This window comes from Burkholderia sp. BDU5 (assembly GCF_001522845.1).
Lineage (GTDB): Bacteria > Pseudomonadota > Gammaproteobacteria > Burkholderiales > Burkholderiaceae > Burkholderia > Burkholderia mayonis.
Map to the genome: position 1 here is coordinate 112,379 of NZ_LOWC01000009.1, position 56,682 is coordinate 169,060.

General features: G+C 66.4%; 50 protein-coding genes and 5 pseudogenes (2 of these 55 only partly in view). 26 read left to right on the top strand and 29 right to left on the bottom strand.

Annotated features, from left to right (window positions below; all coding sequences use genetic code 11):
* Positions 1 to 810, top strand: partial view of a LysR family transcriptional regulator gene (locus tag WS69_RS02480; RefSeq protein WP_059469234.1) — the 3' portion only. The gene continues 153 nt to the left of window position 1, outside the view; 810 of the gene's 963 nt are visible here — the last part of the coding sequence; its start codon lies beyond the left edge, outside the window; the stop codon is at positions 808 to 810.
* 434 nt (positions 811 to 1,244) lie between these two features.
* Here the strand turns inward: WS69_RS02480 and copC are convergent, their stop codons facing one another.
* Entirely contained in the window at positions 1,245 to 1,622 is a 378-nt protein-coding gene (gene copC, locus WS69_RS02485; RefSeq protein WP_059469235.1) for a copper homeostasis periplasmic binding protein CopC, read from the bottom strand.
* Positions 1,623 to 1,772: 150 nt separating this feature from the next.
* Between copC and WS69_RS02490 the strand changes: the two genes are divergently transcribed.
* Together WS69_RS02490 and WS69_RS02495 are read left to right on the top strand one after the other, a co-directional pair.
* On the top strand, positions 1,773 to 2,495 hold the full coding sequence (locus WS69_RS02490) for a pseudouridine synthase (RefSeq protein WP_059469236.1): 723 nt from the start codon (positions 1,773 to 1,775) through the stop codon (positions 2,493 to 2,495).
* Between the two features lie 117 nt (positions 2,496 to 2,612).
* Complete coding sequence (locus WS69_RS02495) at positions 2,613 to 2,801, top strand: hypothetical protein (protein WP_010102128.1); 189 nt, start codon at positions 2,613 to 2,615, stop codon at positions 2,799 to 2,801.
* Here the strand turns inward: WS69_RS02495 and WS69_RS02500 are convergent.
* Positions 2,794 to 3,873 carry an NAD-dependent epimerase/dehydratase family protein gene (locus WS69_RS02500; RefSeq protein ID WP_059469298.1) on the bottom strand — a complete coding sequence of 360 codons (1,080 nt, stop codon included), beginning with the start codon at positions 3,871 to 3,873 and terminating at the stop codon, positions 2,794 to 2,796. The two genes, WS69_RS02495 and WS69_RS02500, sit on opposite strands and share 8 nt — an antisense overlap.
* 28 nt (positions 3,874 to 3,901) lie before the next feature.
* Between WS69_RS02500 and WS69_RS02505 the strand changes: the two genes are divergently transcribed.
* The 3 genes from WS69_RS02505 to WS69_RS02515 all read left to right on the top strand — a co-directional run bounded on the left by WS69_RS02505 (position 3,902) and on the right by WS69_RS02515 (position 6,861).
* A complete protein-coding gene (locus tag WS69_RS02505) occupies positions 3,902 to 4,933 on the top strand; it encodes a CDP-6-deoxy-delta-3,4-glucoseen reductase (RefSeq protein WP_059469237.1) in 1,032 nt (343 codons plus the stop codon).
* A gap of 278 nt (positions 4,934 to 5,211) precedes the next feature.
* Positions 5,212 to 6,396, top strand: coding sequence for an acetylornithine transaminase (locus WS69_RS02510; RefSeq protein WP_059469238.1), 1,185 nt, complete (start codon positions 5,212 to 5,214; stop codon positions 6,394 to 6,396).
* A gap of 6 nt (positions 6,397 to 6,402) precedes the next feature.
* A complete protein-coding gene (locus tag WS69_RS02515; protein WP_059469239.1) occupies positions 6,403 to 6,861 on the top strand; it encodes a GNAT family acetyltransferase in 459 nt (152 codons plus the stop codon).
* A 169-nt stretch (positions 6,862 to 7,030) separates the two neighbouring features.
* Here WS69_RS02515 and WS69_RS02520 read toward each other — a convergent pair whose 3' ends face one another.
* The 8 genes from WS69_RS02520 to WS69_RS02555 all read right to left on the bottom strand — a co-directional run bounded on the left by WS69_RS02520 (position 7,031) and on the right by WS69_RS02555 (position 14,078).
* Positions 7,031 to 7,699 (bottom strand): DUF2278 family protein, encoded by a 669-nt coding sequence (locus WS69_RS02520; RefSeq protein ID WP_059469240.1) that lies wholly within the window; start codon positions 7,697 to 7,699, stop codon positions 7,031 to 7,033.
* A gap of 288 nt (positions 7,700 to 7,987) precedes the next feature.
* Positions 7,988 to 8,704, bottom strand: a complete 717-nt coding sequence (locus tag WS69_RS02525; protein ID WP_059469241.1) for an ABC transporter ATP-binding protein — start codon at positions 8,702 to 8,704, stop codon at positions 7,988 to 7,990.
* Complete coding sequence (locus tag WS69_RS02530) at positions 8,704 to 9,477, bottom strand: ABC transporter ATP-binding protein (protein WP_059469242.1); 774 nt, start codon at positions 9,475 to 9,477, stop codon at positions 8,704 to 8,706. Before WS69_RS02530 ends, WS69_RS02525 begins: the two co-directional genes overlap by 1 nt.
* Positions 9,478 to 9,507: 30 nt before the next feature.
* Positions 9,508 to 10,677, bottom strand: a complete 1,170-nt coding sequence (locus WS69_RS02535; protein ID WP_059469299.1) for an ABC transporter permease subunit — start codon at positions 10,675 to 10,677, stop codon at positions 9,508 to 9,510.
* A gap of 10 nt (positions 10,678 to 10,687) precedes the next feature.
* On the bottom strand, positions 10,688 to 11,638 hold the full coding sequence (locus tag WS69_RS02540; protein WP_059469243.1) for a branched-chain amino acid ABC transporter permease: 951 nt from the start codon (positions 11,636 to 11,638) through the stop codon (positions 10,688 to 10,690).
* 222 nt (positions 11,639 to 11,860) lie between these two features.
* Positions 11,861 to 12,364 carry a hypothetical protein gene (locus tag WS69_RS33965; protein WP_059469244.1) on the bottom strand — a complete coding sequence of 168 codons (504 nt, stop codon included), beginning with the start codon at positions 12,362 to 12,364 and terminating at the stop codon, positions 11,861 to 11,863.
* A gap of 275 nt (positions 12,365 to 12,639) precedes the next feature.
* A complete protein-coding gene (gene ispH, locus WS69_RS02550) occupies positions 12,640 to 13,620 on the bottom strand; it encodes a 4-hydroxy-3-methylbut-2-enyl diphosphate reductase (RefSeq protein WP_059469245.1) in 981 nt (326 codons plus the stop codon).
* 2 nt (positions 13,621 to 13,622) lie between these two features.
* Positions 13,623 to 14,078: an FKBP-type peptidyl-prolyl cis-trans isomerase gene (locus WS69_RS02555; protein WP_059469246.1), complete on the bottom strand. Its 456-nt coding sequence runs from the start codon at positions 14,076 to 14,078 to the stop codon at positions 13,623 to 13,625.
* 137 nt (positions 14,079 to 14,215) lie between these two features.
* Here WS69_RS02555 and radC point away from each other — a divergent pair, with 137 nt between their 5' ends.
* From radC to nadB, 4 genes are all read left to right on the top strand, one after another.
* Complete coding sequence (radC, locus tag WS69_RS02560; RefSeq protein ID WP_059469300.1) at positions 14,216 to 15,001, top strand: RadC family protein; 786 nt, start codon at positions 14,216 to 14,218, stop codon at positions 14,999 to 15,001.
* A gap of 299 nt (positions 15,002 to 15,300) precedes the next feature.
* A complete protein-coding gene (rpmB, locus tag WS69_RS02565) occupies positions 15,301 to 15,534 on the top strand; it encodes a 50S ribosomal protein L28 (protein WP_004186391.1) in 234 nt (77 codons plus the stop codon).
* Positions 15,535 to 15,551: 17 nt separating this feature from the next.
* A complete protein-coding gene (gene rpmG / locus WS69_RS02570) occupies positions 15,552 to 15,719 on the top strand; it encodes a 50S ribosomal protein L33 (protein WP_004185395.1) in 168 nt (55 codons plus the stop codon).
* Between the two features lie 168 nt (positions 15,720 to 15,887).
* Entirely contained in the window at positions 15,888 to 17,489 is a 1,602-nt protein-coding gene (gene nadB / locus WS69_RS02575) for an L-aspartate oxidase (protein WP_059469301.1), read from the top strand.
* 137 nt (positions 17,490 to 17,626) lie between these two features.
* Here the strand turns inward: nadB and nadC are convergent, their stop codons facing one another.
* The 6 genes from nadC to purN all read right to left on the bottom strand — a co-directional run bounded on the left by nadC (position 17,627) and on the right by purN (position 24,496).
* On the bottom strand, positions 17,627 to 18,511 hold the full coding sequence (nadC, locus tag WS69_RS02580; protein WP_059469247.1) for a carboxylating nicotinate-nucleotide diphosphorylase: 885 nt from the start codon (positions 18,509 to 18,511) through the stop codon (positions 17,627 to 17,629).
* On the bottom strand, positions 18,508 to 19,644 hold the full coding sequence (gene nadA, locus WS69_RS02585; protein ID WP_059469302.1) for a quinolinate synthase NadA: 1,137 nt from the start codon (positions 19,642 to 19,644) through the stop codon (positions 18,508 to 18,510). The genes nadC and nadA overlap by 4 nt, the downstream gene beginning before the upstream one ends.
* A 169-nt stretch (positions 19,645 to 19,813) precedes the next feature.
* A complete protein-coding gene (locus WS69_RS02590; protein WP_059469248.1) occupies positions 19,814 to 21,010 on the bottom strand; it encodes a DesA family fatty acid desaturase in 1,197 nt (398 codons plus the stop codon).
* Between the two features lie 196 nt (positions 21,011 to 21,206).
* Positions 21,207 to 22,559 (bottom strand): mechanosensitive ion channel family protein, encoded by a 1,353-nt coding sequence (locus WS69_RS02595; RefSeq protein ID WP_059469249.1) that lies wholly within the window; start codon positions 22,557 to 22,559, stop codon positions 21,207 to 21,209.
* Between the two features lie 15 nt (positions 22,560 to 22,574).
* Positions 22,575 to 23,837 carry an RsmB/NOP family class I SAM-dependent RNA methyltransferase gene (locus WS69_RS02600; RefSeq protein WP_059469250.1) on the bottom strand — a complete coding sequence of 421 codons (1,263 nt, stop codon included), beginning with the start codon at positions 23,835 to 23,837 and terminating at the stop codon, positions 22,575 to 22,577.
* Positions 23,834 to 24,496 carry a phosphoribosylglycinamide formyltransferase gene (gene purN / locus WS69_RS02605; protein ID WP_059469251.1) on the bottom strand — a complete coding sequence of 221 codons (663 nt, stop codon included), beginning with the start codon at positions 24,494 to 24,496 and terminating at the stop codon, positions 23,834 to 23,836. The genes WS69_RS02600 and purN overlap by 4 nt, the downstream gene beginning before the upstream one ends.
* A gap of 123 nt (positions 24,497 to 24,619) precedes the next feature.
* Here purN and WS69_RS02610 point away from each other — a divergent pair, with 123 nt between their 5' ends.
* From WS69_RS02610 to dut, 5 genes are all read left to right on the top strand, one after another.
* A complete protein-coding gene (locus tag WS69_RS02610) occupies positions 24,620 to 25,612 on the top strand; it encodes a bifunctional riboflavin kinase/FAD synthetase (protein ID WP_059469252.1) in 993 nt (330 codons plus the stop codon).
* A gap of 114 nt (positions 25,613 to 25,726) precedes the next feature.
* Entirely contained in the window at positions 25,727 to 28,564 is a 2,838-nt protein-coding gene (gene ileS, locus WS69_RS02615) for an isoleucine--tRNA ligase (protein WP_059469253.1), read from the top strand.
* Entirely contained in the window at positions 28,565 to 29,068 is a 504-nt protein-coding gene (lspA, locus tag WS69_RS02620) for a signal peptidase II (protein ID WP_059469254.1), read from the top strand.
* A 61-nt stretch (positions 29,069 to 29,129) separates the two neighbouring features.
* A complete protein-coding gene (gene coaBC, locus WS69_RS02625; protein ID WP_059469255.1) occupies positions 29,130 to 30,341 on the top strand; it encodes a bifunctional phosphopantothenoylcysteine decarboxylase/phosphopantothenate--cysteine ligase CoaBC in 1,212 nt (403 codons plus the stop codon).
* A gap of 62 nt (positions 30,342 to 30,403) precedes the next feature.
* Positions 30,404 to 30,850 (top strand): dUTP diphosphatase, encoded by a 447-nt coding sequence (gene dut, locus WS69_RS02630; protein WP_059469256.1) that lies wholly within the window; start codon positions 30,404 to 30,406, stop codon positions 30,848 to 30,850.
* Between the two features lie 96 nt (positions 30,851 to 30,946).
* Here the strand turns inward: dut and WS69_RS02635 are convergent, their stop codons facing one another.
* From WS69_RS02635 to clpS, 5 genes are all read right to left on the bottom strand, one after another.
* Positions 30,947 to 31,732, bottom strand: coding sequence for a COG4705 family protein (locus tag WS69_RS02635; RefSeq protein ID WP_059469257.1), 786 nt, complete (start codon positions 31,730 to 31,732; stop codon positions 30,947 to 30,949).
* A gap of 154 nt (positions 31,733 to 31,886) precedes the next feature.
* Complete coding sequence (locus tag WS69_RS02640) at positions 31,887 to 32,639, bottom strand: hypothetical protein (RefSeq protein WP_059469258.1); 753 nt, start codon at positions 32,637 to 32,639, stop codon at positions 31,887 to 31,889.
* Between the two features lie 84 nt (positions 32,640 to 32,723).
* Positions 32,724 to 34,103, bottom strand: coding sequence for an amino acid permease (locus tag WS69_RS02645; RefSeq protein WP_059469259.1), 1,380 nt, complete (start codon positions 34,101 to 34,103; stop codon positions 32,724 to 32,726).
* A gap of 97 nt (positions 34,104 to 34,200) precedes the next feature.
* Complete coding sequence (clpA, locus tag WS69_RS02650; RefSeq protein WP_059469260.1) at positions 34,201 to 36,501, bottom strand: ATP-dependent Clp protease ATP-binding subunit ClpA; 2,301 nt, start codon at positions 36,499 to 36,501, stop codon at positions 34,201 to 34,203.
* Positions 36,498 to 36,812 (bottom strand): ATP-dependent Clp protease adapter ClpS, encoded by a 315-nt coding sequence (gene clpS / locus WS69_RS02655; protein WP_059469261.1) that lies wholly within the window; start codon positions 36,810 to 36,812, stop codon positions 36,498 to 36,500. Before clpS ends, clpA begins: the two co-directional genes overlap by 4 nt.
* A gap of 529 nt (positions 36,813 to 37,341) precedes the next feature.
* Between clpS and WS69_RS02660 the strand changes: the two genes are divergently transcribed.
* On the top strand, positions 37,342 to 37,545 hold the full coding sequence (locus WS69_RS02660; protein ID WP_004196460.1) for a cold-shock protein: 204 nt from the start codon (positions 37,342 to 37,344) through the stop codon (positions 37,543 to 37,545).
* 111 nt (positions 37,546 to 37,656) lie between these two features.
* Here WS69_RS02660 and WS69_RS02665 read toward each other — a convergent pair whose 3' ends face one another.
* Positions 37,657 to 39,243, bottom strand: a complete 1,587-nt coding sequence (locus WS69_RS02665) for a multicopper oxidase family protein (protein ID WP_059469262.1) — start codon at positions 39,241 to 39,243, stop codon at positions 37,657 to 37,659.
* A 167-nt stretch (positions 39,244 to 39,410) separates the two neighbouring features.
* Positions 39,411 to 40,670 (bottom strand): NADP-dependent isocitrate dehydrogenase, encoded by a 1,260-nt coding sequence (gene icd / locus WS69_RS02670; RefSeq protein ID WP_059469263.1) that lies wholly within the window; start codon positions 40,668 to 40,670, stop codon positions 39,411 to 39,413.
* Between the two features lie 259 nt (positions 40,671 to 40,929).
* On the opposite strand from icd, the gene WS69_RS02675 reads away from it, so the two are divergent.
* The 6 genes and pseudogenes from WS69_RS02675 (at position 40,930) to WS69_RS33970 (ending at position 47,732) form a co-directional block, all read left to right on the top strand.
* Positions 40,930 to 41,508, top strand: a complete 579-nt coding sequence (locus WS69_RS02675; protein WP_059469264.1) for a pseudouridine synthase — start codon at positions 40,930 to 40,932, stop codon at positions 41,506 to 41,508.
* A 263-nt stretch (positions 41,509 to 41,771) separates the two neighbouring features.
* Positions 41,772 to 41,990 carry a hypothetical protein gene (locus tag WS69_RS02680; RefSeq protein ID WP_059469265.1) on the top strand — a complete coding sequence of 73 codons (219 nt, stop codon included), beginning with the start codon at positions 41,772 to 41,774 and terminating at the stop codon, positions 41,988 to 41,990.
* 189 nt (positions 41,991 to 42,179) lie between these two features.
* On the top strand, positions 42,180 to 42,689 hold the full coding sequence (locus WS69_RS02685; RefSeq protein WP_059469303.1) for a DUF192 domain-containing protein: 510 nt from the start codon (positions 42,180 to 42,182) through the stop codon (positions 42,687 to 42,689).
* A gap of 247 nt (positions 42,690 to 42,936) precedes the next feature.
* Positions 42,937 to 45,051, top strand: a complete 2,115-nt coding sequence (fusA, locus tag WS69_RS02690; RefSeq protein ID WP_059469266.1) for an elongation factor G — start codon at positions 42,937 to 42,939, stop codon at positions 45,049 to 45,051.
* 163 nt (positions 45,052 to 45,214) lie between these two features.
* Positions 45,215 to 45,882: pseudogene (locus WS69_RS29895) on the top strand (HoxN/HupN/NixA family nickel/cobalt transporter); the annotation flags it as partial.
* Positions 45,883 to 46,169: 287 nt separating this feature from the next.
* Entirely contained in the window at positions 46,170 to 47,732 is a 1,563-nt protein-coding gene (locus WS69_RS33970) for a hypothetical protein (protein ID WP_082715895.1), read from the top strand.
* Between the two features lie 18 nt (positions 47,733 to 47,750).
* On the opposite strand, the pseudogene WS69_RS02710 reads toward WS69_RS33970, so the two are convergent.
* From WS69_RS02710 to WS69_RS02720, 4 genes and pseudogenes are all read right to left on the bottom strand, one after another.
* Positions 47,751 to 47,936, bottom strand: a pseudogene (locus tag WS69_RS02710) (aldo/keto reductase); the annotation flags it as partial.
* A gap of 25 nt (positions 47,937 to 47,961) precedes the next feature.
* Positions 47,962 to 48,702: pseudogene (locus WS69_RS32870) on the bottom strand (IS5 family transposase).
* Between the two features lie 44 nt (positions 48,703 to 48,746).
* Positions 48,747 to 49,018 (bottom strand): annotated as a pseudogene (locus tag WS69_RS32875) (aldo/keto reductase); the annotation flags it as partial.
* Positions 49,015 to 49,860, bottom strand: a complete 846-nt coding sequence (locus WS69_RS02720) for an aldo/keto reductase (RefSeq protein ID WP_059469271.1) — start codon at positions 49,858 to 49,860, stop codon at positions 49,015 to 49,017. The pseudogene WS69_RS32875 and the gene WS69_RS02720, both read right to left, overlap by 4 nt.
* A gap of 167 nt (positions 49,861 to 50,027) precedes the next feature.
* Here WS69_RS02720 and WS69_RS02725 point away from each other — a divergent pair, with 167 nt between their 5' ends.
* Positions 50,028 to 50,774, top strand: coding sequence for a GntR family transcriptional regulator (locus tag WS69_RS02725; RefSeq protein ID WP_059469272.1), 747 nt, complete (start codon positions 50,028 to 50,030; stop codon positions 50,772 to 50,774).
* Between the two features lie 21 nt (positions 50,775 to 50,795).
* On the opposite strand, the gene WS69_RS02730 is transcribed toward WS69_RS02725, so the two are convergent.
* The gene (locus WS69_RS02730; RefSeq protein WP_059469304.1) at positions 50,796 to 52,193 is read right to left on the bottom strand and encodes a CoA transferase; all 1,398 of its coding nucleotides are present in this window, start codon (positions 52,191 to 52,193) and stop codon (positions 50,796 to 50,798) included.
* Positions 52,194 to 52,354: 161 nt separating this feature from the next.
* Here WS69_RS02730 and WS69_RS02735 point away from each other — a divergent pair, with 161 nt between their 5' ends.
* Positions 52,355 to 53,704 carry a citrate/2-methylcitrate synthase gene (locus tag WS69_RS02735; RefSeq protein ID WP_059469273.1) on the top strand — a complete coding sequence of 450 codons (1,350 nt, stop codon included), beginning with the start codon at positions 52,355 to 52,357 and terminating at the stop codon, positions 53,702 to 53,704.
* Here the strand turns inward: WS69_RS02735 and WS69_RS02740 are convergent.
* Positions 53,677 to 54,011: pseudogene (locus tag WS69_RS02740) on the bottom strand (DUF2917 domain-containing protein). The gene WS69_RS02735 and the pseudogene WS69_RS02740 sit on opposite strands and share 28 nt — an antisense overlap.
* 236 nt (positions 54,012 to 54,247) lie before the next feature.
* Here WS69_RS02740 and mdtD point away from each other — a divergent pair.
* Both mdtD and WS69_RS02750 read left to right on the top strand, forming a co-directional pair.
* Entirely contained in the window at positions 54,248 to 55,687 is a 1,440-nt protein-coding gene (gene mdtD, locus WS69_RS02745) for a multidrug transporter subunit MdtD (protein WP_059469305.1), read from the top strand.
* Between the two features lie 518 nt (positions 55,688 to 56,205).
* Positions 56,206 to 56,682 carry the start of an EAL domain-containing protein gene (locus WS69_RS02750; protein ID WP_059469274.1) on the top strand. 798 nt of this gene lie beyond the right edge of the window, so the window shows 477 of its 1,275 coding nt (coding positions 1–477); the start codon lies at positions 56,206 to 56,208; its stop codon lies beyond the right edge, outside the window.

Consider the following 56,682-nt stretch of genomic DNA (forward strand, 5'->3'; position numbering starts at 1 on the left):
CTGAACCGCACGACACGCAAGCTGCAGCTCACGCCGGAAGGCGCCGCGTTCTACGAACGCTGCGTGCGCATCCTCGATGACATCGCCGACGCCGAGCGCGAAGCGACGCGCGGCACGAGTCCGCAGGGACGCGTGCGAATCAATTCGCACGTGCCGTTCGGCAAGCGCCATCTGATGCCGCTTCTGCCCGAATTCCAGCGCCGCTATCCGGACATCACGCTCGACATCGTGCTATCGGATGCGGTCGTCGATCTGCTCGACGACCGCAGCGACATCGCGATCCGCTCGGGCGCGCTCGACGATTCGCGGCTCGTGATGCGCAGGCTCGGCGGCAGCCGGATGGTCGTCGTCGGCTCGCCCGCGTACTTCGAGGGCAGGGGCGTGCCGCAGACGCCGGATGATCTCGATCGCCACCATTGCATCGGTCTCAGCGGCAACACGAAGGCATGGCCGTTCGTCGTGGCGGAAGGCCAGCGTCTGCGGCCGTCGGGCGGCAACCTGCTGCTCGGCGACGGCGAGAGCATCCGCGAGGCAGCCGTCTCCGGGCTCGGGCTCGCACGGCTCGCGCGCTGTCACGTCGCGGAGGACATCGATGCGGAGCGCCTCGTGCCGGTGCTCGAAGCGTTCAATCCGGGCGACGAGGAAGAGATCAGCGCCGTGTTCGTCGGGCCGAGCGAACGTCTGCCGGCGCGCGTGCGCGTGCTGCTCGATTTCCTGAAAGAGCGGATCCGCATCGGATCGCGTGTGATCGACGATTGGGACGAGGCGCCGGCGGCCGGCACGCGCGCCACCGTCACGCAACTGCGCTGAGCGCGCTGCCGGTCGACGCGCGTCTCGGCACCCGTCGTCGCACCGCTGCCGCGCCTTCTTACGGCAGCGTTTCGATGCGGGACATATGGGCGAACGCTCGCCGAGCGCCGCCGGGCCGGTTCGCCGCGTCACGCGTTCAGCGCATCGCGCCGGCGGGCGAGATATCGAGATGCGAGAAGCATGAGCGATCCGTTTCGACGATCGCCGGCGCCGCCGCGGATGGCACACCCCGAATGCGCGGATTTATTTTTATTCGAATGCGCTTTAAATCGATTCGACCAGGCGACAAGAAACCGATCGATCCGGATTAATCGATTCCGCGCAACCGTATCGAATACGGATGATATCGAATGACGGATTCGGAAAAATCCGATTTCGGCAAATGCCGCGGCATGTTCGGATGCCGCGGCCGCACATTGCTTACTGCCTGCCGCTTATTTCACGGTGAACTGGTAGCTGCCCTGCGTGCGATGGCCGTCGGTCGCGACCGCAACCCACTTGACCGTATACGCGCCCGCCTGCAGCGGCTTGAGCGCGACCGACATGCGCTTGCGATCGGATGCGTCGACGACCGCCTTTGCGGCCGCGGCCGGCGCGCCCGCCGCGTCGACGACGACGATCGAGCTGAACGCCGGCTCGAGCGTTTCGGTGAAGCCGATCGACACGGCCTGCGGCGCGGCGACCGCGGCGTTCGCGGGCGGATCGGTCTTTTCGGGTTTCGCGTGCGCGAACGCGACGCTCGACAGCGTGAGCGCGAGCGCGGCGGCGAGGCCGCGCCGCGCGACGGAAGTCATCGTGGTCGTAGTTGTCATCGGGTACCTTTGTTCGAACGGGGGATTGCGGGCGCGCCGAGCGCGGCCGCGCGGCCCCGAGCTTACCAGTCCCGGCATGCGCTTGCGCTCGAGCGCGCCGCGACTGTTTGCCCGATCCGCGTTTGATACGCTTGGTACAATGCGCGCGCCATGGATCTCGAAAGCATTCTGTTTACGCAAGGCTTCGGGTCGCGCCGCCAGTGCCGCGCGCTCGTCGAAGCAGGGCGCGTCGCCGTCGGCGGCGCGACGTGCGTCGATGCGCACGCGTCGTTCGACACCGCCCATCTCGCGTTCGAAGTCGACGGCGTCGCGTGGCCGTACCACGCGCGCGCGTACGTCGTGCTCAACAAGCCGGCGGGCTACGAGTGCTCGCGCGAGCCGCAGCATCATTCGAGCGTCTTCAGCCTGCTGCCGCCGCAGTTCGCAGAGCGCGGCGTCCAGTGTGTCGGCCGCCTCGACCAGGACACGACGGGCCTCCTGCTGCTGTCCGACGACGGCCAGTTCGTCCACGCGTACACGTCGCCGAAGCGCAAGGTGCCAAAGACCTATGTCGCGACGGTGCGCCACCCGCTCGACGACGCGCAGCTCGACGCGCTGCGCGCGGGCGTGCTGCTGCACGGCGAGCCGAAACCGATCGCCGCGATCGCCGCGATCGCCCGAGGAGAACGACTCCTCGAAATGACGGTCGCCGAAGGGAAATATCACCAGGTGAAGCGGATGGTCGCGGCGGCGAGCAACCGCGTCGAGGCGCTGCATCGCGCGAGCATCGGCGGCTTCGCGCTGCCGGCGGATCTCGCCGAAGGCGCTTGGCGCTGGCTCGGCGAGCGCGATCTGGCTGCATTGCGCGACACGGCGAAAACCCTGTCAGGGTAAGCCCGGGCGGCGGCTGCGCGGCCATCCGAACCATGCTGCTTCGCAGCATGGCAGCGTCATCAAGCCTCGCTATACTCGAAACAAAACCACAATGGATTCCGGGTTTGGGGAGACATCATGACCATCAGCAATCCGATTGAAATTTCGTCCGTGATACTCGCGTTCGCGGCGCTCGGCGCGATCATGATCGGCGGGCTGCTCACCGCGATGCATCTGAAGCGCAAATATCATCCGAGTCTGATCGGCGCGCTGATCGGCGCGCTGCTGTGCTTCCTGCTGATCGAGGCGCTGCCGGCGATCACTTGATCGGGCGCGGCGCGGCCACGGTGCGCAGGAAATCATCGACGGTCGGATAGCGCAGCGCGACGCGCAATTCGCGCTTCATCCTCGCGTTCGCGAGCCGTCGCGACTCGCGCATGAACGACAGCAGCATCGGCTCGAGCTGCTGCTCCGCGTCGGCACGCGTGATGCGCGGCGGGTAGTGCATGCCGAACGCGCGCGCGACCTGCTCGAAGTAATCCCCCATCTTCAGCTCGGTGTCGTCGCTCGCATGGACGATCCGCGCGGGCTTGCCGCGCGTCGCGGCGCGCAGCAGGATCGACGCGAGATCGTCGGCATGGATGTGGTTCGTATAGACGTCGTCGGCCTCGACGAGGGCCGGCGTCCCCTTCTCGAGCCGCGCGAGCGGCAGCCGGTTCGCCGCGTAGATGCCGGGAATCCGCACGATGCGTGCGGACAGCGCGCCGCGCGCGGTCGCGCGGCGCAATTGACGCTCGGCCGACACGCGCCGTCGCGCGCGCGGATTCCCAGGCCGCACCGGACGCGTTTCGTCAACCCATGCGCCGCCGCAATCACCGTAAACGCCGCTCGTGCTCGCGTAGACGACGGCAGGACGCGACAGGGCGTCGGGTACAATACCCGTTGCCTGAAAAGGCGGCCAAGCCGATCTGGCGGCGGCCCGCCCCGCGCGCAGCCTGCCGTACGCCGGCGCGAACTGACGCGACGGCCGCCGCGGCGACGCGAGCGCGGCGACGAGCGCCTGCGTTCTGCGGTCGACTTCACCCGTCGCCTGCGGCGGCGCGAGATGCAGCACGACGCTTGCGAGACGCGCGATCCGTGCGAGCGTCGCGCGCTCGTCCAGATCGCCGACGACGGGCACGACGCCCGCCGCCCGCAGTTCAGCGCAGCGCGCCCGATGGCTCGTCAGCGCGACGATGCGCAAGTTCCGGCGCCGCGCGCGCAACTGCGCGACGCAACGCATGCCGACGTCGCCGCAGCCGACGATCAATACGCGCGGCCTGCGCAGGATTCGTGTCGCAATCATGGTGTATCGGTTGATCCGTAGGAATGCATTGTAGCTGCCGTGCACGCGTTGCACGGTCCCCACTTTTTGTTCTCAACGACTTATGGCTTTTAACGTAACTCTCAAGCAAAGCGGCCGGCAGTTCCAGGTCGAAACCGGCGAAACCGTGCTCGCGGCGGCGCTGCGTCAGAACGTCCATCTGCCCTACGGCTGCAAGAACGGCGCGTGCGGTTCGTGCAAGGGCACGATCTTGCAAGGCCAGTTCGAGCAGGGACCGCACTCCGCTTCAGCGCTGTCGAACGACGAGCGCACGCGCGGCCTCGCGCTGCTGTGCTGCTCGAAGCCGCAGAGCGACCTCGAAGTCGACGTGCGCGAGATCGCCGGCGTCGACGGCGTCCAGGTGAAGAAGCTGCCGTGCCGCGTCGCGGCGCTCGAGCGCCGCGCAGACGACGTGATCGTGCTGAGACTGCAGTTGCCGGCAAACGAGCGCCTGCAATATCTCGCCGGCCAGTACATCGAATTCATCCTGAAGGACGGCGCGCGCCGCAGCTACTCGATGGCGACCGCGCCGCACGAGGAAGGCCAGATCGAGCTGCACATTCGCCACATGCCGGGCGGCAAGTTCACCGACCACGTGTTCGGCGCGATGAAGGAGCGCGACATCCTGCGCTTCGAAGGCCCGCTCGGCACGTTCTTCCTGCGCGAGGATTCGGACAAGCCGATCGTGCTGCTCGCGTCCGGCACGGGCTTCGCGCCGATCAAGGCGATCATCGAGCACGCGCATCATCTGAAGCTCGGGCGCCCGATGACGCTCTACTGGGGTGCGCGCCGCAAGAAGGATCTGTATCTGCTCGACGTCGCCGAGCAATGGGCGAAGGAGATCCCGAACTTCGAGTTCGTGCCGGTGCTCTCCGAGCCAGACGCGAGCGACGCGTGGACGGGCCGCACGGGCTTCGTGCACCGCGCGGTGATCGAGGATCTGCCGGACCTGTCCGGCTACCAGGTGTACGCGTGCGGCGCGCCGGTGATGGTCGAATCCGCGCAGCGCGACTTCACGCAGCACCACAGCCTGCCCGCCGACGAGTTCTATGCGGACTCGTTTACGAGCGCTGCGGACCTCGCCCACGCCGTCTGAGCGCCGCGCGGCCTCGAAAAAAACCGCCGCGACACAGAATTGTCGCGTCGCAGCGGTTTACTTGGGGCCGCGTGATGCCTTATGCTTGCGCACATGAACCGCTTCCAGTCCTCCCTCCGACGTCGCCGCTCGCCGCTCCGCACGGATGCCGCCGGCTCGTCACGGACTCGCGCGTAACCGCTTCCTCGTTACGCGAAAGCTGTTCGAATCACCAAGCCACGGCGTCCCGTGGCTTTTTTTATTGTCTTTTCGCCGACCGCGCCCTGGAGCTTGCCGCTATGCCGCTGAACGATTTTCCGATCGACTCGCTGATGTACATCACGAACCGCCCCGACATCGTGTTTACGCACGGCAAGGGCTCGTGGCTCTACGACCACACCGGCAAGCGTTACCTGGACTTCATTCAGGGTTGGGCGGTCAACTGCCTCGGCCACTGCAACGACGGCCTCGTCCAGGCGCTGCAGGCGCAAGCGGAGAAGCTGCTCAACCCATCGCCCGCGTTCTACAACGAGCCGATGGCGAAGCTCGCGAGCCTGCTCACGCAGCACAGCGTGTTCGACAAGGTGTTTTTCGCGAACAGCGGCGCGGAAGCGAACGAAGGCGCGATCAAGCTCGCGCGCAAATGGGGCCGCAAATTCAAGAACGGCGCGTACGAGATCATCACGTTCGACCACAGCTTCCACGGCCGCACGCTCGCAACGATGTCCGCGAGCGGCAAGGCCGGCTGGGGCACGATCTACGCGCCGCAGGTGCCGGGCTTCCCGAAGGCCGAGATCAACAACATCAACTCGGTCGAGAAGCTGATCAGCGACAAGACCGTCGCCGTGATGCTCGAGCCGATCCAGGGCGAAGGCGGTGTGATCCCGGCGTCGAACGAGTTCATGCGGCAACTGCGCGCGCTGACGAAGCAGCACGATCTCCTCCTCATCGTCGACGAAGTGCAGAGCGGCTGCGGCCGCGCGGGCACGCTGTTCGCGTACGAGCTTGCGAACATCGAGCCGGACATCATGACGCTCGGCAAGGGCATCGGCGGCGGCGTGCCGCTCGCGGCGCTGCTGTCGAAAGCGGACGTCGCGGTGTTCGAGGCAGGCGACCAGGGCGGCACCTACAACGGCAACCCGCTGATGACGGCGGCCGGCCACGCGGTGATCTCGCAGCTCGTCGCGCCGGGCTTTCTCGAAGGCGTGCGCGCGCGCGGCGAATACCTGAAGCGCAAGCTGCTCGAACTGTCGGACGAGCGCGGCTTCGAGGGCGAGCGCGGCGAAGGCCTGTTGCGCGCGCTGCTGCTCGGCAAGGACATCGGCCCGCAGATCGTCGAGAAGGCGCGCGACATGCAGCCGGACGGCCTGCTGCTGAATGCCGCGCGTCCGAACCTGCTGCGCTTCATGCCGGCGCTCAACGTGACGAACGAAGAGATCGACCAGATGATGGCGATGCTGCGTTCGGTGCTCGACTCGCTCTGATCGCCCATGTCGACCGCGCTCGTTGCCGACGACGTCGCGATCCGCCCGTTCGAGCACGGTGACACCGATGCCGCGCTCGCCGTGTGGCGCGATGCGTTTCCCGCGTACTCGGACGCAAGCACGCCTCATCGCGATCCGCGGCGCTCGATCGAGCTCAAGCTCGCGACGCAGCCGGAGCTGTTCTTTGTCGCGATCGCCGGCGGGAGGGTCGCCGGGACCGTGATGGCTGGCTACGACGGCCACCGCGGCTGGCTGTATTCGCTCGCCGTCGAGCGCGGCGCACGGCGGCTCGGTATCGGCCGTGCGCTGCTCGCGCACGCGGAAGCGGCGCTCACCGCGCGCGGCTGCCCGAAAGTGAACCTGCAGGTGCTGCCCGGCAACGACGACGCGTGCCGGTTCTACGAAGCGCTCGGCTATTGCGCGGAAGAGCGGATCTCGTTCGGCAAGCGGCTCGCGGCGGATTGAGGCTGCAAACGCGGGCAGCGCGCCGCCGGACTGCGCGGCGCGCCCCGCCCTCGTCCGGTCACCACGGCGCGTGCGGCCCCGAGCAGGTGCCGGTTGACGTGATTCCCCACCTGCATGCCGGCCGACGCGCCACCGCAAGCGCACGCCCCTTCCCGCCGCTTGCGTCTCGCTACGAAATCGGCCCCGCGCCCGGCAACGGATTGCCGAGGCTGTCGGTCGGCACCGCCTGCTGCTCGAACGCCGCGAAATACGCGGCCCACTGCTCGCCGCCGAGATCGACGAGAAGCGCGCCGTCCTGCCACACGTCGTTGTGGTCGTTCGCGTCGTCGCCCGCCTGATGCAGAAAATGCGTGCCGGCCGATCCCTGATTCATATGCGTGTCGTGAATCCCGTTGCCTTCGACATACGTGCGCCCGAATACGTACAAATCGAGATTCTGCTGACGCGCGGCGTCGACGAGCCGCAACACCGACGGAATCGGTTCAGGATGCTCGGTGCCGTCCATCACGTCGCTGACCCGCCACGCCCCCGTTTCGCTCAGGACGTCGCTGCGCACGTAGTCGAGCGCCGGCAACGCATCGCCGTTCGTCAGGTCGGTGTAGCCCTCCGCGGCGGCGGCGAGCGTCTGCGTGAGCGGATGATGAAAATCGTAGACGAGCTTGTACTTGAGCAAGTCGTCCGCGTCGCTGGTGCCGACATTGATCGCGACGTCCCAGTCGCCGTCGGGCAACGCGAGCGTCAGGTGGACGTGATACTGCGTCTCGTTCGCGCGCCCCACCGCCTTCAGACTCGCGACCGCTTTGATCTTCGCTTTCACGAAACCGTAATCGAGGCTCATGTGCGTCTCCGTTCAATGGCGGCGCGCACATTGTGCCCGAGCTGCGTGTCGGTTTTCGGTATGCCGATCAGCGAACGCCGCGCGTCGCGCATCGAGGCCTCGGTCGGGCACGAAAGCCGACATCGCACGTCGCTTCGAGTGCCGCAGTCAGCGGCACGCCATCGCACTCAGCCGCCCCCGATGCACACGCCGCGCCGATGCACAAAACAAAAAGCCGCCGCGGCGAACCGTGGCGGCTTCCTGAAAATCACGCCGCGCGAACCGGCGCGCGGCAAGCGTCGATCGTGCTTACTCGCCCAGATACGCGGCGCGCACCTTCGGATCGTCGAGCATCTGCTTCGCATCGCCCTCCATCGTGACCGTACCCGAATCCATCACGTAGCCGCGGTCGGCCGCCTGCAGCGCGAGACGCGCGTTCTGCTCGACGAGCAGCACCGTGATGCCCTCCTTCGAGATCGTGCGCACCACTTCGAAGATCTTCTCGACCATGATCGGCGACAGCCCCATCGACGGCTCGTCGAGCAGCAGCAGCTTCGGCTTGGAGAGGATCGCGCGCGCCATCGCGAGCATCTGCTGCTCGCCGCCCGACAGCGTGCCCGCGAGCTGCGTCGCTCGCTCCTTCAGGCGCGGGAAGAAGCCGAACATCCGGTCGACATCCTTCTTGATCCCGTCCGTGTCGTTGCGCAGATACGCGCCCATCTGCATGTTCTCGACGATCGACATCCGCGCGAAGATCCCGCGGCCTTCCGGCACCATCGCAAGGCCGCGCTTCAGGAGCTCGTGCGGCGGCACGCCCTTGATCGACTGACCGTCGTACTCGATGTCGCCCGCCGAGTACGGTTTGAGACCCGTGATCGCCTTCATCGTCGTCGTCTTGCCCGCGCCGTTCGCGCCGATCAGCGTGACGAGTTCGCCCTGACGGACTTCCATGTCAACGCCCTTGACGGCCTGGATGCCGCCGTAGTTGACTTGCAAGCCCTTGATTTTCAACATTGCCGCTGCCATCAGTGCACCCCTGCGCCGAGATATGCCTCAATCACCTTCGGGTTCTTCTGCACGTCCTGCGGCAGACCCTCGGCGATCACCTTGCCGTAATCGAGCACCGTCATGCGGTTGCACAAGTGCATCACGAGCTTCACGTCGTGCTCGATCAGCAGGATCGTGCGGCCGTCCGAGCGGATCTTGTCGAGCAGGCGCGTCAGCTCGACCTTCTCTGTCGCGTTCATGCCCGCCGCCGGCTCGTCGAGCGCAAGCAGCTTCGGATCGGTCGCGAGCGCGCGCGCGATTTCCAGCCGACGCTGATGGCCGTACGACAGGTTGCGCGCGGTGTAGTCCGCGTACTGCAGCACGCCGACGTAGTCGAGCAGCTCGATCGCGCGCTCCTTGATCTCGCGCTCTTCCTTGCGCTCGGCGGGCGTCTGGAACACCGCGCCCAAGAGGCCGTGCTTCGTGCGCACGTGGCGCCCGACCATCACATTCTCGAGCGCCGTCATTCCGCCGAACAGGCGGATGTTCTGGAATGTGCGCGCGATGCCCGCCTTCGCGACCTGGTGGACCGCGGTCGGTGTGTACGTGTCGCCGTCGAGCCGGAACTCGCCGGAGTCGGGCGTGTAGAGCCCCGTGATCACGTTGAAGAACGTGGTCTTGCCCGCGCCGTTCGGGCCGATCAGGCCGTAGATCTCGCCTTCCCGGATCTCGAGGCCGACGTCGGACAGCGCCTGCAGGCCGCCGAAGCGCTTGTTCACGCCTTTGACGGACAGTCGAATTTGTTCGCTCATTACCTTTTCTCCTGTGTCGACCAGCGTCGTTTAAGCGCGCACCGGCTTCTTGCCGCCGCGCTTCGCCAGCTTCGCGATTCGGTCTTCATGCTTCGGCGCGGGCCACAGGCCTTCCGAGCGATACAGCATGATGATCACCATCGCGAGGCCGTAGAGGCCCTGGCGGATCACTTCCGTATCGATGACGTCGTGACCGAACAGCATGTGCTGCAGCGGGCTCATCGTCGAGCGCAGGAATTCGGGGAACACGGCGAGCAGTACCGCGCCGAGGATCACGCCGGGAATGTGGCCCATGCCGCCCAGCACGACGCAAGCGAGCACGACGATCGACTCCCAGAACGTGAATGATTCCGGCGACACGAAGCCCTGGAACGCGCCGAACATCGCGCCCGACAGGCCGCCGAACGACGCGCCCATCGCGAACGCGAGCAGCTTCACGTTACGCGTGTTGATGCCCATCGCCTTCGCAGCGATCTCGTCCTCGCGGATCGCGGCCCACGCGCGGCCGATCCGCGAATGCTGCAGGCGCGTACAGACCCAGATCACGAAGAGCGCGCAGATCACGAACAGGTAGTAGTACATGTAGACCGACGGCAGCGAGAACCCGAAGATCTCGTGCGTCTGCGCGAGGTTGAAGCCCGCGACATTGACGGGATCGATGCCCGTGATCCCCTGCGGCCCGTTCGTCACGTTGACCGGACGGTCGAGATTGTTCATGAAGATCCGCACGATCTCGCCGAAGCCGAGCGTCACGATCGCGAGGTAGTCGCCGCGCAGACGCAGCGTCGGCGCGCCGAGCAGGATGCCGAAGAACGCGGCGAGCGACATCGCTATCGGCACGATCACGAAGAACGGCACGTGCAGGCCGCCCGGCAGCAATTGCGCGATCCAGTCGAAATGCGACGTCAGGTGCGGCGAGCTCAGGAGCGCCGCGGTGTACGCGCCCACCGCGTAGAACGCGATGTAGCCCAGGTCCAGCAGGCCGGCGAAGCCGACCACGACGTTCAAACCCAACGCGAGCATCACGTACAGCATCGCGAAGTCGAGCACGCGCACCCAGTAGTTGCCGCCCGCCGCGCCGATGAGGAGCGGCGCCGCGACGACGAGCGCCGCGGTCAGCACGCCGATGGTGACGGTCTTCGCGGTGTGGCGCTCTTCGACGAGCGAAGCCGACGTTTCGATCGGTTGAATGGATGTCATGTTGTTCTCCTTACGCGCGATCGGCGACACGTTCGCCCAAGAGGCCCGACGGCCGGAACACCAGCACGATGATGAGCACGATGAACGCGAACACGTCTTGGTAGTTGCTGCCGAACACCCCGCCCGTCAGATTGCCGATATAGCCCGCGCCCAACTGCTCGATGAGGCCGAGCAGCACGCCGCCCACCATCGCGCCGCCCAGGTTGCCGATCCCGCCCAGCACCGCTGCCGTGAACGCCTTCATGCCGGGAATGAAGCCCATGTAGAAGTGCACGTTGCCGTATTCGGAAGCGATCATCACGCCCGCGAGCGCGGCGAGCGCCGAGCCGATCATGAAGGTCGCCGAAATCACGAAGTTCGGATTCACGCCCATCAGGCTCGCCGTGTTCGGGTTCTCGGCGATCGCACGCATCGCGCGGCCGAGCTTCGTCTTGTGCACGAGCAGCAGCAGCCCCCCCATCACGATGAACGCGACGATGATGATCGTGATCTCGGTCATCGAAATCACCGCGCCCGGATTATTCTCGCCCGCCTTGATCACGTTGATCGGATCGGTCGGCAGCAACTGCGGGAACGGCAGCGGATTGCGCGACCAGATCATCATGGCGGCCGTCTGCAGCAGGATCGACACGCCGATCGCGGTGATGAGCGGCGCGAGACGCGGCGCCCGGCGCAGCGGCCGATAGGCGACGCGTTCGATCGTGAAGCCGACGCATGCGCAGACGATCGCCGCGATTCCGAGCCCGATCGCCAGCGTCGCGACGTGGCCAAGACCGGGGAAGTGGTTCTGCAGCACCGTGATCGCGGAAAGCGCGACCATCGCGCCCACCATCAGCACGTCGCCGTGCGCGAAGTTGATGATGCCGAGAATGCCGTACACCATCGTGTAGCCCAACGCGATGATGGCGTAGACACTGCCGAGCACCAGTCCGTTGAGGATCTGCTGGACGAAAATATCCATTTAAAGCTCCTTGGCCCGTGCCGCCGGATGAGCGCTCCGCCACGCGGATAAGCGATGGAATCGCGCCAACTCGACGACACTGCGGGTACTAAATCAATACCGGTAAGGTGATGTCGGCCCGGCGCGGACGGTGCGGACTGTGCGACCGCGCGTCTTGCCGGGACGGATACGAAAACGGCACCGCACTGAAGCTTCGGTGCCGTCGCGAGTCCCGTCTGTAATTCACGACTTGAGGACGGTGTGCTTGGCCTCCTTGAAGTCGTAGAGCGTCCATGCGCCAACCTTCGCGTCGTCGATGCGGCCGCGCACGACGTCGGCCGTCGCCTCGCGGGCAGGCGCCGGCATCGGATGCGGCACGTCGAATGCTTCGCTCGGGTCGGCGCGCCTCGTGGTGTCGGCGGTCGCGCGCACTGCGTCGTTTGCGATCGGCGCACGTCCGGACGACGCCGTCGCGCGAACGACGGCCGTCCGTCTCGCGACCGGGTCGCCCGGCGCGCCGATGCCGACGAACACGACGACGTTGGTGCGCGCGCGCTTGATCTGAGTCGGCATCGTGACGAAATTCGCCGCAGGACGCCCGCCCCTGGCGACGGGCACGTCGCTCGGGGAAGCCGTCGGGGCCGCCTCGGCTTGCGCCGCCGCCCCGCCGTCGCGTCCGTCGGCGGCCGCTGCGAAGAGCGCAACCGCAGCGTAGACGGGCCCGGCGTCAACCAACTTCAGATGCATCGAATAAGGTCTCCAGCGCCTTGCCAAAACCATGTTTCAAGGCCACCAGGCCTGAAAACGGGCGCATTGTAACTCTATTTATAGGACGACCAATATTCCTGATTCGACAGGGTTTTCCTGCATTGCAACCTTTTTTGAGCACGCCATTTCAGAAGACATTGCAACCTGGTTGCACTGTCACGGTGCCGAATGGTTGCTCCACGGGACATTTCGCCCAAAATAAAAGCGCGCCCTAAGGCGCGCTTTTTGCAATCTAACTGAAACGAAACCGGCGATCAGGCCGCGGGCGACAGATTCAAGCCGCGCGGCAACGGGAACGACACGTTCTCCTCGATGCCCTCGAGCGCACGCACGTTGGTCACGCCGAGCTCGCGCAAACGCGCGATCACCGCTTGCGCGAGCACCTCGGGCGCCGACGCGCCCGCCGTCACGCCGATCCGGCGCTTACCGGCAACCCAGGCAGGGTCGATCTGCTCGGGTGCGTCCACCATGTAGGCGGCAACGCCGCGCTTCTCGGCGACTTCGCGCAAGCGGCTCGAATTCGAGCTATTCGGGCTGCCGACGACGATCACGACGTCGCACTGCGGCGCCATGAACTTCACCGCATCCTGGCGGTTCTGCGTCGCGTAGCAGATGTCCTGCTTCTTCGGTTCGCGGATCGCGGGAAATTTCGTCTTGAGCGCGCCGATGATCTCGGCCGCGTCGTCGACCGACAGCGTCGTCTGCGTGACGAGCGCGACGCGCTCCGGATCGGGCAGCTCGAGCTTCTGCACGTCGTCGACGCTTTCGACGAGATGCATCCCGCGCTCCACCTGGCCCATCGTGCCTTCGACTTCCGGGTGCCCCTTGTGGCCGATCATCACGATGTCGACGCCCTCCTGACGCATCTTCGCGACCTCGACGTGCACCTTCGTGACGAGCGGACACGTTGCGTCATAGATACGCAGGCCGCGCACGGCCGCCTCGTCGCGCACCGCCTTCGACACGCCGTGCGCACTGAAGATCACCGTGTTGCCGGACGGCACTTCCGCGAGCTCCTCGACGAAAATCGCCCCCTTCTTCCTCAGATCCTCGACGACGTACTTGTTGTGCACGATCTCGTGGCGCACGTAGATCGGCGCGCCGTGCATCGCGATCGCGCGTTCGACGATCTCGATCGCGCGATCGACGCCTGCGCAGAAACCGCGCGGCTGAGCGAGCAGAATCTCGGCGTCGGCCGCGGCGACCTGACCGGACAGCGTATCGGTGGTGCTCATGATTACAGAATCCCGATGATTTTCACTTCGAACGTGAGCGCCTGGCCCGCGAGCGGATGGTTGAAATCGAAGAGCGCGGACGTCTCGCCGATCTCCTTCAGCACGCCCGCGTAGCGGCCGCCGTCCGGCGCGTTGAATTCGATCAGGTCGCCCGGCGCGAAATCGTCGCCGACCATGCCGTTATCGCGCAGCGTCGCGAGCGACACGCGCTGGATCATGTCCGGATTGCGCGGCCCGAATGCTTGCTCAGGCGTTAGCCGGAAGGTCGAATGGTGGCCTGCCTTGAGGCCGATCAGAATTCCTTCCAGCGACGGCGCAAGCTGCCCCGCGCCGAGCAGGAGCGTGGCGGGCTTGTCGGAGAATGTGTTGACGATGTCGGCGCCGTCGGCAAGGGCGAGCCGGTAATGAAGCGTGACGTGCGAACCGGGCTTCACTTCTGCAAGGTCGATGAGGCTCATGTGGTACTCGTTCAATCGGCGCCCGAAAACGACGGGCGGCACAACGCAAAGGCTTTATTGTAAGTCACCTCGGCGATCGAGGCGGAATGCGGACGTGATTCGCCTTGCGAGCACGCAGGATATTGGAGGTCGGCAGCATGCAGTATGAGACTTTTACAGTCGGCGAGAACGTCGACGACGAGCCCCCACGCGATCGGCTCGCCCCGCCGCCGGCCGCTCCGCCGGCTCCGGCTGCACCGCGCCCGCGGCCCGCCGCCGCGGCGCACCGCGGGCGCGACCTGCCGCGCGAACGCCTGCTTGCGCGCGGGCCTGCCGCGCTGTCGGACGCGGAGCTCGTCGCGCTCCTGCTCGGCTCGGGCCTGCCCGGTCACGACGTGTTTGCGCTCGCGCACACGCTGCTCGCGCGCTTCGGCTCGCTGCGCACGCTCCTCGACGCGGCGCCCGACGACTTCAAGGGCCTGCGCGGAATCGGCCCCGCGCGCACCGCAATCTTGGTCGCGGTCGTCGAGCTGGCGCGCCGCGCGCTCGCCGAAAAGGCTCGCGAGCGGCCGCTCGTCGATTCCCCGGGCGCGGTCGAGGATTATCTGCGGCTGCTGATCGGCACGCGGCAGCACGAAGTGTTCGTATGCCTCTTCCTCGATGCCAGGCATCGGCTGCTGCAAACGGAGGAGACCGCGCACGGGTCGCTCACGCGCATGGCCGTCTATCCCCGCGAAATCGTGCGGCGCGCACTATCGCTGAACGCGGCGGCGCTCATCGTCGCGCATAATCATCCGTCGGGCGCGGTACGACCGAGCGCCGCGGACCGGCGCTTGACGCGCGTACTGCGCGACGCGCTCGCGCTCATCGACGTGCGATTGATGGACCATTTCGTCGTCAGCGCAAGCGACACGTTTTCATTCGCGCAGGCAGGCTGGATCTAGCGTGTCGCCGGTCCCACGCCACCGGCCCACCCTGGCCCCGCATCGCCTGGGCCGACGCCGTGCGATCCTCATTGCGAAATTAGGTTTGATTTTCCTGAAGTTTTTCTGTTAAAATTGCCGTCTGTCTTTTTTCCAACCAGTTCTGAAGCCGCTGAAGCGGTCTCGTGGCCTTGTCGATCAAGGATCAACCACGGATCGGAGGCGCTTTTCCTGGCACGGCCGAGACTTACGTGGTCGCGCAAAGAAGAGAACCTTCACCGGCGATCGAACCCCGAATTCAGCGTATTAGGAGTGCTCTCATGGCACGCGTATGCCAAGTAACTGGGAAAGCGCCGATGAGCGGCAACAACGTTTCCCACGCCAACAACAAGACGAAGCGTCGCTTCCTGCCGAATCTGCAAAACCGCCGGTTCTGGGTTGAAAGCGAAAACCGTTGGGTGCGTCTGCGCGTTTCGAACGCCGGCCTGCGCCTGATCGACAAGAACGGCATCGATTCCGTGCTCGCCGACCTGCGCGCACGCGGCGAAGCCTAAGTCCAAGGAGCACTAGCATGGCGAAAGGCGCACGCGACAAGATCAAGCTCGAGTCGACCGCTGGCACGGGTCACTTCTATACGACCACGAAGAACAAGCGCAACATGCCGGAAAAGATGGAGATCATGAAGTTCGATCCCGTCGCCCGCAAGCACGTGGCGTACAAAGAAACCAAGATCAAGTAATTCTCCGGTTTCGAAGAGCCTGATGACGACGAAAAGCCCCGCAATCGCGGGGCTTTTTGCGTTGGCGGGCGTACACCCTCTTTTCCGACGCGGTATGCTCTGCCCTTTCCGCTCGCATTGCGCACGGCGGAAAAGATAAGACAAAACGCGCAAGAAACGGAGATGCAGATGAATTTCGATGTGGCGATCGTCGGCAGCGGCCTCGCCGGCTTGTCGGTCGCGCTCAATCTCGCACAAACGCGACGCGTCGCGCTGATCGCGAAACGGTCGATGATGGAGGGTGCGAGCGACTACGCGCAAGGCGGCATCGCCGCGGTGCTCGATTCGGCGGACAGCGTCGAGAATCACGTGAACGACACACTGATCGCGGGCGGCGGCCTGTGCGACGAAGCCGCGACGCGCTACATCGTCGAGCACGGCCGCGAAGCGATCGAATGGCTGATCTCGCAGGGCGTGCCGTTTACGAAGGACGACGCCGCGGAACTCGGCTTCCACCTGACCCGCGAAGGCGGCCACAGCCATCGCCGCATCATTCACGCGGCCGATGCAACGGGCCACGCCGTGCTCGCAACGCTTTCCGAGCGCGCCCGCACACACCCGAACATCACGTTCTTCGAGGATCACCACGCGATCGACCTCATCACGTCCGATCGCCTCGGGCTGCCCGGCCTGCCGGGCCGGCGCTGCGTCGGCCTCTACGCGCTCGACGTACAGACCGGTCAAACGGTGACGATCGAGGCGCCGCACACGGTGCTCGCGACGGGCGGCGCCGGCAAGGTCTATCTGTACACGACGAACCCGGACACCGCGACAGGCGACGGCATCGCGATGGCGTGGCGCGCGGGCTGCCGGATCGCGAACATGGAGTTCATCCAGTTCCATCCGACCTGCCTGTTCCACCCGTACGCGAAGTCGTTCCTCATTTCCGAGGCGGTGCGCGGCGAAGGCGGCCTCCTCAAGCTGCCGGACGGCACCCGCTTCATGCCCGCGCACGATCCGCGCGCGGAGCTCGCGCCGCGCGACATCGTCGCGCGCGCGATCGACTTCGAGATCAAGAAGCGCGGGATCGACTGCGTGTATCTCGACATCAGCCACCAGCCCGAAGCGTTCCTGCGCGAGCACTTCCCGACGATCTTCGCGCGCTGCCTCGAGTTCGGCATCGACATCTCGAAGGAGCCGATCCCGGTCGTTCCGGCCGCGCACTACACGTGCGGCGGCGTCGTCACGGATCTTGCCGGACGCACCGACATCGCGGGCCTTTACGCAGTAGGCGAGACGTCGTGCACAGGCCTGCACGGCGCGAACCGCCTCGCGAGCAATTCGCTCCTCGAATGCCTCGTGATCGGCCGCGCGACCGCCGACGCGATCGAGAGCGCCGGCTACGATTCGGCGACGCACGGCCCGCTGCCAGCATGGGACGAGAGCCGCGTGGCGGACGCGGACGAGGAAGTGGTCGTCGCGCACAACTGGGACGAATTGCGCCGCCTGATGTGGAACTACGTCGGCATCGTGCGCACCGACAAGCGCCTCGAACGCGCGCAGCATCGCCTGAAGCTGTTGCGCGACGAGATCCACGAGTATTACGCGCACTTCCGCGTGAGCCGCGATCTGCTCGAGCTGCGCAATCTCGTCGACGTCGCGTCGCTGATCGTCGACAGCGCGCGAGCGCGCCACGAAAGCCGCGGCCTGCACTACAGCCGCGACTGGCCGCAGGCATTGCCGAAGGCGCTGCCGACCGTACTCACGCCGACGCGGCGGGCATCGAAATGAAGCACAAATGAAGCACGCATGACGCGCGCCGAAAACGGCGCGCAATGAACAAAGGGCTGCCGGCGCATGGCACGCCGACAGCCCTTTGCTTCAGCCCAGCCGCCCGCCCGACGATCCGGACACGCGCAGCCGTTACATCATTCGACGATGCGCATCGAGTAATCGGTCGCGCGCACGTCCTTCGTCAGCGCGCCGATCGAGATCCGGTCGACGCCCGTCTCCGCAATCGCACGCACCGTGTCGAAATTCACGCCACCCGACACCTCGAGCACCGCGCGGCCCTCGGTGACGCGCACCGCGTCGCGCATCATGTCGAGCGTGAAGTTGTCGAGCAGCACCGACTGCGCGCCGTGGGCAAGCGCCGTGCGCAACTGGTCGAGCGTTTCGACCTCGATCTGCACCGGCACGTCGGCGTTCAGCGCGAACGCCGCGTCGAGCGCCTTGTCGACGCCGCCCGCCGCCGCGATGTGATTCTCCTTGATCAGGATGCCGGCATAGAGCGCGAGCCGCTGGTTCGCGCCGCCGCCGACGCGCACCGCGTATTTCTGCGCGAGCCGCAGGCCCGGCAGCGTCTTTCGCGTGTCGAGGATGCGCGTGCGCGTATCCTCAATCCGGTCGACGTAGCGGCGCGTCGCGGTCGCAACGCCCGACAGCAGTTGCAGGAAGTTGAGCCCGTTGCGTTCGGCCGTCAATAGCGACCGCGCAGGACCGCGCAATTCGCAGACGGTCGAGTCGGCCGTCATCCGATCGCCTTCGCGATACCGCCAGTCGACTTCGATCGACGGATCGACCGCGCGCACCACCGCGACGAACCACGGCACGCCGCACAGCACGGCCGCCTCGCGCACGATCACGCGCGCGCAGCGCGGTGCGCCGTCCGGCACGAGACGCCCGGTCTGATCGCCGCTGCCGACATCCTCGGCAAGCGCATCGGCAACATTACGCGCGATCGCCGCTTCGAATGCGGCGCCGTATTCGTGCGAGATCTCAACGAAGAGCGGCGACACTGCGTCGTTCGTCATGCCGCCCCCACGTTCGCGAAGAGTTGCTGATCGCGCTGCAGATCGCCGCTCGCCTGTACGCGCCTCCTGTGGCGCGCGGCGAAGTCGAGCATCCGGTCGATCGGCACGCGCGCGCGTTCGGCGATCGGCGCGTCGACGAAGATCTCGTTGTGGCCGCGCTCGAGCACCTCGGACAGGTTCGACAGCGCGTTCATCGCCATCCACGGGCAATGCGCGCAGCTCTTGCACGTCGCACTGTTGCCGGCCGTCGGCGCCTCGATGAAGGTCTTGCCGGGCGCCGCGAGCCGCATCTTGTGCAGGATGCCGAGATCGGTCGCGACGATGAAGCGCCGCGCATCGTGCTTCACGGCCGCGTCGATGAGCTGCGTCGTCGAGCCGACGACGTCCGCAAGCGCGACGACGCTCTCGGGCGATTCGGGATGCACGAGGATCTTCGCGTCCGGATATTCGGTGCGCAGCAGATCGAGCTCGACGCCCTTGAACTCGTCGTGGACGAGGCACGAGCCCTGCCACATCAGCATGTCGGCGCCCGTTTTCTTCTGAATGTATCCGCCGAGGTGACGGTCCGGCGCCCAGATGAGCTTCTCGCCGCGCGCATGCAGCTCGGCGACGATCTCGAGGCCGATCGACGACGTGACCATCCAGTCCGCGCGCGCCTTCACCGCGGCGCTCGTATTCGCGTAGACGACGACCGTGCGGTCCGGATGCGCGTCGCAGAACTGCGAGAACTCGTCGATCGGGCAGCCGAGATCGAGCGAGCACGTCGCGTCGAGGTCGGGCATCAGCACGCGCTTGTTCGGGCTCAGGATCTTCGCCGTCTCGCCCATGAAGCGCACGCCGGCGACGACGAGCGTCTGCGCGTCGTGATCGCGGCCGAAGCGCGCCATTTCCAGCGAATCGGCGACGCAGCCGCCCGTCTCGTCCGCGAGCTCCTGCAGATCCGCGTCGACGTAATAGTGCGCGACCAACACGGCCTTCTCGCGCACGAGCAAGGCCCTGATCTGCGCCTTCAGCGCGTCGCGCTCGCCGGCGGCGAGCGGCTCAGGCACCTTCGCCCACGCCTCGCCGACGCCGCAGGCCGCCCCTGCCGCGAGCGGGCGGTCGTACTCGACGGGTTTGATCGCCGATTGCATCTTCATCTCCTGTCGACCAGAGTTGGCGCTCGAGCGCGCACTCTGGTTCCGTACCAAGTTCAGCCCTGCTGATCACCGCCGCGGAAAAACGGCCGGCCCAAAAGAAAAAACCCCGCCAGCGCGGGGTTTGTGACGTCCTGAAATTCTAATCGATTTCGGCTCGGACGACTCAGGCGTAGCGGCGCAGGCGCGTCGCGAACTCTTGCAGCGCCTTGATGCCGCTTTGCTCCGCGCGATGGCACCAGTCCTGCAGTTGCGCGAGCAACTGTTCGCGCGACGCATTCGAACGCTCCCAGATCGCGGCAAGTTCGGCGCGCAGCTGGAAGAACGTGTGCAGCTTCTGGCTGTTCGCGAAGATCTCCGGCAGCATCCGCTTCTGCGGCTCGTCGAGGCCCGCCTCGTCCTTGTGGAACCACTTGCGCGCGCCGCGCATCAGCTGGTACTTCTCGCGTGCGCCGAGCTCCTTCAGATGCGCGAGCTCCTGCCTGTACGCGCGCTTCAGCGTCTTCGCGTAGCGCGCCATCACCTCGTAGCGGTTCGACAGCACGGCCTGCAGCGTTTCCTGGTCGAGCACGGTCTTGCGCGCGGCGAGGCGCGGCGTCGGCGCGATCTTCTTCACCTTCGCGAGCCCGAACGCCGACATGATCCGGATGTACATCCAGCCGATGTCGAACTCGTACCACTTGTTCGACAGCTTCGCCGACGTCGCGAAGGTATGGTGGTTGTTGTGCAGTTCCTCGCCGCCGATCACGATGCCCCACGGAAAGAGGTTCGTGCTCGCGTCGGCCGCGTTGAAGTTGCGATAGCCCCAGAAGTGGCCGAGGCCGTTGACGACGCCCGCCGCCCAGAACGGAATCCACACCATCTGGACCGCCCACACGGTGAGGCCGACGAGGCCGAACAGCGCGACGTCGATCACCATCATCACGCTCACGCCGAGAATCGGATACTTCGAGTAGAGGTTGCGCTCGAGCCAGTCATTCGGCGTGCCGTGGCCGTACTTGCGCATCGTCTCTTCGTTCTTCGCTTCCGCGCGATACAGCTCGGCGCCTTCGAGCAGCACCTTCCAGATGCCGCGCGTCTGCGGGCTGTGCGGATCTTCCTCGGTCTCGCACTTCGCGTGGTGCTTACGATGGATCGCCGCCCACTGGCCCGTCAGCATGCCCGTCGTCATCCACAGCCAGAAGCGGAAGAAGTGGCTCACGATCGGATGCAGATCGAGCGCGCGGTGCGCCTGGCAGCGGTGCAGATAGACGGTCACGCCGACGATCGTCACGTGCGTGACGGCGAGCGTGAACAGCACGATCTGCCACCACGTGAAGCGCAGAAGCCCGTTGGCAAAGAAATCGAGCAGGGAATTCAACAAGGCAGTTACCTGTACAAGTAGTAAGGACGCCGGCTCAAATGACCTGCGTCAAGAAAATGAAAGCATACCGCGTAGTAGGACGGGATTTTACTTCATCCGTTCCAAGTCTTTGTAAAAAATGAATATTTCTTGCGGCAGTGCAATACGCGCGCGGGTGTTTTCGGGCTAAAGGGGCGCGCGACGGCGCCCCGCCCCGCTATGCGTCCTGCCGCGTCCGCTCTGCCGCGAAGCCGTTTGCGCCGGCTGCGGGCGCGATACCGTCCGGCAGCCCGATCACGCGAACTTCGCGCTGCGGAAACGGGATCGAAATCCCGTGTGCGACAAAAAGCCGCCAGACGTTCCGGTTGACCGCCGAGCGCACGCCCGCCGTTCCCTTCGCCGCGTCGGCAATCCAGAAACCGAGTTCGAGATCGATGCCGTCCGCGCCGAAGCCGACGAGATACGGCGTCGGCTTCGGCTCCTCGAGCACGCGCTCGACGCCCTGCGCCGCCTCGACGAGCAACGACATCGCGTGCTCGACATCCGACGTGTACGCTACCTGCACCGCGATCTTCGCATAGCCGCGCGTCAGGTACGACGACTGGTTCTGCACGACGTCGGTGATCAGCTTCTCGTTTGGAATCAGCGTCTCGTTGCCGTCGAGGCCGCGCACGACCGTGTAGCGCGTGCGGATTTGCGTGACGACGCCCTGCAGGCCGCCGACGTTGATCGCATCGCCGAGCCTGAGCGACCGGTCGAGCAGGATGATGAAGCCCGATACGTAATTGCTCGCGATCTTCTGCAGGCCGAAACCAAGCCCGACGCCGACCGCGCCGCCGAACACGCCGAGCACCGTCACGTCGATCCCGACGAGCGACAGGCCGATCAGCACCGCCGCGAAGATGAGCAACGCGCGGCCGACGCGCGCGAGCACGACGCGCAGGTTCGCATCGAGCGAGCGCGCGCGCATCAGCCGCTCTTCGAGCACCGAGCCGAGCCACATCGCGAGGACGAGCGTCACGCAGACCCACAGCGCGCCCGACACCACCGACAAGAGCGTCAGGCGCGCGTTCGCGACGCGAAACTGGACGCTGTCGAGCCATGCGAGCACGTCGCGCTGGATGCCGAGCACCGTGAGCGCCATCGCGACCCACACGACGATCGACACGACCTTCTCGACGATCGACAGCCACGCGTGCGTGTGGCCGTCGCGCGCGAACACGCGGCGCGCGACGAAGAACAAAATGTAGATGAGGCCGATGCCGAAGAGCGGCACGAGCGCGAGTTGCAGGAGCGACGTCGGCATCAGTTCGTCGAACACCGTCTCCGCGAACCACATGAACGCGCCGCCGATGAGCGGAAACAGCGCACGGTTCAGGCTCAGCGCGCCCGCCCCGGGCGGCCGGCCGGCCGCACGGCGGCGCGCGTCGATCCGGCCGCGCAGAAAACGCGCGACGAGCCAAGCGAGCGCGAGCGAGCCGAGGAACGCGACCGCCTGCCAGATCATCGCAGGCTGGCCGAAGTCATGGGCGACCGCCGCGAGCCGCCGGGTCAGGTGATTCGTGACCATCCGCGAACCCGCCCGTTATTGCGTGCGCCGCTCGAGGACCGCGGCGAAGAAGCCGTCGGTCGCATGGCGGTGCGGCCAGAGCGACAGGTAGTCGCCCGTGTCGAGCGTGATCCGCTGCTCGGCGAGCAAGCGGTTCGCCGGCACCAGCACGAACTCCGGATGCGCGGCGAGGAATTCGGACACGATCGCCTCGTTCTCCGCTTCGAGCACACTGCAGGTCGCGTAGACGAGCCGCCCGCCCTTCTTTACGAGGCGCGCGGCGCTCGCGAGGATCGACGCCTGCTTCGGAGCGAGTTCGGCGACCGACTCGCGCGACTGGCGCCACTTCAGATCCGGATTGCGGCGCAGCGTGCCGAGGCCGCTGCACGGCGCGTCGACGAGCACGCGATCGATCTTGCCCGCAAGCCGCTTGATCTTCGCGTCGTGCTCGCTGTCGATCAGCACCGGGTTCACGTTCGACAGCCCGCTGCGCGCGAGGCGCGGCTTCAGCTTCGCGAGGCGCTTCTCGGACACGTCGAACGCATACAGGCGGCCCGTCGAGCGCATCATCGCGCCGAGCGCGAGCGTCTTGCCGCCCGCGCCGGCGCAGAAATCGACGACCATCTCGCCGCGCCGCGGCGCGACGAGCGAGCACAGCAGCTGGCTGCCCTCGTCCTGGACTTCGATCTGCCCCTCTTCGAACAGCTTGAGCTTCGTGAGCGCCGGCTTGCCGACGACGCGCACGCCGAACGGCGCGAACGGCGTCGCGCCCGCATCGACGCCCGCCGCGCGCAGGCCGTCGATGACCTGGTCGCGCGTCGCCTTCAGCGCGTTCACGCGCAGATCGAGCGGCGCCGGATAATTGACGGCGGCGGCGAACTGCGCGAGGTCATCCGCGCTGACACGCTCGGCAAGCGCCTGATGAATCCAGTCCGGCAGGTTCGTGCGCACGCGCAGCGGCAGGCTCGCCGGATCGATCTTCGCGACGTGGTCGAGCCACGCCCACTCGGCGTCCGACACGAACGGCTTGAGCGCCGAGCGGCCGACCGTCTGCATCAGACCGAGCAGCGCGAGGCGTCGCGCCGGCGCGCCCGTGCCGCTCTCGGCAAGGTGCGCATATTCCATCTTCCGCCGCAGCACCGCGAACACCGCCTCGGCGATCACGCCGCGCTCGGCGTGGCCGAGCTTCGGATGCGCGCGGAAGAAGCGGCTCGTCGTGACGTCGGCCGGGCCGACGAATTTCAGGACCTCGGCGAGCAGCGCCTCGGTCTGGCCAATCAGGAAACCGTGCAGCTTCATACGCCCTCGCTCGTCGATGTGTCGATTGCATCCGTGAACAGCCAGCGCGCCTCGTCGGGCGCGACAACCGCGCGCCCCGCCTCGAGGCGCAGCTTCCCTTCGACGAACCAGCGCACCGCGCGCGGATACAGCACGTGCTCGGCCGCGAGCACGCGCGTGGCGAGCGCGACGGCGTCGTCGCCCGCGACGACGGGCACCGCCGCTTGAGCCACGATCGCGCCGCTGTCAAGCTCCGGAATCACGAAGTGGACGGATGCGCCGTGCAGCGCGACGCCCGCGTCGAGCGCCTGCTGGTGCGTATGGATGCCCTTGAAGCTCGGCAGCAGCGACGGATGGATGTTGAGCATCCGACCCGCATATCTGGCGACGAAGGCCGGCGTGAGTATGCGCATGAAGCCGGCGAGCACGATGAGATCGGGGCTGAAACGGTCGATCTCGGCGGCGAGTGCCGCGTCGAAGCTGTCGCGGCCATCGAATGCGCGATGGTCGACCACGGCGGTCGCGATGCCGTGCGACGCCGCGAATTCAAGGCCCGCGGCGCCCGGCCGGTTGGAAATCACAGCGGCGACCTCGGCAGGCCAGCCCTCGCGCGCGCAAGCGCGTACGATGGCCTCCATGTTGCTGCCGCGGCCGGAAATCAGGATGACGAGTTTTTTCATCCGCGGATTTTACCATTCGGCCCTGCCGTTTCCGGCATCCTGAGCCGCCCGGCCGCCCGAGCGTTTATAATCTTTTGCTTTGCGGCATCCGGCCGCTCATCCCCCACGCTGCCATCCGCTATCGTGAAAGTCTTTCGCGGCCTGCCCAACGCCGAAAGCCGCGCCCCGTGCGCGCTGACGATCGGCAACTTCGACGGTGTCCATCGCGGCCACCAGGCCCTGCTCGCGCGCGTGCGCGCGGCGGCGGATGCGCGCGGGCTGCCCGTGTGCGTGATGACATTCGAGCCGCACCCGCGCGAATTCTTCAATCCGGCCGGCGCGCCGCCGCGGATCGCGATGCTGCGCGACAAGCTCGAAGCGCTGCGCGAGCACGGCGTCGACCGCGTGGTCGTCGAGCACTTCAACCACACGTTCGCGAGCCAGTCGCCCGAGGCGTTCGTCGAGCGCACGCTCGTCCACGGGCTGCACACGCGCTGGATCATGGTCGGCGACGACTTCTGCTACGGCGCGAAGCGCGCGGGCAATTTCGCGTCGCTGAAGGCGGCGGGCGAGCGTTTCGGCTTCGAGGTCGAGCAGATGGAAACGCTCGCCGACGCCGACGGCGCGCGAATCTCGAGCTCCGGCGTGCGCGCCGCGCTCGCGGCGGGCGATCTCGACGCGGCCGCGCGCGCACTCGGCCACGGCTACGCGATCAGCGGCCACGTCACGCACGGGCTCAAACTCGGCCGCGACCTCGGCTTCCCGACGCTGAACCTGCCGATCGCGCACAAGCGCCCGGCGCTGTCCGGCATCTTCGTCGTCCACGTGCACGGCATCGGGCCCGAGCCGCTGCCGGGCGTCGCGAGCCTGGGCGTGCGGCCGACCATCGACGATTCGGGCCGCGTGCTGCTCGAAGTGCATCTGCTCGACTGGCACGGCGACGCGTATGGCAAACTCGTTCGCGTCGAATTCCTGAAGAAGCTGCGCGACGAGGCGAAATTCGTCGATCTCGAGACGCTCGCGCGCGCGATCGCGCAGGACGTCGTCGATACGCGCGCGTACTTCGCCGCACACGGCCGCGCGCCAGGCAGCCGCGCGACCGGTTTCGCGACGTCGGCCACCGACCGAATTAGCTGATCGACGCTGCGCCCGCGCCGGGCGACGCCGTCCGCCGCGCCGCCCGCAGTCCGCGCCGCACCTCCCCGATTTCACGACGCACGAGCGTCCCCAAGATTCCATAGCGATCCTGACATGAGCAACAAAAAAGCCGATTCGAAACCGCAGGCCAAGTATCCGGTCAACCTGCTCGACACGCCGTTCCCAATGCGTGGCGACCTCCCGAAGCGCGAGCCGCAATGGGTGAAGGACTGGGAGGCCCGCGGCGTCTACGACAAGATCCGCGCGGCGAGCCAGGGCCGCCCGAAGTTCATCCTGCATGACGGCCCGCCGTACGCGAACGGCGACATCCACCTGGGCCACGCGGTCAACAAGATCCTGAAGGACATGGTCGTGAAGTCGCGCAACATGGCGGGCTTCGACGCGCCGTACGTGCCCGGCTGGGACTGCCACGGGATGCCGATCGAGATCCAGATCGAGAAGCAGTTCGGCAAGTCGCTGCCCGCCGCCGAGGTGATGGAGAAGGCGCGCGCATACGCGACCGAGCAGATCGAGAAGCAGAAGGCGGGCTTCAAGCGCCTGGGCGTGCTGGGCGACTGGGGCAATCCGTACAAGACGATGAACTTCCAGAACGAGGCGGAAGAAATCCGCGCGCTCGGCAAGATCATCGAGAAGGGCTACGTGTACCGCGGTCTGAAGCCCGTGAACTGGTGCTTCGATTGCGGCTCGGCGCTCGCCGAAGCGGAAGTCGAATACAAGGACCGCACCGATCCGACGATCGACGTGCTGTTCGCGTTCGCGGAGCCGGAGAAGACCGCGCAGGCGTTCGGCCTGCCCGCACTGCCGCGCGCCGAAGGCGGGATCGTGATCTGGACCACGACGCCCTGGACCATTCCGGCGAACCAGGCGCTCAACCTCCATCCGGAAATCGTCTACGCGCTCGTCGACACGCAGCGCGGCCTCCTCATCATCGCGGAGGAACGCGTCGAAGCGTGCATGAAGGACTTCGACCTGACGGGCAACGTGATCGCGACGACGCGCGGCGACAAGCTCGCGAACCTGCGCTTCCATCACCCGCTCGCCGCCGCGCATCCGGGCTACAAGCGCACTGCGCCCGTCTATCTCGGCGACTACGTGACGACCGACACCGGCACGGGCGTCGTCCACTCGTCGCCCGCTTACGGCGTCGAGGATTTCGTCTCCTGCAAGTCGCACGGCATGACCGATTCGGACATCATCAACCCGGTGATGGGCGACGGCCGCTACATCGAATCGCTGCCGCTCTTCGGCGGCCTCACGATCTGGGACGCGAATCCAAAGATCGTCGACGCGCTGAAGGCGGCGGGCTCGCTGCTGCGCAACGAGCATTACTCGCACAGCTACATGCACTGCTGGCGCCACAAGACGCCGATCATCTATCGCGCGACGTCGCAATGGTTTGCCGGCATGGACACGCAGCCGAAGAACGGCGGCCGCACGCTGCGCGAGACCGCGCTCGACGCGGTCGACGCGACCGCGTTCTATCCGTCGTGGGGCAAGCAGCGGCTGCACAGCATGATCGCGAACCGTCCGGACTGGACGCTGTCGCGCCAGCGCCAATGGGGCGTGCCGATGGCGTTCTTCGTCCACAAGGAAACGGGCGAGCTGCATCCTCGCACGCTCGCGCTGCTCGAAGCAGTCGCGAAGCGCGTCGAGCAGGCGGGCATCGAGGCGTGGCAAACGCTCGATCCGCGCGAGCTGATCGGCGACGACGCGAACCTCTATGAAAAGAACCGCGACACGCTCGACGTGTGGTTCGACTCGGGCACGACGCACTGGCACGTGCTGCGCGGCTCGCACAAGGATCAACTGCAGTTCCCGGCCGACCTGTACCTCGAAGGCTCGGACCAGCACCGCGGCTGGTTCCACTCGTCGCTCCTGACCGCGTCGATGCTCGACGGCCGCGCGCCGTACAAGGGCCTCCTCACGCACGGCTTCACGGTCGACGGCGAAGGCCGCAAGATGAGCAAGTCGCTCGGCAACGGGATCGATCCGCACGAAGTCGCGAACCGCCTCGGCGCGGAGATCATCCGCCTGTGGATCGCATCGACCGATTATTCGGGCGAGCTCGCGATCTCCGAGGAGATTCTCAAGCGCGTAACGGAAGGCTATCGCCGGATTCGCAACACGCTGCGCTTCCTGCTCGCGAACCTGTCGGATTTCGATTACGCGAAGGACGCGTTGCCCGCGAGCGAATGGCTCGAGATCGATCGCTATGCGGTCGCCTTCGCCGCTCAGTTGCAGACCGAGCTGCTCGCGCACTACGAGAAGTACGAGTTCCACCCCGTCGTCGCGAAGCTGCAGACATTCTGCTCGGAAGACTTGGGCGGCTTCTATCTCGACGTCCTGAAGGATCGTCTGTACACGAGCGCGCCGGCGTCGAACGCGCGCCGTTCCGCGCAGACGGCGCTCTACCACGTGACGCAGGGCCTCCTGCGCGTGCTCGCGCCGTTCCTGTCGTTCACGGCCGAGGAAGCGTGGCGCGTGTTCCGGCCGCAAAGCGACACGATCTTCACCGAAACCTATTACGCGTATCCGGAAGTCGCCGGCGCCGACGCGCTCGTCGCGAAATGGTCGCTGCTGCGCGACGTGCGCGGCAGCGTGACGAAGGCGCTCGAGGAAGCCCGCACCGAGAACCGCATCGGCTCGTCGCTGCAGGCGGAAGTCGAAGTGCGCGCGTCGGGCGCGCGCTACGACGCGCTCGCGAGCCTCGGCGACGATCTGAAGTTCGTGCTGATCACGTCGGCGGCTAAGGTCGCGAAGGTCGATGCGGAAGCGGACGAAGGCGTCGACGTCGCGACGTCGAAGCACCAAAAGTGCGAGCGCTGCTGGCACTACCGCGACGATGTCGGCGCGCACGCCGATCATCCGACGCTCTGCGGCCGCTGCTTCTCCAACCTGTTCGAAAACGGCGAAACCCGGAGCGCTGCATAAATGGCGAAGAGCACCCTGTCGAAATCCTCGGGCGGCGCGCTCGCGCCGTGGCTCGGCATCTCGCTGATCGTGATCCTGTTCGATCAACTGACGAAGATCGCCGTGCTGAAGACATTCGTGTACGGCGTAATGCATCAGTTGACGCCGTTCTTCAACCTGACGCTGATCTACAACCGCGGCGCGGCGTTCGGCTTCCTCGCGACCGCGGGCGGCTGGCAGCGCTGGGCGTTCACGGCGCTCGGCGTCGGCGCGACGCTCGTGATCTGCTACCTGCTAAAGCGCCATGGCCATCAGCGCCTCTTCAGCCTGTCGCTCGCGCTGATCCTCGGCGGCGCGCTCGGCAACGTGATCGACCGCCTGCTGTACGGTCACGTGATCGACTTCCTCGATTTCCACGTCGGCGCGTGGCACTGGCCCGCGTTCAACCTCGCCGACTCCGCGATCACGGTAGGCGCGGTGCTCCTCATCTACGACGAGCTGCGCCGCGTGCGCGGCGCACGCTGAGCGCATACACTTCGCGCAGGGGCCGGCGCGCGCCGGCTCCACGTGCTTTCGGAGACATCAGTTGGCACACGCAGAACTCGCAGGAAAACACCTCGTCCTCGGCCTCACGGGCGGCATCGCCTGCTACAAGATCGCCGAGCTCACGCGTCTTCTGACGAAGGCGGGCGCGACCGTGCAGGTCGTGATGACCGACGCCGCGACGCAATTCATCACCCCCGTCACGATGCAGGCGCTGTCGGGCCGCCCCGTCTACACGAGCCAGTGGGATGCGCGGATGCCGAACAACATGGCGCACATCGATCTATCGCGCGAAGCCGGCGCGATCGTGATCGCGCCCGCATCGACCGATTTCCTCGCGAAGCTCGCGCACGGTTTCGCCGACGATCTGCTGTCGACGCTGTGCATCGCGCGCGACTGCCCGCTTCTCGTCGTGCCCGCGATGAACCGCCAGATGTGGCAGAACCCGGCGACGCAGCGCAACGTCGCGCAATTGCGCCACGACGGCGTCGCGGTGCTCGGGCCCGATTCGGGCGCGCAGGCGTGCGGCGAAGTCGGCGACGGCCGGATGCTCGAGCCGGAGGCGATCTACGAAGCAACCGTGTCGCACTTCCAGCCGAAGGTGTTCGCACACCGCCGCGTGCTGATCACCGCGGGTCCGACGTTCGAGCCGCTCGATCCGGTCCGCGGGCTCACGAACCGCTCGAGCGGCAAGATGGGCTTCGCGATCGCGCGCGCCGCGCAGCAGGCGGGCGCCGACGTGCATCTCGTCGCGGGCCCCGTCCATCTGCCGACGCCGTGGGGCGTGTACCGCGAAGACGTGCAGACCGCGCAGCAGATGTACGACGCGGTGCTGAACGCGGTGCCGGACGCCGACGTATTCATCGCGGTCGCCGCGGTCGCCGACTGGCGCGCCGCGCAGCCCGCCGAGCACAAGATCAAGAAGACCGCCGACCACAAGATGCCGGCGCTCACGTTTGTCGAAAATCCTGACATCCTCGCGACCGTCGCGGCGCGGCCCGATGCGCCCTATTGCGTCGGCTTCGCGGCGGAGAGCGGCGATCTCGACGTGCACGGCGAGGAAAAGCGCGTGCGCAAGAACGTGCCCCTTCTGATCGGCAATCTCGGCCCGCTGACGTTCGGCCTCGACGACAACGAAGTCGTGCTGTTCGAAGCGAGCGGCACGACGCGCCTGCCGCGCGCCGACAAGATGACGCTCGCGCACGCGCTCGTCGCCGAAATCGCGAAGCGGCTGCCCGACACGAGCCTCATCTGACGCACCGCCGCAGCCGCCTCGCGCGTCCGCGCCTCTCAACCACCGTCACCGATTTTCGCCGCATGAAACTCGATCTCAAGATTCTCGACGCGCGTGTGCGCGACTACCTGCCCAAATACGCGACGACCGGCAGCGCGGGCCTCGATCTGCGCGCGTGCCTCGACGCGCCCGTCACGCTGAAGCCGGGCGACACGACGCTCGTGCCGACCGGCCTCGCGATCCATCTCGCCGATTCCGGCTACGCGGCGCTGATCCTGCCGCGCTCGGGCCTCGGCCACAAGCATGGGATCGTGCTCGGCAACCTGGTCGGCCTCATCGATTCGGACTACCAGGGCGAGCTGATGATCTCGACGTGGAATCGCGGCCAGACCGAATTCGTGCTGAATCCGTTCGAGCGCCTCGCGCAGCTCGTGATCGTGCCGGTCGTGCAGGCGACGTTCAATCTCGTCGATGATTTCGCGCAAAGCGAGCGCGGCGCGGGCGGCTTCGGCAGCACCGGGCGCGGCTGAGTCCAAGCGACAAAATACGTGCGGTGCCCAACCGACCCCGCACGCGCTTCCGTTCCCGCCTCTTGCCCTTCCCGCCTCTTGCCGTTACGCCGGCGCTCACTCCTCGAGCGCTGGCTGCTTCCAGCCGAGCTGCGGCTGCTCTCCTTCTTGCTTCGCCTGTTTCGCTTCGGCGAACATCGCAGAGATCACGAGCGCGATCAGCACGCCCGCGAGAATTGCCGACGAACCGACGGTGCCGAACCCAAGGCCGCCCTTTGCGACGGGCTTCGTCAGCAGATCGCCGACTGTCGCGCCGAACGGCCGCGTCAGCACGAACGCCGCCCAGAACAGAAACACCTTCGACACATTCGTCAGGTACGCGGCGAGCACGATCACCGCGAGCAAGCCGCCGATCAGGAACGCCCCGCCCGCGAAGCCGAGGCCCGAGCTGTCGGCGAGGAAGTCGCCGAGCGCGGTGCCGAGCGTGTTCGAGAACAGAATCGCGATCCAGTAGAGGAGCTCGACCTTGCGCGTGCGTATCTCGGTGACTGCGAGCGATTCGCCCTGCAGCCGCCACACGGCGAAGATCGTCAGCAGGATCGCGACGAGAATGCCGGAGCCGGCCGCATAGCCGAGACCGAGCGTGCGGTCCATGAAGTCGGACATCGTCGTGCCGGCGGTGCTCGTCGCGACGATCACCGCCCAGTAGATCGCCGGGCGGTAGCGCGTCGCCGCGAGCTGTGCGGCGAGCGTAACGATGAAAAACGAGAACAGGATCAGCGAGCTGTACGCATAGCCGACATTGAGCGTCATCGACAGCAGATCGCCGCCCGTTTCGCCGAGCGTCGTCGCGCAGATCTTCATCACCCAGAACGCGAGCGTAATCGCAGGGAGCTTGTTCATGCGAGCCTCTCGAAGGAATTCGGAATAGACCAATCGCCGCAGCGCGGCACGAGACTCGAATGCTAGAAAATGGTGGCTTAAGAGCGCGTTAACCCGCATGCGCGGCTTGCGGACATCGGCCGATTCGTGGGGTGACGCACACCGGCCGTTCACGTTATCGCTGTCTGCGCAGGATTCCCTCCGGATTCACGCCATGGATGAAACAATCCCGCGCGGTCACGACAAGATAGTCGTCGAGGCGCCGCACGCCGAGATCGCATACGCCGTCCGACGCTTGCGCGCGCGACAGCGTCGCTTCAGCGTCCGACACGGGCCGCATTCGCAACAGCATCTCGACACGCGACTGCGCGCCGCCCCCCATGAACGAATAGCTGACGCGATCGCCGCGCACGATCAGCCTGCGTGCGCCCTCGCTGCTGCGCCAGCGGCCGTCCCAGCCGGGCGCGCGCGTGGGCGTGCGGACCGGCTGCAAGTGCGAGCGCACGAGCCATCCGGACGTCGCGGCGCCCGCGCGGTCGATGTACGTCGCGTGCACCATGCCGCCCAGCCACATGTCGCCGTCCGCCGACTCGCTGACGACCACCTCGCCGCCCTTCGCGACGTAGCGGCCGCTGTTCTTGAAGTGGAACGACACGCCTTCTGCGTCCGATTCGCGCGTGAAGAACGGGGACTTCGGCGCTTGCACGCTCGCGAGCCACGGCGTCGTGTCGAGGAGCGGCACGGCCCTGCTGCTCGAAGACGCGCGCAAGGTCGACCCGAACGCGGCCGCGAACGGACAAGCGAACGCGACGCCGACGAGCGCGCCCAACACGACGCGCCTCACCGCACGCACGAACGCTCCCGCGCCCGCGTCCGCCGATGCACGCTCGGCATCGACCGCTTCGCCGGTCTTCTTCGTCGTCGTCATTCTGTCTCTCGTCAGAAGTGCCGCCCCGAATTCGGCGCCGTTACGACGACGCCGCGCCCCGGCTTCGCGCTCGTCGCGCTGCAGCTAGCCGGCGTGCCGCGCGCGGTAATGCAGCCGATACGCGAGCGTCAGCAGCACGATGAACGCAATGCCGATCATCATCGTCATTCTGAACTCGCGCGTAAACGCCGTCGTCACGAGCACCGCGCCGACGAGCGCCGCGCCGAGCAGACTGCCCACCGGATGCAGCCACATCCTGAACGCGGGCGTCGGACCGCGATAGCGCGCGCGAAAGAAGAGATGCGTGACGAAAATCATCAGCCACGTGAACAGCGCGCCGAACATCGCGATCGCCATCAGCAGCGTGAACGCGGTTTCCGGATACAGCGCAACCAGCACGGCCGCGACCGCGACGCCGCTCGTCGACACGACGAGCGCCGCGAGCGGCACGCCGTTCGCGGCGATGCGCCCGAAAAGCGCGGGCGCGAGCCGCGCGCGCGACAGGCTGAACATCATCCGCGTCGTCACGTAGAGCTGGCTGTTCATCGCGGAGAGCGCCGCGATGAGCACGACGAAGTTGATGACGCCCGCCGCGTACGGCACGTGCGTCGCGGCCATCACCTTGACGAACGGGCTTTCGTCGGTGCCGGCCTGCGTCCACGGCACGATCGCGAGCATCAGCGACAGCGTGAGCAGATAGAACAGCACGAGGCGGAGCACGGTCGACCGAAACGCTTGCGACACCGCGCGCTGCGGATCGCGTGCTTCGCCCGCCGCGATCGCGACGGTTTCGATGCTCATGTAGCTGAAGATCGCGACGATCACCGCGACCCACGCGCCCGAGAAACCCTTCGGAAAGAAGCCGCCGTGCGCCGCGTAGTTCGCGAAACTGATGCCGGACGAAGCAGGCGCCGTCGAGACGAAGTACGCGCCGAGCCCGATGAACGCGACGATCGCGGTGATCTTCAGCAGCGAGAACACGTATTCGACGACGCCGTAGAGCGTAACGCTCGCCATGTTCACCGCGATCAGCACGGCGGAAAACCCGATGACCCAGTACCAGCCAGGCACGGCCGGATACCAGTACTTCATGAACACGGCGATCGCGCTCACTTCGGTGCCGACCGCGAACACGACCGCCGACCAGTACGCATAGCGGACGAGAAACCCGGCGAGCGGACTGACGTAATGCTCGGCGTACGCGCCGAACGAACCCGACGTCGGATGCGCGACCGTCATTTCCGCCAGCGCGCCCATCAGCAGCAGCGCGATCAGCGCGCCGATCGCGTAGGACACCAGCACGCCCGGCCCCGCGAGCCCGATCGCGAAGCCACTGCCCAGAAAGAGCCCCGTCCCGATCGCGCCCCCGATCGCGATCATCGCCATCTGCCCCGACGAGAGCCCGCGCCGCAGGCCCTTCTCGCGTTCGACGATCGAGTCGAACGTTCGTTGTTGTTGCGTCAAACCAAACTCCTGCTTTTGTACTTTTTATCGGCTGCAAACAAAACGAAACGGCGCGGGAGACTTCCCGCGCCGTTCGTTCGAAGCGTTCGACCAGCGGTTATTCGACTTCCACCGTCTCTTCGTTGGGCTTGCTGGGCGGCGTCGCCGTCTTGTCGAACGACAGTTGCACCTTGTCGTTCTCGTCGACGTCGACCGTCACGTGACCGCCGTTGACGAGCTTGCCGAACAGCAGTTCGTCGGCGAGCGCGCGCCGGATCGTGTCCTGGATCAGCCGCTGCATCGGCCGCGCGCCCATCAGCGGGTCGAAGCCGTGCTTCGCGAGATGCTTGCGCAACGTATCGGTGAAGAGGGCGTCGACCTTCTTCTCGTGCAGTTGCTCCTCGAGCTGGATCAGGAACTTGTCGACCACCCGCATGATGATTTCCTCATCGAGCGAACGGAAGCTGATCGTCGCATCGAGCCGGTTGCGGAACTCGGGCGTGAAGAGGCGCTTGATGTCCGCCATCTCGTCGCCGACTTCGCGACGCGTCGTGAAGCCGATCGTCGCCTTCTGCATCGACTCCGCGCCCGCGTTCGTCGTCATGATGATGATGACGTTGCGGAAGTCCGCCTTGCGGCCGTTGTTGTCGGTCAGCGTGCCGTGATCCATCACCTGCAGCAGCACGTTGAAGATGTCCGGATGCGCCTTCTCGATTTCGTCGAGCAGCAACACGCAATGCGGCTTCTTCGTGACGGCCTCGGTAAGGAGCCCGCCCTGGTCGAATCCGACGTAGCCCGGCGGCGCGCCGATCAGGCGGCTCACCGCGTGACGCTCCATGTACTCCGACATGTCGAAGCGAATCAGCTCGATGCCGAGCGTGAACGCGAGCTGCCGCGCCACTTCGGTCTTGCCGACGCCAGTCGGGCCGGAGAACAGGAACGCACCGATCGGCTTGTCGAGTTTGCCGAGGCCCGCGCGCGCCATCTTGATCGCGGCCGCGAGCGCGTCGATCGCCGGATCCTGGCCGAACACGACGCTCTTCAGATCGCGGTCGAGCGTCTGCAGCTTGCTGCGGTCGTCCTGCGACACGCTCTGCGGCGGGACGCGCGCGATCTTCGAGATGATTTCCTCGATCTCGCTCTTGCCGATCGTCTTCTTCTGCTTCGACTTCGGCAGCACGCGCTGCGCGGCGCCTGCTTCGTCGATCACGTCGATCGCCTTGTCGGGCAGATGACGGTCGGTGATGAAGCGCGCCGACAGCTCGGCGGCCGCCGACAGCGCGCCCGACGAATACTTGACGCCGTGATGCTCCTCGAAGCGCGACTTCAGGCCGCGCAGGATCGCAACCGTCTGCTCGACGGTCGGCTCCGTCACGTCGATCTTCTGGAAGCGCCGCGACAACGCCGCATCCTTTTCGAAGATCCCACGATACTCGGTGAACGTCGTCGCGCCGATGCACTTGAGCGTGCCCGACGACAGCGCCGGCTTCAGCAGGTTCGACGCGTCGAGCGTGCCGCCCGATGCGGCGCCCGCACCGATCAGCGTATGGATCTCGTCGATGAAGAGGATCGCGTGCGGACGCTCCTTCAGCTCTTTGAGCACCGTCTTCAGACGCTGCTCGAAATCGCCGCGATACTTCGTGCCGGCGAGGAGCGCGCCCATGTCGAGCGAATACACCTGCGCATTCGCGAGAATGTCCGGCACCTCGCCGCGCGTGATGCGATACGCAAGGCCCTCGGCGATCGCCGTCTTGCCGACGCCCGCCTCGCCGACGAGGAGCGGATTGTTCTTGCGGCGGCGGCAGAGCACCTGCACGACGCGCTCGACCTCGGACTCGCGTCCGATGAGCGGATCGATGCGGCCGTCCTTCGCCATCTGGTTCAGATTTTGCGTGAACTGCGCGAGCGGCGTTTCCTTCTGCGTGTTCGCGTCGTCAGCTTCCGCGCTCGCGTCGGCCGGCTTCGCGGACTCGCTGCTGCTCGTCTTCGCGATGCCGTGCGAGATGAAGTTGACGACGTCGAGGCGCGTCACGCCCTGCTGCTGCAGATAGTAGACCGCATGCGAATCCTTCTCGCCGAAGATCGCGACGAGCACGTTCGCGCCCGTGACTTCCTTCTTGCCGTTCGACGTCGATTGCACGTGCATGATCGCGCGCTGGATCACGCGCTGAAAGCCGAGCGTCGGCTGCGTGTCGACGTCGTCGGTGCCGGGTACGGTCGGCGTGTTGTCGTGGATGAAATTGCGCAGGTTCTGGCGCAGATCCTCGATGTTTGCAGCGCACGCGCGCAATACTTCGGCTGCCGTCGGATTATCCAGCAGTGCCAACAAGAGATGCTCGACCGTAATGAACTCATGCCGCGCCTGGCGCGCTTCCATGAACGCCATGTGCAGGCTGACTTCCAATTCCTGGGCAATCATGCTTCCTCCATCACGCACTGCAGCGGATGCCCGGCCTGCCGCGCATGGGTAACGACTTGCTCGACTTTGGTCGACGCGATGTCTCGCGTATAGACCCCACAAACCCCCCGCCCTTCGCGATGCACCTTCAACATAATCTGTGTGGCCGTTTCGCGATCTTTCTTGAAATACTCCTGCACGATCATCACGACGAATTCCATTGGCGTGAAGTCGTCGTTCAGGAGCACCACCTTGAACATCGAAGGTGGCTTGAGCTTCTGCTCCTTGCGTTCCAGGACGGTGCTGTCCTGCTTGTCCGGGATAATCGCCATACACTCATTCTAAACAACTCGGACAGGCCCGCAATCCTGTCATTAACCGACTGACCAGCCGGCGCCCTCCCCGGCTCCCCACGTGCGGCAGCATCCCTCTCACGTCGAACGGGAGCCGGCTGCGGGGCCGGCTCCCGTTCGACGTGCAAGCATGCGGCGTGCCGCCCGCGCACTGTGCATGGATCGAGTATCCCACAACGCGAACAACCTCGAACGCGTGTCACTCGAGCCTGGTATATGCGACGATTATGCGACTTTTCAAGCCGCCTGGCTCGCTCCGATGCTGCGAAGCAAAGCGGGATAAACCCTGAAAATGGGTTCTTTACAACGTCCCCGTATACGTCTAAAAATTTTCTTGACACTCCATTAAAGAGCGCCAACAATCAAGCTGGCACTTTTTTCAATTTGTCTTTGACAATCGAAAGAGGCCGAGGTGAGCTTGTGAGGGGGGAACGGCTGCGTATGCCGGTCGTTTAGCTTTTCGAGCGTGCTCGTTGTAAGTAGCGACTGTGTGACAGGGGAAGTAGGTATGGCAACTGGTATTGTCAAATGGTTCAATGACGCGAAGGGCTTCGGCTTCATCACGCCCGACGAAGGCGGCGAAGATCTGTTTGCGCATTTCTCGGCGATCAACATGCAGGGCTTCAAGACCCTGAAGGAAGGCCAAAAGGTCAGCTTCGAGGTTGTGCAGGGCCCGAAGGGTAAGCAGGCGTCGAACATCCAAGCTGCTTGAGGGCCGTCTGGATCAGGAATAGAAAACCCGGCTTCCAGCCGGGTTTTTTTCGCCCGCGAGCCGCGGCAAGCCGAGCATGCGCTCGGTCGCCGAACTCGACCGCAAGGCATTTCAAACGACTTTCAGCGTTCCCATCATCCCGAGATCCTCGTGCTCAAGGATGTGGCAATGGAACATCCGCTCGCCGCGCTCCGTCTGCGTCGTGAGAATCCGCACGCGCTCGCCCTTCGGAACGTTCACCGTGTCGCGCCATGCTCGATAGGGCTCCGGCGTCTTCTTCCCCGCCGTCTCGCGCTCGATCACCTGGAACTGCGTGCCGTGTAAATGAAATGGATGATCCATGTCGGTTTCATTACGAATCGTCCATGACTCGACATCGCCGCGCCGGCTTGTCAACGTCGCACGATGCGGCTCGAACGTCGCGCCGTTCACCATGAAGCGCATGCCGGCCGGTCGGCCGTGCGCGCCCGCGCGCATCATCGCGTCCATGTCCATCTGCTCGCCGAACACGACTTCCTTGCGCGCGACGGGCTCGCCGAGCGCGGGCACCGCACGCAGCCGCTCGGGCAGCGCGCGCGCCGCGGCGGGCGCGAACGCGACGTCAGCAAGCGGCTGCGAGGGATCGGGCGGCAGGCCGCCATGCTCGGCATCCGACATCGACATCTTGCCGCGATCGTACTCGAGCGCAGTCAGCACCGCATGAGACGCCTTATCGCCCGCGCGCACGACGAGTTCAGCGCGCTCGCCCGGCGCGAGCAGCAGCGACGTCATGTCGCGCGGCGCATCGAACAGGCCGCCGTCGGTGCCGACGTGCGCGAACGATCGCCCGTCATCGAACGCGACGTGCAGATAACGCGCGCTGCACGCATTCCACACGCGCCAGCGCTCGTCGCCGGTGAGTGAAATGCGCGGCCGGCGCGCACCGTTGACGAGCACGAACTGACCTTGGCGGCCGTTCATCCAGTCCATCATGTCGTTCGGTGCAATCGTGCCGTCGCGTGCAAGCTTGAGATCGGAGACGAACAGATGCCGCTCGGGCCAGCCGGCGAGCGGATCGTCGGCCGCTCGCACGACGAACGGCCCCGCGAGCCCGCGAAACACCTGCTCGGCCGTCATCATGTGCGGATGCGGGTGATACCAGTACGTGCCCGCGCTCCCCTTCGGCAGCGTGAAGCGATAGACGTGCGTCGCGCCTGGCGCGACGAGTTCGGACGGATTGCCGTCCTGGTCGGGCGGCACGGGCAGCCCGTGCCAGTGGATCGTCGACGGCTGCGACAGGCGATTCACGAAGCGGATCTCGACCGTGTCGCCTTCGCGCACGTCGATGAGCGGACCGACAGACGGCCCCTGCACGCCCGCGCCGAATTGCCAGAACGTCGTCGGCGCGGCGCCCGGCAGCAGCGCACGCGCGACGGGCTGCGCGGTGAGCGTCGCACGGAATACACCCGGCTCGCGGCTCTCGTTCGCGAGCACGCGCAGCGCGGAAAGCGGCGCGCCCGCGGGCAGCGCGTCGGCGGCCGCGAGCGCGGGCGGCGCAAGCTTGCCGTGCCGCGCGCGGGCGGGCGCGGGCCTCATGTCCGGCATGTCGTCCATCCCTTCCATGCCGTCCATCGCGCGGCCCGCGGCGAACGCGCCACGCGCGAAGAGCGACGCGGCGGCTGCCGCCAGCGCGCTCGAAAGAAAATGTCTGCGCAACATCGATCGATTCCTGTATCGCTGAAACGGAGGTTCCGACGATACACCAGTCCGGATGCGCAACGCTCACTGCTTCCGGTCGCTGCGCGCACACGCCGCACCAAAACGAAACACCCCGGCGGGCACGAGGCCCGACGGGGTGTCGTTCGACATCGGCCAAGCCGATGCGCTTACTGCATGTTTTCGATCAGCACCTGACCAAAGCCCGAGCACGACACTTGCGTCGCGCCTTCCATCAGGCGCGCGAAGTCGTACGTGACGCGCTTCTGCAGGATCGACTTTTCCATCGCGGCGATGATGACGTCGGCCGCTTCGGTCCAGCCGAGGTGGCGCAGCATCATTTCGGCCGACAGGATTTCCGAACCCGGATTCACGTAATCCTTGCCCGCGTACTTCGGCGCCGTGCCGTGCGTCGCTTCGAACATCGCGACCGAATCCGACAGGTTCGCGCCCGGCGCGATGCCGATGCCGCCGACTTGCGCGGCGAGCGCATCGGAGATGTAGTCGCCGTTCAGGTTCAACGTCGCGATCACGTCGTACTCGGCCGGACGCAGCAGGATCTGCTGCAGGAACGCGTCGGCGATCGAATCCTTGATGACGATCTCGTTGCCCGTCTTCGGGTTCTTCACGCGCATCCACGGGCCGCCGTCGATCAGCTCGGCGCCGAACTCCTTCTGCGCGAGCGCGTAGCCGGCGTCACGGAACAGGCCTTCCGTGAACTTCATGATGTTGCCCTTGTGCACCAGCGTGACCGACTTGCGGTCGTTGTCGATCGCGTACTGGATCGCCTTGCGCACGAGGCGCTCGGTGCCTTCCGTCGACACGGGCTTGACGCCGATCCCCGAGGTTTCCGGGAAGCGGATCTTCTTCACGCCCATCTCTTCCTGCAGGAACTTGATGACCTTCTTCGCCTGCTCCGAGCCGGCCGCCCATTCGATGCCCGCGTAGATGTCTTCCGAGTTCTCGCGGAAGATCACCATGTCGATCTTTTGCGGCTCGCGCACCGGCGACGGCACGCCCTTGAAGTACTGCACGGGACGCAGGCAGACGTACAGGTCGAGTTCCTGGCGCAGCGCGACGTTCAGCGAGCGGATGCCGCCGCCGACCGGGGTCGTGAGCGGTCCCTTGATCGACACGACGTATTCCTTCAGCACCTGCAGCGTCTCTTCCGGCAGCCACACGTCCGGACCGTAGACCTTCGTCGCCTTCTCGCCGGCGTAGATCTCCATCCAGTGGATCTTCTTCTTGCCGGCGTACGCCTTCTCGACCGCCGCGTCGACGACCTTGATCATCACCGGCGTGATGTCGAAGCCCGTGCCGTCGCCTTCGATGTAAGGAATGATCGGCTGATCGGAAACGTTGAGCGAGAAATCCTTGTTGACGGTGATCTTGTCACCGCCTTCCGGAACCTTGATGTGCTGATACGGCATGATCGACTCCAGTGATATGGCTGGGCTGGTGGATATCTGGTTTTGCGCGGTCGGGCAGCGGCGCCTGCCCGGCGCCGACAACAGCGAGCCGCTATTCTAGCGCTCCCGCGGCGCAAGGCGGCGCGAGCCTGGCGTGTCGCCCCCGCACAAGTCTTATATAAGACAAAAGACTCGCCGTTCCGTATTATGCATTAAGATTCCGCCATTTGCCATAGAACGCGGCCCGCGTTGCGCCGCCCGCCACCCGCGAGCCTTGCCCATGCACTTCATCGCTCTCAACAAGCCGTTCGGCACGATCTGCCAGTTCTCCCCGCACGAAACCCGCGGGTCGCTCGGCGACTGGGTGAAGACGCCCGGCGTCTATCCGGCGGGCCGCCTCGACGCCGACAGCGAGGGGCTCCTCCTCCTCACCGACGACGGCGCGCTGCAGGCGAAGATCGCCGAGCCGCGCCACAAGCTCGTCAAGCGCTACTGGGCGCAAGTCGAGGGTGCGCCAGATGCGCCCGCGCTCGCGACGCTCGAGCGCGGCATCGACCTCGGCGACTACGTGACCCGCCCATGTCGCGCGCGCTTCGTCACGCCGCCCGACACGCTCTGGCCGCGCAATCCGCCGATCCGCCACCGCGCGGCGATCCCGACGACCTGGATCGAACTCGAGATCGCCGAGGGCAAGAACCGCCAGGTGCGGCGGATGACCGCATCGGTCGGCTTCCCGACGCTGCGCCTCATCCGGGTCGGCATCGGCGCAATCGACCTGTTCGCGCTCGGTCTCGCGCCCGGCGAAACCTGCGAGCTGCCGCCGCGCGCACCGTGGGAGCGCGCAAAGCGGCCCGGATGACATTTCGGTGACGCGCGAAACCGTGCGTCAACCGACTGCGAACCCGACGCGTTAAACGACGCAGATGCCACTTCCAGCTATCCGGCATTGGCAGCCGAACCGCAGGTCCGTCGTTCGAGCAACGACCCGCCGCGGAGAGGCCGCCCGCAGCGCGGCGAGATTTTTCTCGATGCGCCTGTCAACCGAAAGGTGGATGGCACGTTAGACGACATGACTCCTATGCCGGGTCATTTGGTTAATTAACTAAAGCTGAGGAACACAACATGAACAAACTGATCGCCGCTCTGGTCGCTGGTCTCTTCGCAACGGCTGCTTTCGCGCAAGCCTCGGCTCCGGCCGCCGCTTCGGCTCCGGCTGAGAAGGCTGAAGCTGCTTCGGCACCGGCTAAGAAGGCCCACGCCAAGAAGCATCACGCCAAGAAGCACCACGCAGCGAAGAAGGCTGCTAGCGAAGCCGAAGCCCCGGCTGCCGCCTCGAACTAAGCAAGCAAGTTGTAAGACGCAGTTTAGAACAACGTTGTTGCCGTTCTAACGGCGTTGCAAGGCAGATCGCCGCGAGGCGATCTGCCTTTTTCTTTTTGTCCGCCCGCTTCGCGCTGCGTGCCCGATCCGCGCGCGACGCCGCGCTTCGCGTACCATGCGGGTCTCGAATTCCCGATAGGAGCCCTTGCCGTGCGATTTTCCCTGCGCTCTTCGCTCGCCCGTCTCGCGCGAGCTACCGTCTTTCCGGTCGCGCTCGCGCTCGCCGCGGGCGGCATGCACGCCGCGTTTGCGCAGACCGCGCAACTGCCGCCCGGCGCGAAGCAGCCGAGCGAATTCCCGCGCGTCAAGCTGCGCGCCGGCATGTACGTGATCGATGCGGCCGTCGCCGCGAACGACGCCGATCGCGAGCAGGGTCTCATGTACCGCTCGCAGCTCGCGCCGAACGAAGGCATGCTGTTCGTGTTCAACGAGAACGCTGTGCATTGCTTCTGGATGAAGAACACGCTGATTCCGCTGTCGATCGCGTTCGTCCGCGCGGACGGCACGATCACCGACATCGACGAGATGAAGGCCGAGACGACCGACAACCACTGCCCGCGCAACAACGGCGTCTACGCGCTCGAAATGAGCCGCGGCTGGTTCGCCGCGAAGGGCATCAAGCCGGGGATGAAGATCGATGGACTGCCGAAGCCGCAGTGACGCCGGCGGCCGATGCGCGCCGCTCGTCCCCGCCCGAAAGCCGGCCGCGCGCCGGCTTTTTTGCGCGCGCCGTCTTCGTGCGCGGGCGGCGCGGATCGGTGCGTCGCCGACGGCAACGACTTGATTGCCGATACATCGCCCGCATCTGCAAAAGCCTCGAGCAAGCGCTATGCTTTAAGTCTCGAAAGAGCGACGGGCCGGCCGCCCCGGCCGGCCCGTTTCCGTCCAGAACCATCAGGAGGTTCACGTGCCCCGCAAAACCCCCATCGAGCGCTATCGCAACATCGGTATCAGCGCTCACATCGACGCCGGCAAAACCACGACGACCGAGCGCATCCTCTTCTATACCGGCGTGAGCCACAAGATCGGCGAGGTTCACGACGGCGCGGCCACGATGGACTGGATGGAGCAGGAGCAGGAGCGCGGCATCACGATCACGTCCGCGGCGACGACGGCGTTCTGGAAAGGCATGGCCGGCAATTATCCGGAGCATCGGATCAACATCATCGACACGCCGGGCCACGTCGACTTCACGATCGAAGTCGAGCGCTCGATGCGCGTGCTCGACGGCGCGTGCATGGTCTACGACTCGGTCGGCGGCGTGCAGCCGCAGTCCGAAACCGTATGGCGCCAGGCGAACAAGTACAAGGTGCCGCGAATCGCGTTCGTCAACAAGATGGACCGCGTCGGCGCGGATTTCTTCCGCGTGCAGCGGCAGATCGGCGAGCGCCTGAAGGGCGTCGCGGTGCCGATCCAGATTCCGATCGGCGCGGAAGAGCACTTCCAGGGCGTCGTCGACCTCGTGAAGATGAAAGCGATCATCTGGGACGACGAAAGCCAGGGCGTCAAGTTCACGTACGAAGAGATCCCCGAGAACCTGCGCGCGAGCGCCGAGGAATGGCGCGACAAGATGGTCGAGGCGGCCGCCGAGGCGAGCGAGGAATTGCTCGAAAAATACCTGACCGACCATCACTCGCTGACCGAGAACGAGATCAAGGCCGCGCTGCGCAAGCGCACGATCGCCAACGAGATCGTGCCGATGCTCTGCGGCAGCGCGTTCAAGAACAAGGGCGTGCAGGCGATGCTCGACGCCGTGATCGACTACCTGCCGTCGCCCGCCGACGTGCCCGCGATCATGGGCCACGATCTCGACGACAAGGAAGCGGAACGCCATCCGAACGACGACGAGCCGTTCTCCGCGCTCGCGTTCAAGATCATGACCGATCCGTTCGTCGGCCAGCTGATCTTCTTCCGCGTCTATTCGGGCGTCGTCGAATCGGGCGACACGGTGCTGAACCCGACAAAGGACAAGAAGGAACGGCTCGGCCGCATCCTGCAGATGCACGCGAACGAGCGCAAGGAAATCAAGGAGGTGCGCGCGGGCGACATCGCGGCCGCGGTCGGCCTGAAGGAGGCGACGACGGGCGACACGCTGTGCGACCCGGCGAAGCCGATCATCCTCGAGAAGATGGAATTTCCCGAGCCGGTGATCTCGCAGGCGGTCGAGCCGAAGACGAAGGTCGACCAGGAGAAGATGGGCCTCGCGCTCAATCGCCTCGCGCAGGAAGATCCGTCGTTCCGCGTGCAGACCGACGAGGAATCCGGACAGACGATCATCTCCGGGATGGGCGAGCTGCACCTCGAGATCATCGTCGACCGGATGAAGCGCGAGTTCGGCGTCGAGGCGACGGTCGGCAAGCCGCAGGTCGCGTATCGCGAGACGGTGCGCACCGCCGCGGAGGATGTCGAGGGCAAGTTCGTCAAGCAGTCGGGCGGCCGCGGCCAGTACGGCCATGCGGTGATCAAGCTCGAGCCGAACCCGGGCAAGGGTTATGAGTTCCTCGACGAGATCAAGGGCGGCGTGATTCCGCGCGAGTTCATCCCGGCCGTCGACAAGGGCATCCAGGAGACGCTGAAGAGCGGCGTGCTCGCCGGCTACCCGGTCGTCGACGTAAAGGTGCACCTGACGTTCGGCTCGTACCACGACGTCGACTCGAACGAAAACGCGTTCCGGATGGCCGGTTCGATAGCGTTCAAGGAAGCGATGCGCCGCGCGAAGCCGGTGCTGCTCGAACCGATGATGGCGGTCGAAGTCGAGACGCCCGAGGACTTCATGGGCAACGTGATGGGCGATCTGTCGAGCCGGCGCGGCATCGTGCAGGGGATGGAAGACATCGCGGGCGGCGGCGGCAAGCTCGTGCGCGCCGAGGTGCCGCTCGCCGAGATGTTCGGCTATTCGACGTCGCTGCGTTCGGCAACGCAGGGCCGCGCGACCTACACGATGGAGTTCAAGCATTACGCGGAAACGCCCAATAACGTGTCGGAAGCCGTCATCAACGCGAAGCAGGTCGGCCGCGGCTGAGCGGCCGCCATGCAAGGCCGCGCGGCGGCGGCATGGCGCTGCGCGGCCCATGAACGAAAGCCCGTCCGGAAACGGACGGGCTTTTTTACTGCACGCACCGCCCGGGCCTCGACGAGGTCGTGGTGAAGCTTCACGGCCGCCACCTCATGACGATCGTCGTCGCTCCGCCACGCTTGGCGTCGCGCTGGCCGCGTTTGCGCCGCGCGACCGTTTCGACACGTTTCGCGACATCGGCGGCAGCTCGGCAACAGTATCCGCAACGTTCCTGCTCGTGCCGGCAGGCGTGAACCTCGCGATCCTGCTCGACGCGTGGCGGCGCATTCGCCGCGCGCCGACGATGCACACACGGCCGCCACGCATGCTTACGGCCGGCTTGTTCGCGCGCCTGGCGCGTCCGCTGTTCCGGTTCGTCTCGGCGAGCCGAAACATGTATCCGGTCGGCGTGCCGCTTGGCTCGGTTTCAATTCTGTAACCGAAATCGATCTGCTTGCGATCGCCGCTACGCAGGCGAGTCAGGGCCTGCCGCTCTTCGGGATCTTGCTGTTTCCCAAGCTATTCATGGCTGGGATGACGCTGATCGACGCGACGGACGACGTGCTGATGATCCACACATGCGGCTGGGCGATGGACGATCTGCCGCACAAGCCCCTTTGCAACGCGGGCATCACGCCCGTGTCCGCGCCGGTTGCGCCCGAGACCAGCGGCATCGAGACGGCCGGCGAGCGGTTCGGCGCGATCGGATACGGGATTGCCGCACCGTTCCTGGCCGGCCGGATCGCATCGATCCTGTTCCACCGCTGGCACCGTGCGGCCGACGCGCCGGCGCGCTGATTTTCCTCCTGATGTTTCATTTCAGAAACAAAACAGCTTCACCGATGTTTCAGCGCCGCACTCGCAAAGCGCTCACGCCTTGTGCGATGGGTGTGCGCGGCCGATGGCACGGTTATCGCAAAGAGGGGTTCGCACGGCGGGCCCGCGTGCCGATCCACGTTGCCGGCTGGTCGTACATCTGTCTGAACGAAATCGGCCACTGAAACAACAACGCATCTTTGGGCCCCTGGGCAACACACGCATAAAGCAGCGCGGCGACAGGGACTGCGCGCTTCGGGAGACCAATGATGCACAAAACGAAACAGCTGTTCCACGCGGCGGGACGATGCTATCGCGCGACCTTGCTGGCGGCAGCGGCAACCGCATTCGCTCACTTCTGCGGCTCGTATGCGGTTGCGCAAGAGACCCTGCCCCCAGGGCCGAGCACCGTACAGTCGCACGACGGAGCGCCATTCTCCACGCCGTTGCAAGTGGTGCAGAAAGCGACGCCGGCCGACACGCGCGACGTATCCGCCAATACGGACATCACGATGCTGCCCGCGGAACTGGCGTCGCCCTGTTCTGCTGACCCGGTGGTAGCGTGCGGATCCGTGCTTCATCTCGCCGACGGCGCGGGGGGCAACGGCGAGAGCGGAATCGGAAGCGGCGGCAGCCCGGGCAACGGCCGTGGAAGCGGTAGCGACGGAAACAATGGGGATGGCGCCGTCGGGCCTGCGGGTATCGGAGCCGGCGGAACGACTGGTTCGGCCTCCGGCGGCACGATCGGCACGGGTCGCGGCCGCGGCAACTCCACGGGCAACGCATCGGGCATCGGTAACTCCGGCAGCGGAACGTCGGGTAGTGGTGCATCAGGTGGCGGCTCTTCTGGCGGCGGCTCTTCTGGCGGCGGCTCTTCTGGCGGCGGCTCTTCTGGCGGCGGCTCTTCTGGCGGCGGCTCTTCTGGTGGCGGCTCTTCTGGCGGCGGTGCTTCTGGCGGTGGTGCTTCTGGCGGCGGCTCTTCTGGCGGCGGTGCTTCTGGCGGCGGTGCTTCTGGCGGCGGTGCTTCTGGCGGCGGTGCTTCTGGCGGCGGTGCTTCTGGCGGCGGTGCTTCTGGCGGCGGTGCTTCTGGCGGCGGTGCTTCTGGCGGCGGTGCTTCTGGCGGCGGTGCTTCTGGCGGCGGTGCTTCTGGCGGCGGTGCTTCTGGCGGCGGTGCTTCCGGTGGCGGCACTTCTGGCGGCGGTGCTTCCGGCGGCGGCACTTCCGGTGGCAACACTTCCGGTGGCAACACTTCCGGCGGCGGCACTTCCGGTGGCGGCACTTCCGGTGATGGAGGCCATGGTGGACACAGCGGCGGTAACGGCAGTGGTCACGGTAACGGCGGTCATGGCAATGGCGGCACCAACGGCAATGGCAGCGGCGGTGCTGGCAACGGTGGTGCCAATGGTGTTGGCAATGGCAACGGCAATGGCGGCACCAACGGCGGTCATGGCAACGGCGGCAGCAACGGCAACGGTAATGGCAGCGGCAGCGGCGGCGCCGGCAACGGTGGTGCCAATGGTGTTGGCAATGGCAACGGCAATGGCGGCACCAACGGCGGTCATGGCAACGGCGGCAGCAACGGCAACGGTAATGGCAGCGGCGGCGCCGGCAACGGTGGTGCCAATGGTGTTGGCAATGGCAACGGCAATGGCGGCACCAACGGCGGTCATGGCAACGGCGGCAGCAACGGCAACGGTAATGGCAGCGGCGGCGCCGGCAACGGTGGTGCCAATGGTGTTGGCAATGGCAACGGCAATGGCGGCACCAACGGCGGTCATGGCAATGGCGGCAGCAACGGCAATGGCAGCGGCGGCCACGGGAACGGCCACTGATCCGTGGCGTCGCTCAGGTCAAAGCACGGCGAGCGCGCGTTTGCGGCGCGGCGGACCGAAGCGCGCATCGAGCTGTGCGCGCTCGTCATCGCTCGACACGAGATCGAGCGCGGCGCGGTTGTCGCGCACATGCTCGATCCGCGCCGCCTTCGGGGCCGCGAACACGCCAGGCTGAACGAGCACCCAGGCGAGCGTGTTGCGCAACCGTGCGAACTAGGGCGTGCTCACACTATCGAAGAGCTTCGACGATCAATGCGAAGTTGATAAAGGCGATGAACATCAGATCGAGCTTGTCAAAGCGCGAGAAGATGCGACGAAAGCCTTTCAGGCGTCGGAACAGTCGCTCGACTTCGTTTCGACGCTTGTACATTTCGCGGTCGTATTCCCAAGGCTCAACGCGTGTACGCAACGGAGGTACGACCGGGATAAAGCCGAGGTCGAGGGCGAGTTGCCGGGTTTCGTTGCCCTCGTACGCTTTAGCGGCCGGTTCGGAGGCCTCAGGCTTTCGAGCAATGCGCGCCCCTGCGGAGCATCGCCAGCCTGGCCGGGCGACAGTGCGAACGTTATGGCTGTTCGAGCATCCGCGGCAACCATATGAATCTTGGTTGTCCATCCTCCGCGAGATTTGCCGATGGCTTGTGGTCCATTTTTTTAATGCGCCGGTCCCGTCAGGATGAACTTTGACGATGGTGCTATCCAGCGAGACCGCTTCGATCCGGATGCGGATAATCTGCGCACGCTGCAACTCCGTGAATACCCGGTCCAGCACGCCATTCCGGGACCAACGGTTCATGCGCGTGTAGATCGTGTGCCAACGGCCGAAACGCGAAGGCAAGCCGCGCCACTTGCAGCCATGCTCAGCCACATAGAGGATCGCATTGAGCACTTGCAGATTCGATAGGCTCACATTGCCCCGCTGGCGCGGCAGGCAATGTTCGATCTGTTTGAATTGAGCTTCGGAGATTTGCATCTCCGAAGCATAACCTCAAATCATCATAGTGTGAACACACCCTAGTCCAGCCGCACACGCTTCGGCAGGCGCGCGTGATCGACCGGACTATAGGGCATCACCGGCATCCGACGCGCTGCGAGCCACGGCGGCAGGTCGAATTCCGGTCCGCGCCCTGCGCGATGCTGTAGGGAATCTGGTTGGTCACGCATGGGGTGCCGCCCGCGTCGTCGACGAGTTTCTCCATGCCAGCCGTGTCGAAATTGCTCACGTCCCAGTGGCGGACACGGTGCTGCGCGACCCATGACGATCGCCTCGTCGCGGCGTGCGCGGCTACAGCATTTCGAGCGGCTGCTTGCCGCGCGGCGGCTCGAAGCGCACATCGAGCCGCGCGAGCTCGCCATCGTCGAGCACGAGATCGAGCGACGCGCGATTGTCGCGCACGTGCTCGACGCTGGCCGCCTTCGGAATCGCCAGAACGTTCGGTTGCCTAAGCACCCACGCGAGCGCGACGCGCATCGGCGACACGCCGCGCTCGCGCGCGATGTCGTCGAGCGTCGTACGCTTCGGCAGCCGCATGTGATCGATCGGGCTGTACGCCATCGCCGGCATCTTGCGACGCGCGAGCCATGGCAAGAGATCGAACTCGGGGCCGCGGCGCGCGAGGTTGTAGAGAATCTGATTCGTCGCGCAGGCAACGCCGCCCGCGACGGCTGCGAGTTCCTCCATGTCGCCGACGTCGAAATTGCTGACGCCCCAATAGCGGATCTTGCCCGCGTCGCGCAGCGTCTCGAAGCCGGCAAGCGTCTCCGCGAGCGGAATCGAACCGCGCCAGTGCAGCAGATAGAGATCGATGCGGTCGGTGCGCAGGCGCTTCAGGCTCGCCTCGCACGCGGCGACGACGCCCGCGCGGCTCGCACGATGCGGCAAGACCTTGCTGACGACGAAGAGGTCGTCGCGCACGCCGGCGAGCGCTTCGCCGACGAGCGTCTCGGTCGCGCCGTCGCCGTACATCTCCGCGGTATCGATGAGCGTCATTCCGAGGTCGACGCCCTCGCGCAGCGCAGCGATCTCGGCCGCGCGCTTCGCGTGCCGCTCGCCCATTTCCCAGGTGCCCTGCCCGAGCTTCGGTATGTGTTCGCCGCCGGGCAGCGCGATGGTTTCGAGCATGCTGGTCATATCGCTCCTCGTCACGTGTTCGAGCGCGGAACGCGTCGCATGCGGCCCGCGCGTGATTCGTCAGTGTAGCGATTCGCGCGGCTTCGGGCAGCATTCAGCGCAAGACCCGGCTATAAGCGCGGCACGCGATGTCTTAGAATGGCCGCACCGTTTTCTACCTCCACTCCATGAAGCCATCGACGGAAGACCGCTGGTCCGACCTGCGCCCCGACCCCGACAACGACACGCCGCTCTATCTGCAACTCGCACGCAAGCTCGGCGACGCGATCCACGACAACCGCTGGACCGCGGGCGAAGCGCTACCGTCGGAGCGATTGCTCGCGGAGTCGCTCGGCGTGTCGCGGATCACCGCGCGCAAGGCGATCGCGCTCCTCGTCGAACAAGGGCTCATCCGGCGCACGCAAGGCGCGGGCAACTTCATCCAGCCGCGCTATGAAGATCCGCTGTCGCGGCTGTCGAGCTTCAGCGAAATGCTGAAGCGCCGCGGCTTCACGCCGAGCTCGACGTGGATCGCGCGCGAGATCCAGCCCGCGAACCGCGACGAGGTGATCCAGCTCGGGCTGTCGCCCGCCGCGTCGGTCACGCGCCTGAAGCGCCTGCGGCTCGCGGACGGCATCGTGATGGCGGTCGAGAACTCGACGTTTCCCGCCACGATCGTTCCCGATCCGCAGGCGATCGGCGATTCGCTGTACAGCTATCTCGAGCAGCGCGGCACGCCGATCGTGCGCGCACTGCAGCACTTCCGCGCGGTCAACGCGACCGACGAGATCGCCCGGCAGATGGGCATCGCGCCGCACGACGCGCTCCTGCTCATCACGCGGATCGGCTTCACACACGATCAGCGCGCGATCGAGCTCACCGACACTTACTGTCGAAACGATTATTACGATTTCGTCGTCGAGCTGCGCAAGTAGGCCGCCGGCGGCAAGCCCGCGTCACGGCAGCCAGCGCGGCGCATCGCTGCCGAGCGGCACGGATCCGCGCGCGAAGCGCGGCGGCGTCGCCGACAGCCTCTCCGCCGGCCGCACGCCGCGCACCGCGCCGAACGGCGATGCGAGCGCGTCGTCGAGACAATCCTGCACATCGTCGAGCGTCGTGTCGGGCACGCGCTCGCCGCCTTCGACGAGACCGAACGACTGCAGCCACCGCCCCGTCTGCGCGAGCGACACGCGCACGTGCCAACTGCCGCCTTCCCGCGCGCGCCGCACGAGCGCCGTCATCGCGCCGAACGCGGCGAGATAGCCGGTCGCGTGATCGAGCGCCTGACACGGCAGATGCCTGGGCACGCGCCCGCCCGCCGCCTGCCGTTCGACCCACGCGATGCCGCTCGCCGACTGCACGAGACTGTCGAAGCCGCGCCGCGCCGCCCACGGGCCGTCGCCGCCGTATGCACACACCGATACGCAGACCATGCCCGGATGACGCCGCGCGAGATCGTGCGCGCCGAAGCCGCACGCATCGAGCGCACCCGGCCGATACGACTGCACGAACACGTCCGCTTGCGACGCGAGCGCATCGAGCGCCGCCCGGCCCGCCGCGTCGCACAGATCGACGAACGCCGAACGCTTGCCTCGGCCGTTGTCGATCACGAAAGCGGGAATGTTCGGCAGATGCGGGCCGGTGACGAGCAGCGTCTGCGCGCCGTGCGCGGCGAGCGTGCGTCCCGCGACGGGCCCTGCGATGATCCGCGTCAGATCGAGCGCGCGCGCGCCGGACAGCGGCTGCGCGGCCGCCCCCGAGCCGATTGGCCGCTGCGGCGCATCGCCGATCCGCTCGATCTCGAAGAGCGGCCGCCGCGCGAGCGCGCGCGCCTGCCCGTGCGCCTGCCATTCGTCGGGAGACCGTATCAGTGCCGCGCACAAGCCCGCATCGGCGAGCTCGGCGTCGAGCGCCTCGCCGTCCCGGCCGCGAATCGCCGCTGCGACCCGTTCGCGCTCGCCGCCGCAGCCGAACACGTCGAGCACGCCTTGCCAGTGATGCGGGAAATTCGCGTGCAACTGGATCCAGCGCGCGGCGCGCGTCTCGTAGAAGCCGGTGACGGGATGCCGCGGCTCGGGCGGCGCGCGGCCGTCGACGCGCAGATACCGTTCGCTGCGAAACGCCGCGAGCGCGTGCCGCACCGATACGCGGACGCGCTGCGCGCGCCCCGTTCGCACGCGATCGCATTCGGCGGCGGCGAGGCCCGCCGCCGCGAGCGAGGCCGCCGCGAGCGTGCCGACCCGATGGACCGACGGCAGGCACGGATCGTCGCCGTCGAGATCGACGCGCTCGAGCGCGGCCGGATCGCCGCCCGCGAGATGCCACAGATGCGTCAATGCGTGCCGGGGGTTCATCGCGTCGGCCTCGTCGTGGTGAACATGCAAACGAGTCTAGAATTGCGCGCAGACGCATTCAATCCCGATTGCGAGAATCCATGCTCGACGAACGGCCGCGACGTGAACGCCCGCGCGCGTCGCATCCGGTCGTCCGGTCTTCGACACGAGGAACCGTCGCCATGTCCCGCTTGAGCGCGAACGAAGCCGCGCAACTGCTCGGCGTCAGCGTGCCGACCCTCTACGCGTATGTGAGCCGCGGTTTGCTGCAATCGCGCGCCGACGGCGCGAGCAAGCGCCGCTATTACGACGCGAACGAGGTCCGCCTTCTCGCGCGACGCCGCGCGGACGCGAAGCGCGCGGGCAACGTCGCCGAACGCACGCTCGATTGGGGCGTGCCCGTCCTCGAATCGCGGATCACGCAGATCGCGGACGGCAAGCTCAGCTATCGCGGCCGCGATGCGATCGCGCTCGCGACGACCGCGACGCTCGAAGAAGCCGCCGCACTGCTGTGGGAACGCCCGCTCACGCGCGTGCAAGCAGCGCCCTTCGTCGCCCGATCGTTCGACGCGGCACGCTGGCGCGGCTGGCTCGATCTCTGGCGCGATCGTCCGCCGCTCGAACGCGCGCTCGCGCTGCTGCCCGTCGCCGCACCCGCGACGCTGTCAGAAGCCGGTCGCTCTTCGCCGTCGATCGCCGATGCGGCACCATTCGATGCATCGCCCGGCATGCCCGCGTCCGCGCCCGATATCGATGCCGATGCCGATGTCGATGCCGCTCTCCCGCGCCGCGACGCACAACTCGACGAAGCCGCCACGCTGCTGCGCCTCGCGACGGCCGCGCTCGCGGCAAGCACGCCGTCCGCCGAGCCCGCGCATCGGCAGCTCGCCGCCGCGTGGCGCGTGAACGATCCGCGCGATGTCGACCTGCTGCGGATCGCGCTCGTGCTCTGCGCCGACCATGAGCTCAATCCGTCGACGTTCACCGTGCGCTGCATCGCGTCGACGGGCGCGCCGCTGTTCGGCGCGATCGCGGGCGGGCTCGCCGCGCTGTCCGGGCCGCGGCATGGCGGCGAGACGCTGCGCGTCGCGGCGCTCCTCGACGGCGCAGCGCGGGCACGCGATCTCAACCGCTACGTCGCCGCGCAGATCGCATCGTACGCGCACGAGCCCGACGCGCGCACGCAGCTGCCGGGCTTCGGCCATCCGCTGTATCCCGACGGCGATCCGCGCGCGACACTGCTCATCGACGCGCTCATCGAGGCGCTCGCCGCCCGCTCGGCCGCGCGTCCCGCGCTCGACGGCACGCTCGCGCTCGCCGAAGCCGTGCAAGCCGCGCTCGGCGAGAAGCCGACGATCGATTTCGCGCTCGCCGCGCTCGAACGCACGCTCGCGCTGCCGGCGGGCGCGGCATCCACGCTGTTCGCCGCGGGGCGCGTCGCGGGCTGGATCGCCCATGCGCTCGAGCAGCGCGCGGACGGCAAGCTGATCCGGCCGCGCGCGCGTTACGTCGGCGTCGACCACGCGGCGTGACTGCGGCGCCGGCGCGCCGACCACCACGCGCCGACGTGCATCGCGATCGCGCGAAAGCACGGTTGCACGCCGACGACGGCAGCCGGCGCCACTTCGATCCGCGCGCCGCCGCGTCCCGCGCCGATCCACACGCGCCATCCGCGCGGCAGCTCGAACGATTGGCCGGCCGCGAGCCGATAGTCGTCGCGGCGGCCATCGACGGCGAGCCAGGCTTCGCCCGCCGTCACGCGCAGCGTCGTGACGCGCGCGGCACGCCAGACGGCGGCGGCTCGCGACAATCGAGCATGCTGGTGCGGATTTCGCGCATCGTCCGCTCAGGTAGCCTAGATCGTTTGATGTCCCGATTATCGCGACGTACGCGCGTCGCACCCCGTGCACACTTGCGTGCGCATCGCCCCGCACCGTACCGGCGCGCGGTCGGGCACGGCCGGTCAGGCACGGCCGGCCGGGCATCGGCGGCCGCATGACCCCGCTGCACGCATCGCCGGCTTTCCCTACAATGTCGGCTGCCTGCCCCGAACGCGCCCGCCGCGCCTCGCTTTCATGCTCCAAGCCCCGCCCGCCGTCTCCCCCAGCGAGAAATCGCTGACCGTGATGCTGTGGCTCGTCGCCACCGGCTTCTTCATGCAGACGCTCGATGCGACGATCGTCAACACCGCGCTGCCGTCGATGGCGGCAAGCCTCGGCGAATCGCCGCTCAGGATGCAATCGGTCGTGATCGCGTACTCGCTGACGATGGCCGTGATGATCCCCGTATCCGGCTGGCTCGCCGATACGCTCGGCACGCGCCGCGTGTTCTTCAGCGCAATCCTGATCTTCACGCTCGGCTCGCTGCTGTGCGCGAACGCGCATACGCTGTCGCTCCTCGTCGCGTTCCGCGTGATCCAGGGCATCGGCGGCGCGATGCTGCTGCCCGTGGGGCGTCTCGCCGTGCTGCGCACGTTCCCCGCCGAGCGCTATCTGCCCGCGCTGTCGTTCGTCGCGATTCCGGGCCTGATCGGCCCGCTGATCGGCCCGACGCTCGGCGGCTGGCTCGTGAAGATCGCATCCTGGCACTGGATCTTCCTCATCAACGTGCCGGTCGGCATCGCGGGGTGCATCGCCACGTTCTACTCGATGACCGACGCGCGCAATCCGGCCGTGGGCCGCTTCGATCTGAAGGGCTATCTGCTGCTGACGATCGGGATGATCGCGATCTCGTTGTCGCTCGACGGCCTCGCCGACCTCGGGATGCAGCACGCGATGGTGCTCGTGCTGCTGATCCTGAGCCTCGCGTGCTTCGTCGCGTACGGCCTCTACGCGGTGCGCGCGCCGCAGCCGATCTTCTCGCTCGAGCTCTTCAGGATCCACACGTTCAGCGTCGGCCTGCTCGGCAACCTGTTCGCGCGGATCGGCAGCGGCGCGATGCCGTACCTGATTCCGCTGCTGCTGCAGGTGAGTCTCGGCTACAGCGCGTTCGAGGCGGGCCTGATGATGCTGCCCGTCGCGGCCGCGGGGATGTTCTCGAAACGGATCATCACAGTGCTCATCACGCGCCACGGCTACCGCAAGGTGCTGCTCGCGAACACGATCATGGTCGGGCTGATGATGGCGAGCTTCGCGCTGATCGGCGACGCGATGCCGACATGGCTCAAGATCGCGCAGCTCGCGCTGTTCGGCGGCTTCAACTCGATGCAGTTCACCGCGATGAACACGCTGACGCTGAAGGATCTCGGCACGGGCGGTGCGAGCAGCGGCAACAGCCTGTTCTCGCTCGTGCAGATGCTGTCGATGAGTCTCGGCGTGACGGTTGCGGGCGCACTCCTCGCAACCTTCACCGGGATGATGCCGAGCGTCACGCCGACCCACTCGCTGCCCGCGTTTCATGCGACGTTCGTTTGCGTCGGCATCATCACCGCCGCGTCCGCATGGATCTTCGCGCAGTTGTCCCCCGACGTCCGCGGCGCCGCGCGGCGCAAGACCGATCCGTCCGAGCGCGCGTGACGCGAAAGTGACCGGCGCGTGACTGACGGACATGCGGCGCGCGCCGCGGCGGCGACGTGCTCACGGCAAGCGCCCGGCGCGCGGGTGTTCGGCGCAGATCGGGCCGGACCGACGCACGGTTACGCTGGCGTCGCTGCGTCAGCGTAAAGCGCGCTCGCGCGAGAGGCGCTCGCATCAAAGACGCTCGCGTCGAGTCCAAGTCCGAGTCCGAGTCCGAGTCCGAGTCCGAGTCCAAGTCCAAGTCCAAGTCCAAGTCCAAGTCCAAGTCCGAGTCCGATTGTCGCAGCGCGGCCGGCTCCGCCGCCGTCCGGCGTCCGTTCGCGGCGCTCCGGAGAACCGGCCCGACGTCCGCGCACCCTGCTCCCGCGCCACTGCGAAGCGCGGCGCACCACGCGGGTGCACGAACCCCGCGCCGCGCGCGATGCGGCGGCACGTCGGGGCGGCTTTTTGCGCACGGTTCTTGCTCGCCTATTCTGTAGGTAAACTGACAAACTGACGGTTCTCAAGCAGCCGACATCATGAGCATGATCGACATCGATCCCCCAAGCTTCCAGTCGCCGCGCCCGATCGCGGGTGACGACGGCAACCGGCGCACCGTGCTGTACGGCGACTACACCGTATTCAGCGTGTTCCAGCCGGTCTTCTCGGTGTCGCATCGCCGCGCGATCGGCTACCACGCGTCGCTGCGCGCGCACGATGCGCACGGCAACCAGGTGCCGTCGCACGAGGTGTTCACGCAGGCGGCGCGCCGCGGCGACCTGCTCGAGCTCGGCCGCCTCGCCGAATCGCTGCATCTCGGCAATTTCCATACGTTCGACAGCCACGACGAATGGCTCTTCCTGAGCCTGCATCCGGCCGCGCTGATGGACACTGTCTACGGCGACGCGCTCCTCGCGAACCTGAAGACGCTCGGGCTGCCGCCGCAGCGCGTCGTGCTCGAAGTGCCCGAGCAGGCGGGCGGCGAGACGCCGCGCTTCGCGGCGATCGTCGACGGG

Excerpts from the sequence above, each read along its gene's own strand:
- copC (WP_059469235.1), bottom strand. The coding sequence starts at position 1,622 with ATGACAACTACGACCACGATGACTTCCGTCGCGCGGCGCGGCCTCGCC.
- WS69_RS02490 (WP_059469236.1), top strand. The coding sequence starts at position 1,773 with ATGGATCTCGAAAGCATTCTGTTTACGCAAGGCTTCGGGTCGCGCCGC.
- WS69_RS02495 (WP_010102128.1), top strand. The coding sequence starts at position 2,613 with ATGACCATCAGCAATCCGATTGAAATTTCGTCCGTGATACTCGCGTTC.
- WS69_RS02505 (WP_059469237.1), top strand. The coding sequence starts at position 3,902 with ATGGCTTTTAACGTAACTCTCAAGCAAAGCGGCCGGCAGTTCCAGGTC.
- WS69_RS02510 (WP_059469238.1), top strand. The coding sequence starts at position 5,212 with ATGCCGCTGAACGATTTTCCGATCGACTCGCTGATGTACATCACGAAC.
- WS69_RS02515 (WP_059469239.1), top strand. The coding sequence starts at position 6,403 with ATGTCGACCGCGCTCGTTGCCGACGACGTCGCGATCCGCCCGTTCGAG.
- WS69_RS02520 (WP_059469240.1), bottom strand. The coding sequence starts at position 7,699 with ATGAGCCTCGATTACGGTTTCGTGAAAGCGAAGATCAAAGCGGTCGCG.
- WS69_RS02525 (WP_059469241.1), bottom strand. The coding sequence starts at position 8,704 with ATGGCAGCGGCAATGTTGAAAATCAAGGGCTTGCAAGTCAACTACGGC.
- WS69_RS02530 (WP_059469242.1), bottom strand. The coding sequence starts at position 9,477 with ATGAGCGAACAAATTCGACTGTCCGTCAAAGGCGTGAACAAGCGCTTC.
- WS69_RS02535 (WP_059469299.1), bottom strand. The coding sequence starts at position 10,677 with ATGACATCCATTCAACCGATCGAAACGTCGGCTTCGCTCGTCGAAGAG.
- WS69_RS02540 (WP_059469243.1), bottom strand. The coding sequence starts at position 11,638 with ATGGATATTTTCGTCCAGCAGATCCTCAACGGACTGGTGCTCGGCAGT.
- WS69_RS33965 (WP_059469244.1), bottom strand. The coding sequence starts at position 12,364 with ATGCATCTGAAGTTGGTTGACGCCGGGCCCGTCTACGCTGCGGTTGCG.
- ispH (WP_059469245.1), bottom strand. The coding sequence starts at position 13,620 with ATGAGCACCACCGATACGCTGTCCGGTCAGGTCGCCGCGGCCGACGCC.
- WS69_RS02555 (WP_059469246.1), bottom strand. The coding sequence starts at position 14,078 with ATGAGCCTCATCGACCTTGCAGAAGTGAAGCCCGGTTCGCACGTCACG.
- radC (WP_059469300.1), top strand. The coding sequence starts at position 14,216 with ATGCAGTATGAGACTTTTACAGTCGGCGAGAACGTCGACGACGAGCCC.
- rpmB (WP_004186391.1), top strand. The coding sequence starts at position 15,301 with ATGGCACGCGTATGCCAAGTAACTGGGAAAGCGCCGATGAGCGGCAAC.
- rpmG (WP_004185395.1), top strand. The coding sequence starts at position 15,552 with ATGGCGAAAGGCGCACGCGACAAGATCAAGCTCGAGTCGACCGCTGGC.
- nadB (WP_059469301.1), top strand. The coding sequence starts at position 15,888 with ATGAATTTCGATGTGGCGATCGTCGGCAGCGGCCTCGCCGGCTTGTCG.
- nadC (WP_059469247.1), bottom strand. The coding sequence starts at position 18,511 with ATGACGAACGACGCAGTGTCGCCGCTCTTCGTTGAGATCTCGCACGAA.
- nadA (WP_059469302.1), bottom strand. The coding sequence starts at position 19,644 with ATGCAATCGGCGATCAAACCCGTCGAGTACGACCGCCCGCTCGCGGCA.
- WS69_RS02595 (WP_059469249.1), bottom strand. The coding sequence starts at position 22,559 with ATGGTCACGAATCACCTGACCCGGCGGCTCGCGGCGGTCGCCCATGAC.
- WS69_RS02600 (WP_059469250.1), bottom strand. The coding sequence starts at position 23,837 with ATGAAGCTGCACGGTTTCCTGATTGGCCAGACCGAGGCGCTGCTCGCC.
- purN (WP_059469251.1), bottom strand. The coding sequence starts at position 24,496 with ATGAAAAAACTCGTCATCCTGATTTCCGGCCGCGGCAGCAACATGGAG.
- ileS (WP_059469253.1), top strand. The coding sequence starts at position 25,727 with ATGAGCAACAAAAAAGCCGATTCGAAACCGCAGGCCAAGTATCCGGTC.
- lspA (WP_059469254.1), top strand. The coding sequence starts at position 28,565 with ATGGCGAAGAGCACCCTGTCGAAATCCTCGGGCGGCGCGCTCGCGCCG.
- dut (WP_059469256.1), top strand. The coding sequence starts at position 30,404 with ATGAAACTCGATCTCAAGATTCTCGACGCGCGTGTGCGCGACTACCTG.
- WS69_RS02635 (WP_059469257.1), bottom strand. The coding sequence starts at position 31,732 with ATGAACAAGCTCCCTGCGATTACGCTCGCGTTCTGGGTGATGAAGATC.
- WS69_RS02640 (WP_059469258.1), bottom strand. The coding sequence starts at position 32,639 with ATGACGACGACGAAGAAGACCGGCGAAGCGGTCGATGCCGAGCGTGCA.
- clpA (WP_059469260.1), bottom strand. The coding sequence starts at position 36,501 with ATGATTGCCCAGGAATTGGAAGTCAGCCTGCACATGGCGTTCATGGAA.
- clpS (WP_059469261.1), bottom strand. The coding sequence starts at position 36,812 with ATGGCGATTATCCCGGACAAGCAGGACAGCACCGTCCTGGAACGCAAG.
- WS69_RS02660 (WP_004196460.1), top strand. The coding sequence starts at position 37,342 with ATGGCAACTGGTATTGTCAAATGGTTCAATGACGCGAAGGGCTTCGGC.
- WS69_RS02665 (WP_059469262.1), bottom strand. The coding sequence starts at position 39,243 with ATGTTGCGCAGACATTTTCTTTCGAGCGCGCTGGCGGCAGCCGCCGCG.
- icd (WP_059469263.1), bottom strand. The coding sequence starts at position 40,670 with ATGCCGTATCAGCACATCAAGGTTCCGGAAGGCGGTGACAAGATCACC.
- WS69_RS02675 (WP_059469264.1), top strand. The coding sequence starts at position 40,930 with ATGCACTTCATCGCTCTCAACAAGCCGTTCGGCACGATCTGCCAGTTC.
- WS69_RS02680 (WP_059469265.1), top strand. The coding sequence starts at position 41,772 with ATGAACAAACTGATCGCCGCTCTGGTCGCTGGTCTCTTCGCAACGGCT.
- WS69_RS33970 (WP_082715895.1), top strand. The coding sequence starts at position 46,170 with ATGCACAAAACGAAACAGCTGTTCCACGCGGCGGGACGATGCTATCGC.
- WS69_RS02720 (WP_059469271.1), bottom strand. The coding sequence starts at position 49,860 with ATGACCAGCATGCTCGAAACCATCGCGCTGCCCGGCGGCGAACACATA.
- WS69_RS02725 (WP_059469272.1), top strand. The coding sequence starts at position 50,028 with ATGAAGCCATCGACGGAAGACCGCTGGTCCGACCTGCGCCCCGACCCC.
- WS69_RS02730 (WP_059469304.1), bottom strand. The coding sequence starts at position 52,193 with ATGAACCCCCGGCACGCATTGACGCATCTGTGGCATCTCGCGGGCGGC.
- WS69_RS02735 (WP_059469273.1), top strand. The coding sequence starts at position 52,355 with ATGTCCCGCTTGAGCGCGAACGAAGCCGCGCAACTGCTCGGCGTCAGC.
- mdtD (WP_059469305.1), top strand. The coding sequence starts at position 54,248 with ATGCTCCAAGCCCCGCCCGCCGTCTCCCCCAGCGAGAAATCGCTGACC.